We start from the raw sequence: 56,213 nt of genomic DNA, 5'->3' as shown, positions 1-56,213 counted from the left end.
TGTCATCGACCACATCCACTACTACGCCGATGGGCACTGTTGCAAATAGTCGGTGGTGATAAACTTATCATCCCCTTTTGCTGATGGAGCTGCACATGAACCCATTCAAAGGCCGGCATTTTCAGCGTGACATCATTCTGTGGGCCGTACGCTGGTACTGCAAATACGGCATCAGTTACCGTGAGCTGCAGGAGATGCTGGCTGAACGCGGAGTGAATGTCGATCACTCCACGATTTACCGCTGGGTTCAGCGTTATGCGCCTGAAATGGAAAAACGGCTGCGCTGGTACTGGCGTAACCCTTCCGATCTTTGCCCGTGGCACATGGATGAAACCTACGTGAAGGTCAATGGCCGCTGGGCGTATCTGTACCGGGCCGTCGACAGCCGGGGCCGCACTGTCGATTTTTATCTCTCCTCCCGTCGTAACAGCAAAGCTGCATACCGGTTTCTGGGTAAAATCCTCAACAACGTGAAGAAGTGGCAGATCCCGCGATTCATCAACACGGATAAAGCGCCCGCCTATGGTCGCGCGCTTGCTCTGCTCAAACGCGAAGGCCGGTGCCCGTCTGACGTTGAACACCGACAGATTAAGTACCGGAACAACGTGATTGAATGCGATCATGGCAAACTGAAACGGATAATCGGCGCCACGCTGGGATTTAAATCCATGAAGACGGCTTACGCCACCATCAAAGGTATTGAGGTGATGCGTGCACTACGCAAAGGCCAGGCCTCAGCATTTTATTATGGTGATCCCCTGGGCGAAATGCGCCTGGTAAGCAGAGTTTTTGAAATGTAAGGCCTTTGAATAAGACAAAAGGCTGCCTCATCGCTAACTTTGCAACAGTGCCGGATTGAATATAACCGACGTGACTGTTACATTTAGGTGGCTAAACCCGTCAAGCCCTCAGGAGTGAATCATGACCGTAGTCACGACCGCCGATACCTCCCAACTGTACGCACTTGCAGCCCGACATGGGCTCAAGCTCCATGGCCCGCTGACTGTCAATGAGCTTGGGCTCGACTATAGGATCGTGATCGCCACCGTCGACGATGGACGTCGGTGGGTGCTGCGCATCCCGCGCCGAGCCGAGGTAAGCGCGAAGGTCGAACCAGAGGCGCGGGTGCTGGCAATGCTCAAGAATCGCCTGCCGTTCGCGGTGCCGGACTGGCGCGTGGCCAACGCCGAGCTCGTTGCCTATCCCATGCTCGAAGACTCGACTGCGATGGTCATCCAGCCTGGTTCGTCCACGCCCGACTGGGTCGTGCCGCAGGACTCGGAGGTCTTCGCGGAGAGCTTCGCGACCGCGCTCGCCGCCCTGCATGCCGTCCCCATTTCCGCCGCCGTGGATGCGGGGATGCTCATCCGTACACCGACGCAGGCCCGTCAGAAGGTGGCCGACGACGTTGACCGCGTCCGACGCGAGTTCGTGGTGAACGACAAGCGCCTCCACCGGTGGCAGCGCTGGCTCGACGACGATTCGTCGTGGCCAGATTTCTCCGTGGTGGTGCATGGCGATCTCTACGTGGGCCATGTGCTCATCGACAACACGGAGCGCGTCAGCGGGATGATCGACTGGAGCGAGGCCCGCGTTGATGACCCTGCCATCGACATGGCCGCGCACCTTATGGTCTTTGGTGAAGAGGGGCTCGCGAAGCTCCTCCTCACGTATGAAGCGGCCGGTGGCCGGGTGTGGCCGCGGCTCGCCCACCACATCGCGGAGCGCCTTGCGTTCGGGGCGGTCACCTACGCACTCTTCGCCCTCGACTCGGGTAACGAAGAGTACCTCGCTGCGGCGAAGGCGCAGCTCGCCGCAGCGGAATGAGCGAACGTCGATATAGCCCGCTCGCGACGCTGTTCGCGGCGACCTTTCTCTTCCGGATCGGCAACGCGGTGGCGGCCCTCGCGCTTCCATGGTTCGTCCTGTCTCATACAAAGAGCGCGGCCTGGGCGGGCGCCACGGCCGCTAGCAGCGTCATCGCGACCATCATCGGCGCGTGGGTTGGTGGTGGCCTCGTCGATCGGTTCGGGCGCGCGCCCGTCGCATTGATCTCGGGTGTGGTGGGCGGCGTGGCCATGGCGAGCATCCCACTGCTCGATGCCGTTGGCGCCCTCTCGAACACTGGGCTGATCGCTTGCGTGGTGCTCGGTGCCGCGTTCGACGCACCCGGTATGGCCGCGCAGGACAGTGAGCTGCCCAAACTCGGCCACGTCGCCGGGCTCTCCGTTGAGCGCGTCTCGTCACTGAAAGCGGTGATCGGGAACGTCGCGATTCTAGGTGGCCCGGCCCTTGGGGGGGCCGCAATCGGCCTGCTTGGCGCTGCGCCAACGCTCGGGCTGACGGCGTTCTGCTCCGTCCTTGCAGGTCTGCTCGGCGCGTGGGTGCTTCCCGCGCGTGCCGCTCGGACGATGACCACGACGGCGACTCTCTCCATGCGCGCCGGCGTCGCTTTTCTCTGGAGCGAACCCCTGCTGCGCCCTCTCTTTGGTATAGTGATGATCTTCGTGGGCATCGTTGGCGCCAACGGCAGCGTCATCATGCCTGCGCTGTTTGTAGATGCAGGACGCCAAGTAGCAGAGCTCGGGCTGTTCTCCTCAATGATGGGGGCTGGTGGTCTCCTTGGCATTGCCATTCATGCGTCGGTCGGCGCCCGGATATCAGCGCAGAACTGGCTGGCGGTGGCATTTTGTGGCTCTGCGGTGGGCTCGCTTCTGCTTTCACAGTTGCCAGGCGTGCCGGTGCTGATGTTGTTGGGCGCGCTCGTGGGACTGCTGACCGGCTCAGTCTCTCCCATTCTCAACGCTGCCATCTACAACCGCACGCCGCCAGAACTTCTCGGCCGGGTACTCGGCACGGTCTCGGCGGTGATGCTGTCAGCCTCGCCCATGGTTATGCTTGCGGCCGGCGCGTTTGTCGACCTTGCTGGTCCGCTCCCTGGCCTCGTTGTATCGGCCGTGTTTGCGGGGCTCGTGGCTCTACTCTCGCTCCGTCTTCAATTTGCTACAATGGCGGCGGCAGCCACAGCCTCCGCCCCAACCCATACAGAAGGTGAACACTGATGCCCCGCCCCAAGCTCAAGTCCGATGACGAGGTACTCGAGGCCGCCACCGTAGTGCTGAAGCGTTGCGGTCCCATAGAGTTCACGCTCAGCGGAGTAGCAAAGGAGGTGGGGCTCTCCCGCGCAGCGTTAATCCAGCGCTTCACCAACCGCGATACGCTGCTGGTGAGGATGATGGAGCGCGGCGTCGAGCAGGTGCGGCATTACCTGAATGCGATACCGATAGGCGCAGGGCCGCAAGGGCTCTGGGAATTTTTGCAGGTGCTCGTTCGGAGCATGAACACTCGCAACGACTTCTCGGTGAACTATCTCATCTCCTGGTACGAGCTCCAGGTGCCGGAGCTACGCACGCTTGCGATCCAGCGGAACCGCGCGGTGGTGGAGGGGATCCGCAAGCGACTGCCCCCAGGTGCTCCTGCGGCAGCTGAGTTGCTCCTGCACTCGGTCATCGCTGGCGCGACGATGCAGTGGGCCGTCGATCCGGATGGTGAGCTAGCTGATCATGTGCTGGCTCAGATCGCTGCCATCCTGTGTTTAATGTTTCCCGAACACGACGATTTCCAACTCCTCCAGGCACATGCGTAAACGGAGGTGTGCAGAGTCCCTGCGGCAGGCGACGAACACGACCGTCGTCGATTAGTACCGGTACGGTCGGTGGTATCGAAGTCTTGATCACCACTCAGGTCTACGGCTTACAAATGGTGACCATCCCGATACTTGCGTCAGAGCACCGGGCCGATTCTTTGACAGTGAATCACTCCCGTAAGGTTGTGCCGGTGTGGGTGTCCCGGGTCGAGACGATACTCCGCCAATGCGCCCAGCAAACAACCTGGCCATCGCAGGTGGTGGGGAGCGGTGTGGCGGATGAGTTGGACAAGTTGGTGTAGCAGCACGAGCACGGCGAGATAACATCGCAGGAGTTCGACATGCTCAAGAGACAGCTGATTGCGAATCGCGATGCAGATTCATAACCCGATTGCGGGTTGGCTTCACTCCACCATCACCGAGCAGACTAGCACGGCGGGCTCTGTTGCAAAGATTGGCGGCAGTCAGAGGTAGGCTGTCGCTCTGCGCCGATCAGGCGGCTGCTGCGAAATGGTGGTTGAGCATGCCCATGGCCTCCGTCAGCGCCGAGGGCCCAATGCCAAAAGCTCTCTCCACAAGGCGCACCTCGCCCCTGATGCCGGGCTGCAGGCACCAGGGGCGAGCCTGTCCTTTGCGCAGGGCTCGCATGACTTCGAATCCCTTGATCGTGGCATAGGCCGTGGGGATCGATTTGAAACCGCGCACCGGCTTGATCAGTATCTTGAGCTTTCCGTGATCGGCCTCGATCACGTTATTGAGATACTTCACCTGCCGGTGGGCCGTCTCCCGGTCCAGCTTTCCTTCGCGCTTCAATTCGGTGATCGCTGCACCATAGCTCGGCGCTTTGTCGGTATTGAGCGTGGCAGGCTTTACCCAGTGCTTCAGGCCTCGCAGGGCCTTGCCCAGGAACCGCTTCGCTGCCTTGGCGCTGCGGGTCGGCGACAGGTAGAAATCGATCGTGTCGCCCCGCTTGTCGACTGCCCGGTACAGGTAGGTCCACTTGCCCCGCACCTTGACGTAGGTTTCATCCAGGCGCCAGCTCGGATCAAAGCCACGCCGCCAGAACCAGCGCAGCCGCTTCTCCATCTCCGGGGCGTAGCACTGGACCCAGCGATAGATCGTCGTATGGTCGACCGAAATGCCGCGTTCCGCCAGCATTTCCTCAAGGTCGCGATAGCTGATCGGATAGCGACAATACCAGCGCACCGCCCACAGGATCACATCACCCTGGAAATGGCGCCACTTGAAATCCGTCATCGTTCCGTCCGTCCAATCTCCGCCAAGCATGCTCAAGCTTCACGATTTTTGCAACAGAGCCCACACGAGTATTGAGCATAGTCGAGATTGGTGCAGATCACTTCTGATATTGAACTGTCAGGAGCTGGCTGCACAACAGCCATTACGCCCAATCAACTGGTGCAGTCGTCTTCTGAAAATGACAATCCAGTTAGGGTATAGCTCAACCTGACATAGAAGCAAAAACTCAACCACCTTCTACCAACTCTCCGAACAGCTCCTTGACCTTTGTTTTCGCATCAGCAAGTGCAGTTCTGCCTTGTTCAGTGATGTCATAAACACGCCGTTCACGTCGCCCGGTGCGTTCGTGGCGTGAGGTCAGATAGCCTTTTTTTTCCAGGCCGTGCAGCATCGGGTACACGGTGCCAGCGCTCATCTCGTAGCCGTGTCGGCGTAGCTCTTCGATGATCCCCAGCCCAAAGACAGGTTCCTCGGCTGCATGGTGAAGGATGTGCAGGCGGATCAAACCGCCGTAGAGGTCTTTGTCAGTCATTTTTTGTGCCTCACAGAGCGACGCTCAACAGCCACCCAGCTGCACCGCTACCGAGGACAACCAGCCACGGCGGGAGCTTCCAGAACATAAGTGCGACAAGGGCAACTAATGCCAAGCCGAAGTCTTGCGGCTGAAAGATGGCGCTAGTCCATACAGGCTGATACAGCGCGGCCAGCAGCAAGCCGACTACAGCGGCATTGATCCCGGCCAGCGCAGCTTGGATGCCTGTATTGCGGCGCAAACGCTCCCAAAATGGCATTGATCCGACGACCAGCAAGAACGAGGGCGCGAAGATAGCCAGCAGACACACAATGCCGCCGATCCAGCCCGACGGGGCGGTGTTCATCGAGGCACCAAGAAACGCGGCGAACGTGAACAAAGGGCCGGGCACCGCTTGAGCTGCCCCGTACCCCGCGAGAAAGGATTCATTGTTGACCCAGCCGGAGGGCACCACTTCGGCTTGCAGTAATGGCAGCACAACGTGACCACCGCCGAACACCAGTGATCCGACACGATAGAAGGAATCCACCATTGCCATGGTTTGACTTGGCATCAGTTCGGCCAACACCGGCAGGCCAATCAGCAAGACAAAGAACAGCGAGAGCCAAAGCACGCCGGCCCGGTGACTGACCGTGATAGGTAGGGGGTCATGCTCAACAACTTTCGCTGGCTTGAACAATAACCGGCCTGCGATGCCTGCGATAGCAATCACGCCAACCTGTCCCCACGCGGACGGCACAAGTAAAACGACGCAGGTAGCAATTGCCATGATGGTGACTCGCAGCCCATCCGTGCATAGGTTACGCGCCATGCCCCATACTGCTTGAGCGACCACGGCCACAGCCACCACTTTTAAGCCATGCAACGCGCCCTGCGAGACGTAATCGCCATAGCTGGAGATGCCGAGCGCAAAAAGGATCAAGGCTATGGCAGACGGCAGCGTGAAGCCAGCCCAAGCAGCCAGCGCCCCGCTGTATCCAGCCCGAGACAGTCCTACCGCTATGCCGACCTGGCTGCTTGCAGGCCCTGGCAAGAACTGACAAAGCGCGACCAAGTCAGCATAGCTCCGTTCGGAGAGCCAGCGCCGCCGTGTGACAAATTCGGCGCGGAAGTAGCCCAAGTGCGCAATGGGGCCGCCAAAAGATGTCAATCCAAGCCGCAGAAAAATAAGAAAGACCGACCATGGTCTGCTGTCATCGGTAGGGTTATTCGTCATACTTTCGCCTTCATGATCTGCAACGAGTTGATCAATAATAAGCGAAATTCGATAACGAAATTCGATATAAATCTAGAAAAAAATACCTCTATGTGTACTACGCAGTTTTAGCTGTGGCTTTCACAGGAGCACGCTTACTTACGGCTTAGCGTGCTTTATTTAATGAGATGGTCACTCCCTCCTTCCCGGTACTATGCTGAGGACAGGCTTTCATTCGGAGAACTATCATGGAAAACATTGCGCTCATTGGTATCGATCTGGGTAAAAACTCTTTCCATATTCATTGCCAGGATCGTCGCGGGAAGGCTGTTTACCGTAAAAAATTTACCCGGCCAAAGTTGATCGAATTTTTGGCGACATGCCCCGCTACAACCATCGCAATGGAAGCCTGTGGCGGTTCTCACTTTATGGCACGCAAGTTGGAAGAGTTGGGGCATTCCCCAAAGCTGATATCACCACAATTTGTCCGCCCGTTCGTTAAAAGCAATAAAAACGACTTTGTCGACGCCGAAGCTATTTGTGAAGCTGCATCGCGTCCGTCTATGCGTTTTGTGCAGCCCAGAACGGAATCTCAGCAGGCAATGCGGGCTCTGCATCGTGTCCGTGAATCCCTGGTTCAGGATAAGGTAAAAACAACCAATCAAATGCATGCTTTTCTGCTGGAATTTGGCATTAGCGTTCCCCGAGGAGCTGCCGTTATTAGCCGACTGAGTACCATTCTTGAGGATAATAGTTTGCCTCTTTACCTCAGCCAGTTATTGCTGAAATTACAACAGCATTATCACTATCTTGTTGAGCAGATTAAAGATTTGGAATCCCAGTTGAAACGAAAGTTGGACGAAGATGAGGTTGGACAGCGCTTGCTGAGCATTCCCTGCGTCGGAACACTGACAGCGAGTACTATTTCAACTGAGATTGGCGACGGGAAGCAGTACGCCAGCAGCCGTGACTTTGCGGCGGCAACAGGGCTTGTACCTCGGCAGTACAGCACGGGAGGTAGGACGACATTGCTGGGAATTAGTAAGCGAGGTAATAAAAAGATCCGAACTTTGTTGGTTCAATGTGCCAGGGTATTCATACAAAAACTGGAACACCAGTCTGGCAAATTGGCCGATTGGGTCAGGGATTTACTGTGCCGGAAAAGCAACTTTGTCGTCACTTGTGCTCTGGCAAACAAGCTGGCCAGAATAGCCTGGGCCCTAACGGCACGACAGCAAACTTATGTAGCATAACGGCAGAAATACACCGGTTTAAAGAATTACTGATCTGGTTTTGCGAATACTGATATTGATGATACTAACGGCCCACCGGCCTGTTGAGGAACCTGTAAAACGGAAAGGCTCATTGAAGCCGTATATTTTCTGGAGGTTCATCAGGCGCGGAACTCATCAAGGCGCGGGAATAAAATCCCATTCAGACGCCGGATAGATTCAAGCAAGCCAACTTGTCGTCAAAATCGGTGTTGCAAAAACGGGAGTGACCATAGATTCCGTTTTCTGAGGCGATCCCTAGGAGCTCGGATCTCAGGACGAAGGTCTCCGCGAATGTCCGGTCGATCCGCGCGACGTCCCAGGCGGGCGTTCCCTTGGCGGACATCCACGCCGCAGCGTCGTGCATCAGCCGCACAACCTCGTCGATATCACCCGAGCAGGCGACCCGAACGTTCGGAGGCTCCTCGCTGTCCATTCGCTCCCCTGGCGCGGTATGAACCGCCGCCTCATAGTGCAGTTTGATCCTGACGAGCCCAGCATGTCTGCGCCCACCTTCGCGGAACCTGACCAGGGTCCGCTAGCGGGCGGCCGGAAGGTGAATGCTAGGCATGATCTAACCCTCGGTCTCTGGCGTCGCGACTGCGAAATTTCGCGAGGGTTTCCGAGAAGGTGATTGCGCTTCGCAGATCTCCAGGCGCGTGGGTGCGGACGTAGTCAGCGCCATTGCCGATCGCGTGAAGTTCCGCCGCAAGGCTCGCTGGACCCAGATCCTTTACAGGAAGGCCAACGGTGGCGCCCAAGAAGGATTTCCGCGACACCGAGACCAATAGCGGAAGCCCCAACGCCGACTTCAGCTTTTGAAGGTTCGACAGCACGTGCAGCGATGTTTCCGGTGCGGGGCTCAAGAAAAATCCCATCCCCGGATCGAGGATGAGCCGGTCGGCAGCGACCCCGCTCCGTCGCAAGGCGGAAACCCGCGCCTCGAAGAACCGCACAATCTCGTCGAGCGCGTCTTCGGGTCGAAGGTGACCGGTGCGGGTGGCGATGCCATCCCGCTGCGCTGAGTGCATAACCACCAGCCTGCAGTCCGCCTCAGCAATATCGGGATAGAGCGCAGGGTCAGGAAATCCTTGGATATCGTTCAGGTAGCCCACGCCGCGCTTGAGCGCATAGCGCTGGGTTTCCGGTTGGAAGCTGTCGATTGAAACACGGTGCATCTGATCGGACAGGGCGTCTAAGAGCGGCGCAATACGTCTGATCTCATCGGCCGGCGATACAGGCCTCGCGTCCGGATGGCTGGCGGCCGGTCCGACATCCACGACGTCTGATCCGACTCGCAGCATTTCGATCGCCGCGGTGACAGCGCCGGCGGGGTCTAGCCGCCGGCTCTCATCGAAGAAGGAGTCCTCGGTGAGATTCAGAATGCCGAACACCGTCACCATGGCGTCGGCCTCCGCAGCGACTTCCACGATGGGGATCGGGCGAGCAAAAAGGCAGCAATTATGAGCCCCATACCTACAAAGCCCCACGCATCAAGCTTTTGCCCATGAAGCAACCAGGCAATGGCTGTAATTATGACGACGCCGAGTCCCGACCAGACTGCATAAGCAACACCGACAGGGATGGATTTCAGAACCAGAGAAAGAAAATAAAATGCGATGCCATAACCGATTATGACAACGGCGGAAGGGGCAAGCTTAGTAAAGCCCTCGCTAGATTTTAATGCGGATGTTGCGATTACTTCGCCAACTATTGCGATAACAAGAAAAAGCCAGCCTTTCATGATATATCTCCCAATTTGTGTAGGGCTTATTATGCACGCTTAAAAATAATAAAAGCAGACTTGACCTGATAGTTTGGCTGTGAGCAATTATGTGCTTAGTGCATCTAACGCTTTTAGCAGGGGCGCGACGTCAGGAGCGTCCCTTGCCTAAACTTGTTAAGGCATTTGTGAACAAACGCCACCAGTATTTTGGTTTAGAACCAATGCATACTTCATACGAATACAGCCTATCTCGAATCAAGCAGGAACCATCCAAGATTGGCATAAAAGGTACATTCAACCTTTTCACTGCATCCCATTGGTGCACGTACTCGGTCTTGCAACTCGGACACTTTGGGTTTGCACCAGGAACAAACCTACCCCCGCAAGGGCAATCTGGAAGAGTTGCTGCTATTCGATCCAAGAGCTCTTGATTGATTTCATTTTCATACAGTAATGCATGGTCCTGCTCTCTATGGATTACATTCGAGCAAGTATCACAGAAAAAATGCGGGCAACTGTCGCTCATGCCGCTCGATTGCCAGGCAGGAGTTTCCTTCCCACACTTTGGGTTTGGGCATTTCATTCTTCCTATCCATGGTGCATTCGCTTCGTAATGTACGATTTTCATGTAGCCTTAACGCCTGGCACAGCGGATCGCAAACCTGGCGCGGCTTTTGGTACAAAAGGCGTGACAGGTTTGCGAATCCGTTGCTGCCACTTGTTAACCCTTTTGCCAGATTTGGTAACTATAATTTATGTTAGAGGCGAAGTCTTGGGTAAAAACTGGCCTAAAATTGCTGGGGATTTCAGGAAAGTAAACATCACCTTCCGGCTCGATGTCTATTGTAGATATATGTAGTGTATCTACTTGATCGATCAGGCTTTTGTATATCTCCCCACCACCTGAAACAATGACATGATCCGTTATTTTCTTTAGGTTGGTTAAAGCATCTTTAATTGATGGAAAGATCAATACGTTCTCATTGTCAGATGTAAAACTTGAACGTGTTACGACCGCATACTTTCGGTTGGGTAATGCTCCCATTGATTCAAAAGTCTTGCGTCCAACCAACAGCCATTGGTTATAGGTAATAGCTTTAAACAGGAGCTGTTCACCTTTGGCACTCCATGGAATATCAGGGCCATTCCCGATAACTCCATTCTTCGATATAGCTACCATTAGTGATAGTTTCACAATTCTTCCTCAGAGGTTAACGCCTGAGTTAAGCTGTGGCGCGCAGTGGCGCCGCGTTGTGGTACACGCTACCACAAAAGTCGGCGCCACGAAGCGACATCAGCTTGAACGAATTGTTAGACGTGCCTAGCGGATACTCTCAACCGCCAAGCGAGCTACCGTAGCGACCACCTCGTTCCGTGCCTTGTCGTCAAGCGATGGGGCGTTCAGGTACACTGTCAGCGCAAATCTGCGGCCATCAGGGCTTACCAGGAACGCAGCGTCATTTCGTCCGCCATTGTCGCAGGAACCCGTTTTGTCGCCAGTCGTCCAGCCAGATGCGATTCCAGCGCGAATCCTCGAGTCGCCTGTGTTATTGCCAATGAGAAGCCGCTGCAATTGCTCTCGGCCTGCTGTACTTAGATAGTTTCCATATACCAGCTTTGCGACAATGCGTGCCATCGCGCCCGGCGTAGTCGTGTCGCGCGGGTCACCCGAAACGTTGGTGTTCAAATCGGGTTCTCTTCTATCCAGGCGACTCACGGAATCGCCGAGGGAGCGAAACATGGATGTGAGCTGCGATGGCCCTCCGAGTTTGTCAAGCAGCAAGTTGGCAGCAGTATTATCGCTGAGCTGGACCGAGGCTTGGTTAGCCTCAGCTACCGTGATGTAGCCTGTAGGTAGATATCTCTTGGCAGCTGGCGCGTAGGCATCTAATTGGCCAGCGCTATAGCTCAGCCGCTCGGCGGCAGACCACTTTCCGCTCTCGATTTGCTTAAGCGTTGCAGCCGCCAGCGGCAACTTAAATGTCGAGCACATGGCGAAGCGCTGCGTTTCGCGATGACCGAACAGGAGTGTTCCCCCGTCGTCTACAAGAGCGATGCCAACCGTGAGGTTGCGCTGACGCTCAATCTTTTGGATCTCCTCCTTAGTCGTAGCCGTTACAGCAATCGGCAGACAGAGCAAAACAGTGAGGATCGTCGACCTAGCTAGTTGCATTCCCATAACTCCGACTGACGAGTAACCTTCAGGCACGTCTAACAGTGATTAGATAGAAGTCGGTGCTAATCCAATAGCAAAGCCTTCCGTATAACTCCGCGCTGCTCCAGTAGCTGCCACAAAAAAGCATTACCAGCCATCTTCCAGCAACACTACGGAGCATCCACCAAACGCCGCCCATGGTACACCATGCTCACCATCCCGTCAGCAGTGATTGAGCCAGAAATGCGCGGTTGGCGGCAAAAATTGGTTCTTCGCGGGATCTTGGGGAAGTGGAAGTTGACAGACAGGGTGCTGGTAAACTGGCTGTCTCCAAACACACCACCACCATCACCCTGCTGTCGCCGTGCATCATATTGATATTGCCTCCTTCTGGCCAGGTTATACCGTCATCGCCCAAGCGCTTTCTGCCAACCATCACACCCTGTTTACCCTTGAGCCTCGCGCCGACCTGTTGCCCCGTTGTCGCCGATGCCTGCAACCCACGCCATTGATCCACGACCAACGTATCCGCCGGGTGCGTGAGCGAGACCTATTTGACCGACAAGTCTGGTTACAACTGCCTGTTCGCCGCGTCGACTGTCTGCGCTGTGGTCGCGTCAGTGAACATATCGACTGGCTCCCCTCTGGCTCCCGCCTCACCCGGCGCATGCAGTGCTGGATTGAAGCGCTCGTTCAGTACCTCCCCATCCGCCATGTCAGCCAGCTCACCGGGGTCGGTTGGCACACCATCAAGGAGATCGACAAGCGCCGTTTGCAGACCAGTGTGGGCACCATCGAACTTGGGGAGGTGCGGCGGCTGGTGATGGATGAGTTTGCCCTGCACAAGGGACACCGCTATGCCACCGTGATCATGGATGCCGAGCGAACCCGCGTCCTGTGGGTGGGGCACGGCAACAGCCGGGCCGCTATCCGTCCCTTCTTCGAGCAGCTCGGCGAGCGATGCCAGCAGATTGAGGCGGTGGCGATGGACATGAACACGGCGTTCGACCTGGAGGTGAAGCAACACTGCCCGCAGGCGGAGGTGGTCTACGACCTGTTCCACGTGGTGGCTCGCTATGGCCGAGAGGTGGTGGACCGGGTGCGAGTGGAGCAGGCGAATGCACTGAAAAGCGATAAACCGGCGCGAAAAGTGGTCAAAAGTGCGCGTTGGTTGCTGCTACGTAATCGGGCGAAGCTGAGTGAAAAACAGGATGTGAAGTTGCAGGAGCTGTTGGCGGCGAATCAACCGCTGGCGATGGTGTACGTGCTGAAAGAGGCGTTGAAGGGCATCTGGTATGCGCCGAGCGTGTGGGAAGGATGGCGACGATGGCGGAGCTGGATGCGGCAGGTGAAGGAAAGCGGGCTAGCGCCGCTGCAACGATTTGGTCGAAATTTATCGAAATATATGCGGGGGATCCTGGCGAGTGCAAACTACCCGATGCACACGAGTGTGCTGGAAGGGGTGAACAACAAGATCAAAGTGATAAAGCGTATGGCATATGGATTTAGGGACTCAGAATACTTTTTTCTGAAAATCAAGGCGGCCTTCCCCGGAAAGCCGCGATGAACCCAAAAATTCCAGCCTAAGCAGACGGTTAATGATCCGGATCATCCATTTTGATACTCACATGGATGCGGCATGGATTCTGCGACTACGCGCAGAATGACGGGAAACCGGGCAGGCACAGGAGACGGCCCTTCGACAGGCCAGGGCGAACAGGGAGCGATGCACTGCCAAGAGCTAAACCCGTCGCCGAACAGAACTCGGTATTTCATCTACCCCGTTTGAGCAGCGCCAAGACGCCCAAGCAGCCAGCATCAAACTTGGTGGATCTGGCGGGTCGAGCCAACAGGACGTTGGCGAGATGAAGCCCGGCACATGGAAGTGCCGTCGAATTGCCCGCCAGAGACACCGAACAGGCCACAAAGCTAAATAGCGCTGCTCTATCGGGCCGCCGGAGGGTGCAGGGAGGCCGTGCGGGAACGGCCTCCCTGCCCGTCGCGCGGGGGCGGAACCCCGCATTCCCGCGCCGAAGGCGCAACAGCCACGCAGTGGCGAATGACCGCGCAGCGGTGCCAGCCACGTAAGTGGCTCTGCGTTCCCACGCTGGAGCATGGGAACGAGTAACAGCCTTTCGGCCAGCGGTGGCGGCGGTACTTGACGGGTTGGGATGCTGCTTTTGGGTAGGGGCGAATGATTATTCGCCCCTAACAAGTTGGCTTAACATTCGGTTGAGCTGCGAACGGGCTTGTCCCGTGAGTCCGCTCGAACCGGTTGTTAGGTGGCGCCAGTCCACATTTTCCATTATTTTCTTCGCAATTGCAAGCAAATGATCGTTTTCCTGCGTATGTATAGGTATGGGAACTTACATTCCCCATCGGGAAGGGATAATCCAGACCATAGTCCGCAATTCTCTAACCCAGTACCAAGCCTACGCAAGTCCATCGCAAACTATCCTTGACCGCCTTGAGCATTTTGCTGAATGTGCCGATTGGACCAAGGGTGTTGTTCGAATACGTTGCCATGATTGTGGACATTCGTACTTCAGGCCATTTTCGTGCAAGGTTTTCCACCTTTGCCCATCCTGTGACCAAAAACGGACCTTGCTCTATGCTGAATACCTGGCCGAGGATTTGCTCCTTGATCTACCGCATCGGCAATTTGTTTTTACGATTCCCAAGATTCTCAGACCATACTTTAAATCGGATAAGCGACTGTTTGGCGAGGTGTCCAGGCTGGTATTCTCCTTGCTTTCTGATTTTTTCTCCCTGGCAGCCGGTCAAGAACTACTATGTGCCTGTGTTGTCAGCTATCAGTCGTTTGGTGAATTCGCTCGATTCCACCCGCACTGGCATGTTCTGGTTCTGGAAGGTGGGTTCACCAAGTACGACCGCTTTGTATATTTACCAATTGGAGCCGACGAAGGGATGCTCAAGGTCTGGCAAGCAGCGATTATGGCTTTGTTTCTGCGAAAGGAACTAATAGATCAAGCCCGAGTGAACATGCTCAGAGACTGGAAGCATTCCGGCTTTAGCATCGAGAGCGAAACCAGACTATTCAACAAGGCCGATCGAGAAGCCCTCGGCCAGTATGTCGTTCGCGGCGCTACCTGTGCAGAAAAAATTCAGTATGATCCAGCTTCCGACACGATAATCTGGACAGCTAGCCCAAAGGGATTCTACAAAGGAAAAACAGAGACCTTCAAAGGCTTTGAATTCGTCGACCAGCTTGTGGCCCATTTACCACCAAGGCGGGTTCAATTGCTTCGTCGCTATGGCGTATATGCGGGCAAAGTCCGCAAGCAGTGGCAAGAGCGCCCCAATATTTATAGCCTGGCCCCAGAAAGTTGGCAAAAAGGTCATCCACGCGAATCCAAAATTGTTCCAGCCATACCTCAGGAGAAACCGGAAACTGTCCAAGTTTCCGATGCCTGGTCCAAGTTGCGCAAACAAAGTTGGGCACGGTTGTTACAGAAAGTCTATGAAGTTGACCCGTTTGTTTGCCCAAAATGCCAGGGAACAATGTCGGTTGTGGCGATAATCGAGGATCCCAAGGAGCTTGCCAAGATTATTAACTGGGCAAAGCAGCAGGAACGGGAGCAGCCAGTGGCCGTCTGTGCTCGTTCACCTCCTGAGCTTGCTTTGGTGTAGGTATAATACCCAAAAACGAAGTTTATGCGGAACAGGATAACACCTCGAAATCGGAGTTTATATGGCTTCGTGGGGGAGTTATGTGTTTGAGCTTTGTCGCATTAACGCGAATCAGGGGTTGACGGCAGAAATAGACTGGAATTACACTTCTTGGAGTCGGCGTTGCCGGAAAATTCTGATTGGATTAGTTGTTCGGGGTGCGAAAACAGTCGTAGTTCGGGGGAAAAACCGAATTTTGACCCGAAACCGCAAAAAACCCGAAATGACAGTTCCTATCAGTTCTTGATTATGTAGTTAGAATTGCTAAAGAATTACATTATTCAGATATTATGCTCAATGTATATTCATTTAATACTTATGCAATTAGCTTATATAAGAAAATGGGATTTAGGACATTAAAAAAGACCTGTACCACATATTTGTGATACAAGTCTTTCTTAACTTAATGACATTGGCTGTGATATGCACTCCTGCTTTTTCAAATCATTGTGGTTTCCCGCTTATGACAAGCTCTGTCGCCGCCTTCCCGGTCATATGCTCGACCTTGATTTCCACTACGCATAGTCTGCTCCATGCCTTTTCGATCTCAACCTTGCCTTCCTTTACAAAATCAGGAGAGTATTTCTGCACCTGGATCTCCATCGCATGCTGTTTTTCCTCCATGTCTTCCAGAATTCTGGCCCGACCAAAAATCGAGACGCTGCGAAAATGTGTCGTGAAGGTTTCCTGGATCACGTCGTCCTTGTCGATGACACTGAAGGTCACCTTGTCATTCTGTTTGATACCGTCAATCTTATGGCCTTCATAGGCGCAATGAAAGTAAAGCCTGTCACAGTCTGCTCCCTCTTCGAATGCATAGCTGACAGGAACGGTATAGGGATAACCGCCATCGCCATTCACCCCAAGTACCCCCGCTGTGCGGGCTTTTAAAATTCCCACCGTTTCTTCTTTGGTCAATAATTGTTTGATCCTTCTCATCTCTCTGAACATCACTGCACTCTCCTTTATGTTATTTGCTTTTGCACCAGCGTCTGATGATTTGATATTCCTGTTCGGTGATCCCGAAAAAAGCATTCAGCATATTGTCTATTACCTAAATTCCACGTGCATTTTTTATTAGCTTAAAAGAACACTATTTCAAGAAGAATTTAAACTGATACTCCCACATTGTAACATTATTTACCACCACCTTTCAATCTTTTTCAATAAATTATTGATTGCAACTTTGGAGTAAAGATACTTATTAAACCCTGCAAGTTATCCACAGAGCAACACTCGATTTTCAAGATGATATCTTTATTATACCAGACATTTTTCATACACTTCCTTGTACGGATAGTTTTCTGACAAATTCATAATTACAGTTCTTGCGGTTTTAATGATTTTGGCTGCAAGAAATACATACTTCAAACGAAAGGTCTTTATTTGCTGTCTGTATTCTGAAGGCTCTAAGGAATCAATCTTGAACAACAAAAACAGGTTATATGAAAGCATCATCATTTGAAACACCGCTTCATTTGCCCAAAATGATTTAAGTAAAAGATGACCCACCGCCATGTCGTATTTGGCTTCTTTCTTCTCTTATTGATGAATATTTATCTTCTCTTTCCGCGCGCGCAGCGCCAAGCTAACGTTTGACGTGAGGGGCCGCCGTAGCGGCGAAGCCGCGAAGGGAACCCGCAAGCGCAGCTTGTGGGCGGTCCCTCTCGACGGAATGGTTAGATGCGACCGTTTTAGTGAACACTTGCCTTAGATAGCAAGTTGAGCACAGCAACGCCGCTGATAATGAAGCCGACACCAACAAATCCCCACATATCTAGTTTTTGACCATGCAAAACCCATGCAATCGCAGTGACCAAGACGATCCCGAGGCCCGACCAAACTGCGTAGGCGATTCCAACAGGAATCGATTTGAGTGTCAGCGACAGGAAATAAAAAGCAGCAGCGTATCCCGCTACGACGATAAAAGACGGTACTAACCTAGTAAAGCCCTCACTAGACTTGAGCGCAGAGGTTGCAATGACCTCAAAAATAATGGCCGTAGCCAGAAATAACCAATTTTTCAAAATATTTCTCCATGGAGTTCCGCGAAGAAATTTTAGGTTCGATTTAAGAAAAAAAACAGTCTTGTTGCTGGCCGAAATTTGTGCGCACAGCAAAGCATCTAACTTTGTTTTAGGGCGACTGCCCTGCTGCGTAACATCGTTGCTGCTCCATAACATCAAACATCGACCCACGGCGTAACGCGCTTGCTGCTTGGATGCCCGAGGCATAGACTGTACAAAAAAACAGTCATAACAAGCCATGAAAACCGCCACTGCGCCGTTACCACCGCTGCGTTCGGTCAAGGTTCTGGACCAGTTGCGTGAGCGCATACGCTACTTGCATTACAGCTTACGAACCGAACAGGCTTATGTCCACTGGGTTCGTGCCTTCATCCGTTTCCACGGTGTGCGTCACCCGGCAACCTTGGGCAGCAGCGAAGTCGAGGCATTTCTGTCCTGGCTGGCGAACGAGCGCAAGGTTTCGGTCTCCACGCATCGTCAGGCATTGGCGGCCTTGCTGTTCTTCTACGGCAAGGTGCTGTGCACGGATCTGCCCTGGCTTCAGGAGATCGGAAGACCTCGGCCGTCGCGGCGCTTGCCGGTGGTGCTGACCCCGGATGAAGTGGTTCGCATCCTCGGTTTTCTGGAAGGCGAGCATCGTTTGTTCGCCCAGCTTCTGTATGGAACGGGCATGCGGATCAGTGAGGGTTTGCAACTGCGGGTCAAGGATCTGGATTTCGATCACGGCACGATCATCGTGCGGGAGGGCAAGGGCTCCAAGGATCGGGCCTTGATGTTACCCGAGAGCTTGGCACCCAGCCTGCGCGAGCAGCTGTCGCGTGCACGGGCATGGTGGCTGAAGGACCAGGCCGAGGGCCGCAGCGGCGTTGCGCTTCCCGACGCCCTTGAGCGGAAGTATCCGCGCGCCGGGCATTCCTGGCCGTGGTTCTGGGTTTTTGCGCAGCACACGCATTCGACCGATCCACGGAGCGGTGTCGTGCGTCGCCATCACATGTATGACCAGACCTTTCAGCGCGCCTTCAAACGTGCCGTAGAACAAGCAGGCATCACGAAGCCCGCCACACCGCACACCCTCCGCCACTCGTTCGCGACGGCCTTGCTCCGCAGCGGTTACGACATTCGAACCGTGCAGGATCTGCTCGGCCATTCCGACGTCTCTACGACGATGATTTACACGCATGTGCTGAAAGTTGGCGGTGCCGGAGTGCGCTCACCGCTTGATGCGCTGCCGCCCCTCACTAGTGAGAGGTAGGGCAGCGCAAGTCAATCCTGGCGGATTCACTACCCCTGCGCGAAGGCCATCGGTGCCGCATCGAACGGCCGGTTGCGGAAAGTCCTCCCTGCGTCCGCTGATGGCCGGCAGCAGCCCGTCGTTGCCTGATGGATCCAACCCCTCCGCTGCTATAGTGCAGTCGGCTTCTGACGTTCAGTGCAGCCGTCTTCTGAAAACGACAGTTTTTGTGTCATTTTCAGAAGACGACTGCACCAGACAACGCGGTTTGAAGGCTGTTGTGCAGTCGTCTATTGAACGAACAGTATCAGGAGTCCGCTGCACGAATGATGACCTCAAGCCGGTTCTGGTCGCGCTGGCGACCGATCAGCCCCTGGATGTGCGATACCGCGACCACGATCTTTCCGGCGATTGGGCGGGCTACCGCGAATGCCACATCAAGCCCGACCTGCTGCTGATCTACCGCAAGTCCGACGCCGACACCCTGCGACTGGCGCGGCTTGGCTCCCATAGCGAGCTGTTCGGCTGATGCCAGTCGCCTTGTCCGCCAAACGATCATTAGGCGGCCAAACCGGACGCCTGTCCGAAAACATCTTGCGCAACGGGATGACGGACAATAAGATAGGCGGACGGTATAACGGACAAATGGGCGGAAATGGCACTCATCGGCTATGCGCGGGTATCGACGGCGGAACAGGACACCGCCTTGCAGACGGATGCGCTGCGCAATGCAGGCTGCGAACGGGTTTTCGAGGACACGGCATCCGGGGCCAAGGCAGACCGGCCCGGCTTGGCCGATGCGCTGGCTTATCTGCGCGATGGCGATGTGCTGGTCGTCTGGCGGCTGGATCGGCTTGGCCGCTCCCTGCCGCACCTGATTGAGACGGTCGGCAAGCTGGAAGCACGGGGCGTCGGCTTCCGCTCGTTGACTGAAAACATCGACACCACCACGCCGGGCGGACGGCTCATCTTCCATGTGTTCGGTGCGCTGGGCCAGTTCGAGCGCGACCTGATCCGCGAGCGCACCAAGGCCGGGTTGACCGCTGCCGCCGCACGCGGGCGCAAAGGCGGACGCAAGCCGGTTGTCACTGCCGACAAGTTGCAACGAGCGCGGGAGCTTGTCGCCAACGGCTTGAATGTCCGCGAGGCCGCCGCACGCCTCAAGGTAGGAAAAACCGCTCTCTACGCTGCCTTGCAGGCGGCCAGTTCTGGCAGTGCAGCCGACTCCTGATATTTCGTGCAGTCGCCTTCTGAAAACGACAGCATTTTAAATGGTTCCAAAATAGTTTTTTGCCACCCGAGATGTAGTTCCCATTAGGTATACCTTTTTAGAACCACCACATGACGATCGAAACACAACCTTTCGATAGCCTTTTGATCTGACAGCACAAACTTTAAGTGTGATCCGTCATCACAAAGTCGCTTTTGAGTTGTATTTGAGTATTTAAGCGACGTTGCTCACCATTCCTGATCTGCTGAATGGGATGCCAAAGGAGGAAATCTACAGAAGCTGGGCTTTGAGGTGAGTCATCTTTTCGACTCACCGAACAAGCCAGCAGCCAAGCGTAGCGCGGCAGTTCTTTACCCCATGGCTTGGTAATCTCCCCGTCTGCTGTTCTCTTACCCGCTATAGGGGATAAATGTTAGATACCGCCTACAGCGTGTAAGTTACATTTACCACCTGTAACAGGTAAATATTGATATACCTGCCATAGCGTGTAAATTGGAAGAAGGCACGCTACCAGGTTGTCGAATCATGAAAGTAACCAGCGCCAAGCAGCTGAGCGCCTGTATCAAGGATGCCAGGCTTTCTCAAAAGCTCTCTCAAGGCAAAGTGGCCGAGAAAGTGGGGATTAGGCAAGACACAGTCTCCAGCTTCGAGCTCAATCCTGAGTCCACCAAGCTGGAAACCCTGTTCAAGATCCTCGCAGCACTCGAATTGTCAGTGGATATCAAACCCCGCAATGAGTCATCCGAGAGTCCGGCATCGGGCTGGAAGGAGGAGTGGTAATGGCCAATCTGGCTGTCTACATGAACGGCTATCGGGTAGGCACATTCACCAAAACTACCAGCGGCGCCCATCAGTTTCAGTACCATGAGTCATGGCTAGCACAACCGGGCAGCCGTCCGATCTCACTCTCCATGCCATTGCGCCATCAGGCCTACCGGGGCGATGAAGCCTATAACTTCTTCGACAACCTGCTGCCAGATAATACGGAGGTGAGAAACAGGGTTGTAGCACGCTATCAAGCGGCATCAACCCAGCCCTTCGATCTGCTCAGTTGCATTGGCCAGGATAGCGTAGGGGCATTACAGCTGGTTACCGAAGGGCACGATGTTCCAGATGTCAGGCGAATCGACTACAAGGCACTTTCCGATGACGAGCTCGAGCAGATCCTGACCAGCTACAAATCAGGAATCCCTTTGGGGATGGTCAGGGAGCAAGAGGAGTTCCGGATCTCTATCGCCGGGGCGCAAGAAAAGACTGCGCTGCTCTATATCGATGGCCGTTGGTACTTGCCACTCAAAGCAACGCCGACAACCCACATTATCAAACTCCCTATCGGCAAGATTGAAAGCCACTCCTACTCGATAGACCTCTCCCAGAGCGTAGAAAACGAATATCTCTGCACTCTGATTGCCAAGGAGTTTGGTCTACCCGTACCTCACTGCTTCATGATGCAGGTTGGCCAGGTCAAAGCACTGGCTGTGGAACGCTTCGACAGACGTTACGCTGCCGATCGCAGTTGGATAATGCGCCTTCCCCAAGAAGATTTCTGTCAGGTATTGAATGTTCCGTCAGCACGGAAATACGAGAGCCATGGAGGACCAGGGATCACAGACATCATGAAAACCTTGCTGGGCTCTGCGACACCAGAACAGGATCGCTACCTGTTCATGAAATCTCAGGTCCTGTTCTGGCTGCTGGCAGCCACCGATGGCCATGCAAAGAACTTCTCGGTCTTTATTGAACCGGAAGGGCGTTTTCGCCTGACCCCTTTTTACGACATCCTATCTGTCTATCCAGTGTTTGGTGGCCGAGGCCTCAACCGAAGGGACGCCAAGCTCGCTATGGGCCTAGCAAGCAGCAAGGGAAAGAAGTACTCCATTGAGCAGATATTCCCGCGTCATTTCTTCCAAACGGCAAAAACTGTGGGATTTGAGCGTTCTGCTATGGAAGAGATCCTGACAGAACTGGCCAACTCCGTTGATGATGTTATTGAGCGCGTTACCCAGCAATTGCCAGCAGACTTCCCCGATACCATCAGCAGCACCATTCTAGAGGGCCTAAAAGCCCGCTCAGCCAGGCTGATAAAGGGTTGGGATTAAATTGGCGGTATGTGGGATGACTGCACGGTTAGCCAAACTACCTATGGGGAAACTTGCACGGTTCGAAGAGTAAAGCGGCTTTCTAGGCACCGGACGATGCTATAGTCGGTTCAAAATATGTTCAAAACTCACCTAAAAGGCGGCTTTGACTGCGTGTGGTGGCATCGCGTTGATTCATATGGGAAGGCTGCACGATCGAGAATGGACTATATGGGAACGCTGCACGATGGCAGAAACCCGTGAGCGGCCTCTCAATATGCTGTTTTAGTTACTTTTACCCCAAGTGGCCCCCGAAAAGTCACTAACATATTGAAGATAATAAATTATTTACATTCTGCATCGGCAAGTAAATCCGCAGAGCAGGCAATGAAAAGCCCGGGTTCATCCCGGGCTTTTTTTGTGCGCTTTTCATCCACCGACCTAGAGACGGCGCAGGCACCACATGAAGTAAGCGCCCCCTAACAGGGTGGATACAAGACCGACGGGCACCTCCTGGGGAAAGAGGATCTGCTGGCCGATCCAGTCCGCCGACACCATCAGCAAAGCGCCACAGCCTGCGGCGCCGAGCAGGTGCCAGCGCGCCCTCACCAGCCCCATCAATCTGGCCAGGTGCGGCGCCAGCAGACCGGCAAAGGAGAGCGGGCCTATCACCATGGTGGCACTGGCGGTGAGCACGGCCACCAGCAGCAGGATGGTGAGCTGGGCGCGGCCGAGATGGATCCCCAGAGCCGTCGCTACCGCCGGCCCCATGGGCATGAGATCGAGCCAGCGGCTCACCAGCAGGCAGGCTGCCAGCATCAGCAGCGCCAACACCACCAGGGCAAGGGCCACCGGCTGGGTGACGTAATAGGTGGAGCCGGACATCCAGGAGAGCAGTTGCTGCACCCGCAGGTCGCCGTTGGCCAGGGCGATGGCCTGCAACGGCTCGAACAGCGCCGTGATGGCGATGCCAGACAGCAGTATCCGCTCCGGCTGGAAGCCGTTGCGCCGGTTGATAAGCACCAGCAGCAACAGGCAGGCGAAGGCGCCCATCAACCCCCCCAGCAGCATCATGGGCAGCGGCAAGGCGGGCAGCAACAGGGCCGCCGCAATCACCCCCATGAAGGTGCCACCGCTCACCCCCAGCAGCTCGGGGCTCGCCATGGGGTTGTTGCTGACTCGCTGCAACAGGGTGCCAGCCAGCGCCAGCAACACGCCTGCGGCACCCGCTGCCAGCGTGCGCGGCAAGCGCCACTCCAGCTGGGCCTGCCACCGCAGCCAGCTCGGCCAACCCCAGCCGCCCATCCCCTGCCCAAACAACAGGGAGGCGATCACCGCCGCAGCCAGCCCCAACACCATCAGGCCGACAAGGCGGGTCGGCGCCGGATGGCGGGCCAACAACAGAGAGGAGTTCGCCTTAGGCGCACTCTGCTTGATGCCAAGACGCGGGATCAGCCAGAGCAGCAGCGGTGCCCCCAACAGGGCCGTCATGGCGCCGGTCGGGATCAGCACAGGCCAGAACCGGCTCAGGGTCTGCAGCAGCAGATCGGTGGCCGCCAGCAACAGGGCGCCGAGGATGGGTGTCCACAGCAGCCGCTGGGCCAGTTTTCTGACCCCCAGCAGCCGCACCATGGCGGGCGCCGCCAGCCCGATAAAACCGATCAGCCCCACCACGCTCACCACGCAGGCGGTGATGAAGACCGCGAGGCCGAGACCGGCGAATCTCAGGTGCTTGAGAGAGACCCCCAGGCTGCGAGCGCTGGCATCGTCCAGCTCCAGCACTGCCAGCGGGCGCACCAGCACCGCCGCCAGCATCGCGGCCAGTAGCAACCGTGGCAGCAGATAGCCGACGCCGCTCCAGCTGTTCTGGGCCAGAGATCCGCTCCCCCACACCAGCAACCCTTTGAGCTCCTCCTGGAAGAACAGCAGCAATCCCATGCTGATGGCGGCCAGATAGAGGTTGATCACCAGCCCTGCAAAGACGATGACCACGGGATTGAGCTGACGGCGCCAAGCCAGGGCGAAGACCAGCCCCATGGCCAGGCTTCCCCCGGCCATGGCGATCCACTCCCGCCCGATCAGCAGCCAGGAGGGGGCGAGCAGGGTCACCATCATCAGCGCCAGCTGGGCGCCGGAGGCCACCCCCAGGGTGGTGGGCGAGGCCAGGGGATTGCGCAGCACCTGCTGCATCAGGGTACCGGCGAGCCCGAGGGCGGCACCGGCCAGCAGACAGATGGCAAGGCGCGGCAGCCAGCTGAAATGGACCACCGCCTGGCGAGCATCGTCCAGCTCGGGGGAGAACAGGGCCTGCCACCAGAGCGCCCCCGGCAGTTGACGCGACAGCTCGGCGCAAGCCAGCCCCAGTGTCAGCACCAACAGGCAGAGACCCGGGCGCAGCAGGGGCGAAGAAAGAGAAGAGCTCATTGATTTGATCCCCCGGTTGCTCTGTGGACAGCCTGCTCCCGCAAGGCACCGTCCAGCAGGGTGGCGAAGCGGCGGGCCGCCAATATGCCACCAAAACTCCATGTCGCAGGCAGATGGATCACTGGATTGTTCTGTACCAGCGGGAGATGCTGCCACAATCCAGGCTCTTGAAGTTTTTCACCAACTCCTACGGGCACGGGGTCCACCACCACCAGCCTGGCATCCGGCATCCCGAGAAACTGCTCCAGGCTCGCGACCGAGAATCCCCAGGCATTGGTCTCTCCCTGCCAGGCGTTGCGAAGGCCGAGGCGCTGCATCACTGCCTCGAACAGGCTGCCACGGCCAAACACCCGCACATGGCGCTCATCGATGAACTGCACCACCAGCAAGGGGGGCAGATCGGCGGGCTGCGCCGCCTGCATCTGTGCCAGATCCTGCTCCAGTGCGGCGAGCTGGCGTTCGGCCTCCGCCTCTTTGTTGACCAGGGCAGCTATGGTCAGGGTCGCTTCCCGCAGTCGCTGCCACAGATCGGTGCCCGGTTCATACAGGGCGATGGAGTGCACCGGCGCGATGCGGGAGAGAGTCGGCGCCAGGGGGGCCGCCAGCGGCGAGATGAGAATAAGATCCGGTTTGAGCTCCGCCAACAGTTCCCGGTTGGGCTGGGCACGCAGCCCGATATCGATCACCCCGGCAGGAAGCTGGGGTTCACCGACCCAGGCGCGATAGGGGGCCACATCCCCCACCGCCATCGGGGTGACCCCCAGAGCCAGCAGGGTCTCGGCTATGGTCCAGTCCACTGTGGCGATGCGAGGCGTGGCGCTGGTGGCGTCGGTGGCGGTGACAAGCTGCCCGGCCTCCCCTGCCAGGGGCAGCAGCAGACTGAGCAGACAGGGCGCCATCTTCAATAAACGGTTCAAGAGCGGTCCCCGGTCAGACGATGGCGATGGCGTGGTCATGGGCCGGATGGCGAATGACCTCCATGGGGATGCCATAGATGGCGTTCAGGGTCTCCCCTGTCATGATCTGTTCGGGCTCGCCGTGGGTCAGCAGACGGCCGGAGTGCAGCGCCACCAGCCGATCGCAGAAACGGGAGGCCATGTTGATGTCGTGAATGACGATGATGACCCCGAGGTTGAGCTGGCGGCTGAGCTGCTTGACGAGCGTGAGCACCTCCACCTGATGGGCCACGTCCAGGGCGGCCAGCGGCTCGTCCAGCAGGATGAAACGGCTCTCCTGAGCCAGCAGCATGGCGAGCCAGACTCGCCCCCGCTCACCGCCGGAGAGGGTATCCACCAGCCGATCGGCAAAGCGTTCGGTGTGGGTCAGGGCGATGGCACGCTCCACCTGACGGTGATCTTCCGCTCCCATCCGGCCCAGCAGTCCGCGCCAGGGGTAGCGCCCCATCTCCACCAGTTCGCGGCCGAGCAGGTTTTCGGCACTCGGCAGGTGCTGGGGCAGATAGGCCACCTGACGGGCAAACTCCCGGTGGCCCCAGGCAGACAACGGCTGGTCATCGAACAGGATCTCCCCGCCGCTGTGGGGTTGCTGGCGCGCCAGCAGCTTGATCAGGGTCGATTTGCCCGACCCGTTGTGGCCGATGAGGCCATAGACCCGACCTTGCTCGAAGCGAAGGCTGGTGGGGTGCAGCAGCGTGCGGTCATTGACCGCGAAGCTGGCGGATTTCATCTCGAACATAAGCAATTCCTGTGCTGGCTTGCTGCCAGTCTCATCGGTGCCAGCATCAGGCCGGCACCTTGCCATCCAGATGGGCGACCGCATCCCGGCTCACCTGCTCGCGCTGCTCGCCGGTCAGTTCGGTGAGACGGCCCTGGCGCATCTCCAGCAGGCGATCGGCCAGAGAGAAGTAGTGATCGTCGTGGCTGATGGCGATCACCGTCTTGCCCATCTCCTTGAGGCGCGGCAACAGCACCTGATAGAAGATGCGGCGGAACTGGGGATCCTGATCCGCGGCCCACTCGTCGAACAGCATCACCTCCCGCTGCTCTGCAAGGGCCAGCAGCAGGGCGACCCGCTTGCGCTGGCCCTGGGAGAGGTCGATATCGGCGATGAAGCCATCCTTGATGGCAAGCTTGCTGCCCATCTGCAACCGCTCAAGCCACTCGGCGACCAGCGCCTCTTTCGGCTCGGGCCCCAGCAAATGCTGGAACAGGTGGTAGTCGGTGAAGATGGCGGAGAAGAGCCCCAGATAGCCGTTGCGATCGGTGACCGGCTCCCCATCCAGCAGGATCCGGCCAGAGACCGGTTGATAGAGCCCGGTCAGCAGCATGGCCAGGGTCGACTTGCCGGAGCCATTGCCACCGATGAGGAATATCTGCTCCCCCCGCTCGATCACCAGATTGATGGGGCCCACGGAGAAACCGCCCTCCCCCTGGTAGTGAAAGCTCACCTGCTCCAGCTCGATGCGCTGCCAGGGGCGAGGCGCAGGCGGCAACGGGAACGCCTCGTCCGGCTCCGCCAGATTGAGGGCAGCTATCTTGTCGAATGCCACCTGGGCGGCGATCAGGGTCGGCAAGGCTCCGATCCCTTGTAGCAAGGGAGTGCGCAGGAACAGCAGGGTCAGGGCGAAGGTGGCGGCCACATTGGTGTTGGCCCAGCCCAGCCCGTTGGCCAGGAAGAAGACCAGGCCGATGGCACCCAGCATCATGATGTTCGACCAGTTCACCGCGCTCAGGTGGTAGGTATCGGCGCGGATGATCTGCTCCCGGTAGTCCCGGGCATTCTGCTCATAGAGCTGGTGGTAGACGAAGTGGGCACGCTCGCGGTTGAGCGCCAGCTCCTTGCACCCGGCGATGATGGACTGGTAGTTCTGGTAGAGCCTGTCTTCGGCCTGGCGCATGTGCGCCAGGTGGCGATAGACCCGGTTCACCAGCAGCCAGCCCACCACCATGGTCACGGTGACCCAGAGGGCGGTAACACCGAGCAAGGCGGGAGAGAGCAGGCCAAGGTAGATGATGGAGCCCAGGGTGAGCACCAGACCCTGTACCAGTTCCGGCAGGCGCACGAAGGCGATGGTGATCTGACCGATGTCGCTGGAAAGGGAGGCCAGGAGCGGCCCCTGCCCTATTTGACGCAGACGGGCGACGTCGGTATCCAGCAGTTGCTTGAGCAGGCGGCCACGCAACCGGTAGACGAAATGGTGACCCAGGGTGGTCAGGGCCAGTTGGGATCCGAGCGTGATCACCAGCAGCAGCAAGACCAGGCCGACAAGCTGACCCAGGATCGGCAGCGGATCCTCGACTGATTCGATAAGTGATTGATTGATGAAGGCAATGACGCCTATCCCGCTGACAGCACTCAGCAGGCTGAGCAGGGTAATGGCGATGAAGGGCCAACGGTATTGGCGATAAACCAGTGACAAGAGTTCCATGACAGGCCTGTAGATGAATGGAAGGAGGGCGGGAGCCTTCGCCCCCGCCCGGCCTGTCGCTTACCAGCGGTAGTTGACGGTGCCGACTATGCTGCGCGGCTCGCCGTAGTAGCAGTAGTAGTCGCAGCTCGCCACATAGGTGTCGTTCAGCAGGTTGTTGACGTTGATCTGGGCACGCCAGTTCTTGGCAAAGTCATACCCGATCATCGCATCCCATACAGTGTGTGCCGGTACCTTGGCGGAACCATAGATGGGGGTGTAGTCCGCATTCACCGCGCCGATGCCGACGCTGGAACCCACATAGCGCACGCCGGAACCCAGCTCAAGACCGGATACCGGGCCCTGCTGCACCTTATAGTTGCCCCAGAAGGAGGCCTGGTGGCGCGGGATCAGGCTCGCACGACGATCGCCGTTGCCGGTGTCGTTGGTCTTGGCATCGGTATAGGTATAGGCAGCGGTCAGGCGCAACGCCTCGGTGGCCTGCACGCTCCCTTCCAGCTCGACCCCCTGGGAGGTCACTTCACCGGCCTGGGTCTGCTGGCCGGAGCCGGTAGAGACCAGGGAGTTGGTCTGCTCCAGATCGAACAGCGCCAGGTTGATGTAGCCATCGAGGAAGCTGGGTGCGTACTTGATCCCGGTCTCGTAGAGCTTGCCTTCCAGCGGCTTGTAGGAATTGCCGGTGTTGGGGTCTATCCCCGGCAGCACTTCGAAGGATTCCGCATAGGCGAAGTAAGGGGAGAGACCGTTGTCGGCCAGGTACATCAGGCTGCCGGAGAGAGAGAGGTTGTCGTCGTACTGTTTCTCGTTCTTGCTCTTGGCTTCGCTGATGTTGTGGGTTTCCACGTAATCGAAACGACCGCCCGCGGTCAGCAGCCAGCGATCATCCCAGCGGATCTGGTGCTGGGCATAGAGGCCGCTCTGGCCCTTGGTGCTCTTCTGGTGGGTCGCGGTGGATTCATCAAAACCGGGGAAACCGCTGTAATCCGGGTTCATGGTGTTGATGGCGCCCATGCCATAGTTGTCGGCTTCCTGGCCTTCATTGACATGGCGCTGCAGATCCACCCCCAGCAGCAGGGTCTGCTCCGTGCTGTCGGTGTTCCAGTAGCCCACCATCTGGTTGTCCATGGTAGCGCTCTTGGTATCCCCATCCCGGTAGACCAGGCCGCGGTAGGCGGTGGTGCCTTCATAGGTCGGGAAGATATAGGTCTGGCGCAGCAGCAGATCGTTGTAGTTGAAGCGAACGTTCTGCTTGAACTCCCAGGTCTGGTTGAGCTGGTGGGCCAGCTCGTACCCGGCGGAGATCTGGGTATTGCGATTGCGATCGTAATCCGGCTGGCTCAGGTTGGTGGAGGGATCGATCTGGCCGCCGGAGGTATTCAGGGTGCCGTAAACCGGGAAGAAGCCGTTGGTCGGCACCCCTTCATCGTGCTTGAAGCTGGAAAGCAGCGTCAGCGTGGTGCGATCCGAAATATCCAGGGTCACGCTCGGCGCCAGATAGGCGCGCTCGTTGTAGGTGCCATCCAGCACGCCGTCCCGCTCGTTGTAGAGGGCCACCAGACGATAACGGCTGTTGTCGGTAAGGGTGTCGGAGACATCCACCCCGACCTGGCGCAGATCCCGGTTGCCCAGTTGCAGGTTCACCAGTCCCTGCGGGGTCGCGGTCGGACGCTTGCTGATGGCGTTGATGACGCCTCCGGGAGGGGCTTCGCCATACAGAATGGAGGCCGGGCCTTTGAGCACTTCCACGCTCTCAAGGCCGAAGGGCTCCGGGGTCCAGACATAGTAACCGGTGCTGAACAGGCGGTTGCCATCCAGGTAAGAAGCCGCATCGAAGCCGCGCACCTTGAACCAGTCAGCATCCGTGTCCGAACCATAGGACTGGGACAGGACGCCGGAGCGATAGCGCAGGGACTCGTCTAGCTTGAGTACGGCGTGCTGGTCCAGCTCTTCGCGATTGACCACGGAGACGGCACGGGGGGTCTCTGCCATGGGGACCTCGACCTTCATGGCGGTCCCGGTAACGACCATGGTTTCGCCCGCCTTGGGCAACTCTTTATCCGCCTGTTCCGCCGCCAACACGGGCAGGGACGCCAGCAGACAGGAGAGCGGCAGCAGCTGTGCGCCTCTCTTTCGCATCACGGCATTCGGGGTATTTTTTTGCGCAATCATATAAGTGTCTCAAATATCAATAAGTTATGTTTGATTTCTTATTATGGGTGCCCAATTGGACCGGTCAGCCCGGCGCCTCAGGCGAATAAAGCAGCGCCATGCTACTACAGGTGCCGTGATCGAATCGATTCAATAATTGCTAATCATTTGCATCTGCATTGTTAATTAATGTTTTGAAGTGTCGTTTGACAACGAAAGGTGCGATGAGGTCGCAACAGGCGGAAAGAAGGCGCCACGACGGCCACGAGACCGGTTTTGGCTGCAAAAAAGTGGACAGGATCCTTATCCCCAAGCTTTATCCATATTTATCCACATGCTTTGGCGGTAAGATCCCCCCTCTTCACTTTTTCGATGACATCAGGATCCATTCCATGGCCAAACTCAACCTCGTCGTCGGCTCCATGCTGGGGGCCTCCGAATATGTCGCAGATCATGTGGTCGGCCTGCTTGAACAGGCGGGCCACCAGGCGGAGATCCACAACCCCGCCAGCCTGGCCAGGATCCTGACCGAGCCAGAAGCCATCGTGCTGGTGGTCACTTCCACCCATGGAGCGGGGGACGTACCCGACAATCTGCAGCCCTTTGCCCGGGATCTTGCCGAACAGCAGCCGGATCTCGCCGCCTTCAAGTACGGAGTGATCGCCCTGGGGGATCGCAGCTATGACACCTTCTGCCAGGGCGGCAAGACGCTGGATCGGCTGCTGGCCGGGTGCGGTGCCAGCCGACTGGGGGATCTCCTGGAAATAGACGTGACCCAGCACGAGATCCCCGAAGATGCCGCAGAAACCTGGATCCACGACTGGATGACCTTGATCGGCTGATCAGGACCAGGGAGATCCGGTCACGACCCCCGATCTCCCTGGTTATCCCCAGATCCCTATCCACCAGGTTATTAACAGGTGGATCCGGATAAGTTTTTCCCGAGAGCTCCCCACATGAGCTCGGATAATTGTGTATAACTTAGGTGCTAAGCTCTGCAAAACCTATAGTTATTCATGTATTAGATCTTGTCGACCATGTATCTGTGTATAAAAACCCATGTTATCCCCCCGTTCGCCCCCTCTGGATCCAAGCTTTTCCACAAGCAGCGATCGACCTTAACCGAATGATCTTTATGATCAAAAATGCCTTATCAACAGAAGTCGCGGATCCTAATAAAAGATCCAATAAAAGATCGATCTAAAGATCCTTAAGATCTATTTAACCGATCCCTGATCCATACTGATCCTGAAGTAGACGTTCCCCTCCGGATGCTAAACAGATAGAATGATCCGCCCTTCAGACCAGGCAAACAAAGATCTTCAGGCGTGCAGATCAAGGTGATCCCCAATGCAATACCATGAACAATTTGATGTGATCGTCGTCGGTGGCGGTCATGCAGGAACCGAAGCAGCAACAGCGGCAGCCCGCATGGGTCTCAATACCCTGTTGCTCACCCACAACATAGATACGCTGGGGCATATGTCCTGCAATCCGGCGATCGGCGGGATCGGCAAGGGACACCTGGTCAAGGAAGTCGACGCCCTTGGCGGGATCATGGCGCAGGCCATCGATCTCGGCGGGATCCAGTTCCGCACGCTCAACTCCTCCAAGGGCCCTGCGGTGCGGGCTACCCGTGCCCAGGCGGATCGCCTGCTGTACAAGGCTGTGGTGCGTCAGACACTGGAGAACTACCCGAACCTGAAGATCTTCCAGCAGGCCTGCGACGATCTGGTCATGGACGGGGATCGCGTCGCCGGGGTCGTTACCCAGAGCGGGATCCGCATCAGCGGCAAGACGGTCGTACTGACCGTTGGCACCTTCCTCAATGGTCTGATCCACATCGGCATGGAGAACTACAAAGGAGGTCGCGCCGGGGATCCTCCCTCGATTGCCCTCGCCCAGCGCCTGCGTGAAATGCCGCTGCGCATCGATCGCCTCAAAACCGGCACGCCACCACGCATCGATGCACGCACCGTCGATTTTTCCGTGATGCAGCAGCAACATGGTGATGATCCTCGCCCGGTCTTCTCCTTCATCGGCAACGCCAGCCAGCATCCCCGCCAGATGCCTTGCTACGTGACCCATACCAATGAGCAGACCCACGAGGTGATCCGCAACAACCTGGATCGCAGCCCCATGTACGCCGGAGTGATCGAGGGGATAGGCCCACGCTACTGCCCGTCGATCGAGGACAAGATCACCCGCTTTGCCGACAAGACGGCGCACCAGATCTTTGTCGAACCGGAAGGCCTGACCACCCACGAACTCTACCCGAACGGGATCTCCACCAGCCTGCCGTTCGACGTACAGGTGCAGATCGTCCGGTCGATCCGTGGCTTCGAGAATGCCCATATCACTCGCCCTGGCTACGCCATCGAGTACGATTTCTTCGATCCGCGGGATCTCAAGGCCAACATGGAGAGCAAGTGCATCGAGAACCTCTTCTTCGCCGGCCAGATCAACGGCACCACCGGCTATGAAGAGGCCGCTGCCCAGGGCCTGATGGCCGGTCTGAACGCGGGCTTGCGCGCCCAGGGCAAGGAAGCCTGGCACCCACGCCGGGATCAGGCCTACATGGGCGTGATGATGGACGATCTCTCCACACTGGGGACCCGCGAACCCTATCGCATGTTCACCAGCCGTGCCGAATATCGCCTGCTGCTGCGGGAAGACAACGCGGATCTTCGCCTCACCGCCATCGGCCGCGAGCTGGGTCTGGTGGATGATCATCGCTGGAGCCTGTTCAATGCCAAGGTGGAACAGGTGGAGCAGGAACGTCAGCGCATGCGCTCGACCTGGATCCACCCGCAGCATCCGTCTCTGGAGGCCGTCAACGCCCTGGTCAACACTCCCCTGACCCGGGAGCAGAGCCTGGAAGAGCTGCTGCGTCGCCCCGAGGTGACCTACGATGCCCTGATGGCCATCGAGGGTGTGGGGCCTGCATTGACCGATGCGGCTGCCGCGGATCAGGTGGAGATCCAGATCAAGTACGCCGGTTATATCGAGCGTCAGCACGACGAGGTGGAGAAACAGCTGCGCAACGAAAACACCCTGCTGCCGCTGGATATGAACTACCGCGATGTGAACGGTCTCTCCAACGAGGTGATCGCCAAGCTCAACGATGCCAAGCCAGAGACCATTGGTCAGGCGTCCCGCATCTCCGGCATCACCCCTGCCGCCATCTCCATCTTGCTGGTGCACCTGAAGAAACACGGCCTGCTGCGTAAAACCGCCTGAGGAATTCCCCGTTGGACAACATGCTGCAAAGATTGAACGGCCTGCTCATGCAGGCCGGAATTGTTATCACCGAAACCCAGAAGACCCAGTTGGTGCAGTTGGTCGAGTTGCTGCACAAGTGGAACAAGGCTTACAATCTCACCTCGGTGCGAGATCCGGACGCCATGCTGGTCAAGCATATCCTCGACAGCCTGGTGGTGAGTCCTCACCTGCACGGTGAACGCTTCATCGATGTGGGAACGGGTCCGGGTCTGCCCGGACTGCCGCTGGCCATCATCAATCCGGACAAACAGTTCGTGCTGCTCGACAGCCTGGGCAAGCGGATCAACTTCATCCGCCAGGTGATCCTGGAGCTGGGGTTGACCAATGTGACCCCCGTCAAATCCCGGGTGGAGGAGTATCAACCCGAGACCGGATTTGATGGTGTACTGAGCCGGGCTTTCGCCTCCCTGGAGGACATGCTGAGCTGGTGTCATCATCTGCCGTCACCCGAGGGCAGCTTCCTGGCGCTCAAGGGACAATACCCCGAGCAGGAGCTGGCACAGTTGCCTGACAGCATTCGTCTGGTTGCCACCCACAAGCTGGTGGTGCCGGAACTGGAAGGCGAACGCCATCTGCTGGAGTTTAAAGCCATCCAGCCCGAATAGGGCCGCCGCATTCATTTAGGGGACAGTGTGGGAAAAGTCATTGCCATAGCCAACCAGAAGGGTGGAGTGGGTAAAACCACCACCTGTGTGAATCTGGCCGCCTCCATGGCCGCTACCCGGCGCAAGGTGCTGGTGATCGATCTGGATCCGCAGGGCAATGCCACCATGGGCAGTGGCGTCGACAAGTACGATGTCGAACGCACCGCCTATGAACTGCTGATCGAAGATGCCCCCATCGGCGAGGTGATCATCCCCGAAACCTCGGGAGGCTATCACCTGATTGCCGCCAATGCCGACGTGACCGCGGCAGAAATCCGCCTGATGGAGTTTTTTGCCCGCGAGATCCGCCTGCGCAACGCCCTGGCCTCGGTCAGGGACAAGTACGACTACGTCTTCATCGACTGCCCGCCTTCTCTCAACATGCTGACGGTGAACGCCATGGCCGCCGCCGACTCCGTGCTGGTGCCCATGCAGTGCGAATACTATGCGCTGGAAGGACTGACCGCCCTGGTGGACACCATCAGCAAGCTGGCAGCCGTGGTCAATCCAGAGCTGAAGATCGAAGGGGTGCTGCGCACCATGTTCGATCATCGCAACCGGCTGGCCAATGATGTGTCCGATCAGCTGAAACAGCATTTCGGGGACAAGGTCTATCGCACCATCATTCCCCGCAACGTAAGACTGGCGGAGGCGCCGAGCTTTGGCGCGCCAGCCATGCACTATGACAAATCATCGGTGGGGGCCAAGGCCTATCTGGCCCTGGCTGGCGAGATCCTGCGCCGCCAGGAACAGGAGTCCCAGCCGTTCACCGCAGATCGAGAGAGCATATGACGCCGAAGAAACGTGGGCTGGGCAAGGGGCTGGACGCCCTGCTCAGCACCAGCACGGCCGCCCGCCAGAAACAGGTGATGAGCGACCAGCGCACCGAACAGGCCATGGCCCCGACCAATCAGGGCGAGCTGCGCAAGCTGCCGGTGGAGTGGTTGCAGTCCGGCAAATACCAGCCGCGCAAGGACATGTCCCAGGATGCGCTGGAGGAGCTGGCCAACTCCATCCGTGCACAAGGGGTGATCCAGCCCATCGTGGTTCGCTCCATCGGTGAAAACCGTTTCGAAATCATTGCTGGTGAACGCCGCTGGCGCGCCTCCCAGCTGGCCCGTCTCGAAGTGGTGCCCTGCCTGGTCAAGGATGTCGCCGACGAGGCGGCCGTCGCCATCGCACTCATCGAGAACATCCAGCGTGAAGATCTCAACGCCATCGAGGAGGCCGTCGCCCTCCAGCGCCTGCTGACGGAGTTCGAACTGACTCACCAGCAGGTTGCCGAGGCGGTAGGCAAGTCCCGCACCACGGTCACCAACCTGCTGCGTCTCAACCAGCTCAACGAGGACGTGAAGCGCTTCGTGGAACACGGCGACCTCGACATGGGGCATGCCCGTGCCCTGCTGGCCCTGAGCGGCCAGGCCCAGTCAGAGCTGGCCAAACTGGTGGCCCAGAAGGGGCTGACAGTGCGAGATACCGAGAGGCTGGTGCAAAAAGCACTGGAACCGGCAAAAACCAGGGTTGAACCCGTCCGTGATCCCCAGTTTGGTTATCTCGAGCGCCAGATTTCTGAAAAAATTGGCAATCAGGTGCAACTTCAGCCGGGCAAGAAAGATAGCGGCAAGTTAGTAATAAGTTACGATAACTTGGCAGATTTGGACCGGGTATTGGGCTATTTTGGCCTGTCAGAATCGTGATTTTTACGCTTTTTGTAGTAATAAAACATCCATTACTTTCGATATGAACATAACCTTAATTTCGCGCGGAAAGCCGCAAAAATTAAGGATTTTTGCCATGTTGCAATAGCCGTCTTCACGGGTATAATTTGACCGGCTTTTCGAGCTGTGAACCTGGGGTCTTCGGATCCCGATTTTTTACAGTTCTGTAATGTTCAGGGGTAGGTTGGTGAAGCAGAAAATAGCCTTGGAAGGTTTGACGCTGGCCTTGGCTATGCTCGTTTGTCAGCTGGTCCTGATCCTGGCGATCGCCACCGTCTGGTTTTATCAGGCGGGAGAGTTCGCCGGACAATCCTCTCTCTACGGAGGGGGGATGTACTGGGTTCCTCAAGCCCTGTTCACGCTCTGGGTTCTGCGCCGCAAGGTGACGAAAGAGAGCGTAGGCCTGGTTTTGCGGGACTTTTATGGTGGGGCAGGGATTAAGCTCATTACTACAACAGGACTTTTCGCCCTGCTGTTTGGCGCCGGGATTGAGGTCGACACCGCCTCGTTCTTCGCCACTTATATCCTCGCCCTCGTTGTACAGTGGATAGTTTCATTCACGCTTAACAACCACTATTAGGAAAACTCATGTCTGCAACCGGAGAAGTCCTGACTCCTCAGGGATATATCTCCCACCACCTGACCCACCTGCAGGTAGGGTCCGGGTTCTGGACGGTGAATATCGATTCCATGATATTTTCCGTCGTGCTAGGCGCCCTGTTTATCTGGTTGTTCCGCAAGGTTGCCGTCAAGGCCACCAGCGGTGTGCCCGGTAAGCTGCAGTGCTTTGTGGAGATGCTGGTCGAGTTTGTGAATGGTAACGTCAAGGACATCTTTCATGGTCGCAACAAGGTCATCGCACCTTTGGCCCTGACGGTGTTCGTGTGGATCTTCCTGATGAACTTCATGGACCTGATCCCCGTTGACTTTATCCCTCACGCTGCACAGTTGATGGGTGTTCCCTATCTGCGTGTGGTTCCCTCTGCTGACGTTAACATCACCATGTCCATGGCTTTGGGCGTGTTCTTCTTGATCCTGTACTACAGCATCAAGGTCAAGGGTATCAGCGGGTTCGTGAAGGAGCTGACGCTTCAGCCTTTCAATCACCCTGCTGCCATCCCGGTTAACTTCATCCTTGAAACCGTCACGTTGATTTCCAAGCCTGTTTCATTGGGTCTGCGACTGTTCGGCAACATGTATGCTGGCGAACTGATCTTCATCCTGATTGCGGGTTTGTTACCCTGGTGGTCACAGTGGATCCTGTCCGTGCCTTGGGCAATCTTCCACATCCTGATCATCACTTTGCAGGCGTTTATCTTCATGGTTCTGACCATCGTCTATCTGTCGATGGCGCAGGAAGACCATGGTTGATGCAACTCAAATAATCCTTTTTTATACAATCAATTACATCTAAATAAATGGAGATCCTCATGGAAAACTTGAACATGGACCTGCTGTACATCGCTGCTGCAATGATGATGGGTCTGGCGGCTATCGGCGCCTCCATCGGTATCGGTATCCTGGGTGGCAAGTTCCTGGAAGGTGCCGCTCGTCAACCTGACCTGATCCCTGTTCTGCGTACCCAGTTCTTCATCGTGATGGGTCTGGTGGATGCGATCCCGATGATCGCCGTTGGTCTGGGTCTGTATGTGATGTTTGCGGTTGCCTAAGTCATTACGACTCACGCAGAACCCATTAACTAACTAAAGAGGACATCGGCTGTGAATATCAACGCCACCCTCCTCGGCCAAGCAGTTGCTTTTTTCATCTTCGTAGTGTTTTGCATGAAGTACGTATGGCCGCCGCTGATGGCTGCCATCGAAGCCCGTCAGAAAGAAATCGCTGACGGCCTCTCTTCTGCAGAGCGTGCCAAGAAAGATCTGGAGCTGGCCAAGGCCAACGCCACCGATCAGCTGAAAGAAGCCAAGCTTCAGGCTGCTGAAATCATCGATCAGGCCAACAAACGCAAGGCCCAGATCATTGATGAGGCTGCTGTCGGAGCCCAAGCTGAGCGGGAGAAAATCCTGGCTCAGGGCCGTGCAGAGATCGAAGCTGAACGTCATCGTGCCAAAGAAGAACTGCGCAAGCAGGTTGCTGCTCTTGCCATCGCGGGTGCAGAGAAGATCCTGGCACGCCAAATCGACCAGGCTGCCAACAGCGACATCGTCGACAAACTGGTAGCAGAACTGTAACGGGAACGGGGCTATGTCTGAACTGACTACAATCGCTCGCCCCTACGCCAAGGCTGCTTTCGAGTTTGCCGTTGAGCACAAGGCGGTTGACCAATGGCTGGAGATGCTCGATTTCGCCGCTCAGGTGGCTGAAAACGAGACCATGCACAGCCTGGTAAACGGCTCCGTTGCTGCCGAAGAACTGGCAAAGCTGTTTGTCGGTGTCTGCGGTGAGCAGCTCAACGAGCACGGTCAGAACCTGATCCGGGTGATGGCCGAGAATGGTCGCTTGGGTGTGCTGCCGGCGGTCGTTGCCGAATTCGTCGCGCTCAAGGCTGAACTGGACAAAGAAGTTCAGGCTGACGTGATTTCGGCGATCGAACTGACCGACCAGCAGAAAGCCAATATTCAGGCTTCTCTGGAACAACGTCTCGCGCGCAAAGTGAAGCTGAATTGCAGCACAGATGCGTCCTTGATGGCCGGGGTGCTCATCAAGGCCGGTGATCTCGTTATCGACGGCACGGTCCGCGGTAAGCTGGATCGCATGGCCGATGCGCTGCAATCTTGATTGGGGTATTAGAGCATGCAACTGAATTCCACTGAAATCGCCGAGCTGATCAAGCAGCGCATTGCGCAGTTTGATGTCAAAAGCGAAGCGCGTAACGAAGGTACCATCGTTTCTGTAAGCGACGGTATCATTCGTATCCACGGTCTGGCCGATGCCATGCAGGGTGAGATGATCGAGCTGCCGGGCAACCGCTTCGCTCTGGCATTGAACCTGGAGCGTGACTCCGTTGGTGCCGTAGTAATGGGTCCCTATGCCGATCTGGCCGAAGGGATGAAGGTAAAGGGTACCGGCCGCATTCTGGAAGTGCCGGTCGGTCGTGGTCTGTTGGGCCGGGTGGTCAACACCCTGGGTCAGCCGATCGACGGTAAGGGTCCGGTAGACAACGACGGCTTCTCGCCGATCGAAGTGATCGCCCCGGGCGTTATCGAGCGTAAGTCTGTTGACCAGCCAGTCCAGACCGGTCTGAAAGCCATCGATGCCATGATCCCTATCGGTCGTGGCCAGCGTGAGCTGATCATCGGTGACCGCCAGGTTGGTAAGACCGCCATCGCCATCGACACCATCATCAACCAGAAAGATTCCGGCATTAAGTGCGTCTACGTTGCGATCGGCCAGAAGGCCTCCACCATCGCCAACGTGGTGCGCAAGCTGGAAGAGCACGGCGCCCTGGCCAACACCATCGTGGTCGTGGCTTCTGCCTCCGAAGCGGCTGCTCTGCAGTACCTGGCTCCCTACGCCGGTTGCTCCATGGGCGAGTACTTCCGTGACCGCGGCGAAGACGCACTGATCATCTATGATGACCTGTCCAAGCAGGCCGTTGCCTATCGCCAGATCTCCCTGCTGCTGCGCCGTCCGCCTGGACGTGAAGCTTACCCGGGTGACGTCTTCTATCTGCACTCCCGTCTGCTGGAGCGTGCTGCTCGCGTCAACGCCGAGTACGTAGAGAAGTTCACCAACGGTGCCGTGAAAGGCCAGACCGGTTCCCTGACCGCCCTGCCGATCATCGAAACCCAGGCCGGTGACGTCTCTGCGTTCGTTCCGACCAACGTGATCTCCATCACCGACGGCCAGATCTTCCTGACCTCCCAGCTGTTCAACTCCGGTATTCGTCCGGCGGTTGACCCGGGTATCTCCGTATCCCGTGTGGGCGGTGCTGCTCAGACCAAGATCGTCAAGAAGCTGTCCGGTGGTATCCGTACCGCGCTGGCCCAGTACCGCGAACTGGCGGCATTTGCCCAGTTCTCTTCCGACCTGGACGATGCCACTCGCAAGCAGCTGGATCACGGTCAGAAAGTCACCGAGCTGATGAAGCAGAAGCAGTACTCTCCGATGAGCGTGGCCCAGCAATCCCTGGTGCTGTTCGCCGCCGAGAAGGGTTATCTCGCCGATGTCGAACTGAGCAAGATCGTCGACTTCGAAGCCGCTCTGCTCTCTTACGCCAATACCCAGCATGCCGAGCTGATGGCTGAAATCAATGCCAAGGCCGACTACAACGACGCGATCGTTGGCAAGCTGACTGCGTTGCTGGATGACTTCAAGGCAACCCAGACCTGGTAAGCGTGTGTGGCAGCGCAAGCTGCCACCTGATGGAGAGAAGAGATGGCCGGCGCAAAAGAGATACGTAACAAGATCGGGAGTGTGAAGAACACTCAGAAGATCACCAGCGCTATGGAAATGGTGGCAGCGAGCAAGATGCGCCGTGCGCAGGAACGCATGTCTGCCAGCCGTCCGTACGCTGAAACCATGCGCAAGGTGATCGGCCATATCGCTCAGGGGAACTTGGAATACAAGCACCCCTACCTCATCGAACGTGAGGTGAAGCGAGTGGGTTACATCGTCGTCTCCACCGACCGTGGCCTGTGTGGTGGTCTGAACATCAACCTGTTCAAGGCTGCCCTCAATGATATGAAGCAATGGAGCGCGAAAGGTGCCAAGGTTGACCTGGCATTGATCGGTAACAAGGCCTCCAACTTCTTTGAACGGCACGGCGCCAAGGTGAAAGCCCACGTCTCCGGACTGGGTGACAACCCGAGCGTCAATGACCTGATCGGTTCAGTGAAGGTCATGCTGAAGGCTTACGACAACGGTGAGATTGACAGGCTGTATCTGGTGTACAACAAGTTCGTCAACACCATGGTTCAGCAACCAAAAGTCGATCAACTGCTGCCTTTGCCCGTAACAGAAGACAGCAAGCTCGCCAAGAAGCACCACTGGGACTACCTCTATGAGCCGGATCCCAAGCAACTGCTGGATACCCTGCTGATTCGCTACGTCGAATCCCAGGTCTACCAGGGTGTGGTAGAAAACTTGGCAAGTGAACAGGCAGCCCGAATGGTTGCCATGCAAGCCGCGACTGACAACGCCGGCAACCTGATTAACGATCTGCAACTGGTATACAACAAGGCCCGTCAGGCCAGTATTACCCAGGAGCTCACAGAGATCGTTTCCGGTGCTGCTGCGGTGTAAGGCAAGGGTTATCAAAGGTTTAGAGGATTTGACATGAGTAACGGTTTCATCGTCCAAATCATCGGCGCTGTGGTGGACATCGAGTTCCCGCAGAATGCCGTGCCCCAGGTGTACGATGCACTGAAGGTTGTCAGCGAAGGCCAAGGCCAGGGTCTGGTACTGGAAGTTCAGCAACAGATCGGCGGCGGCGTCGTGCGTTGCATCACCATGGGTTCCTCCGACGGTCTGCGTCGTGGGTTGGAAGTAGTTAACAGCGGCAAGGCCATCCAGGTACCGGTCGGTACCTCGACCCTGGGCCGTATCATGAACGTACTGGGCGACCCCATCGACGAGAAGGGTCCGATCGGCGAAGAAGAGCGTTGGTCCATCCACCGCGAAGCCCCCAGCTACGAAGATCAGTCCAACAGCACCGAGCTGCTGGAGACCGGCATCAAGGTTATCGACCTGGTATGTCCGTTCGCCAAGGGTGGTAAGGTTGGTCTGTTCGGCGGCGCCGGTGTAGGCAAGACCGTCAACATGATGGAGCTGATCCGTAACATCGCGATCGAGCACAGCGGTTACTCCGTGTTCGCCGGTGTAGGTGAGCGTACCCGTGAGGGTAACGACTTCTACCACGAGATGATGGAGTCCAACGTACTGGACAAAGTATCTCTGGTTTACGGTCAGATGAACGAGCCGCCCGGAAACCGTCTGCGCGTGGCGCTGACCGGCCTGACCATGGCCGAGAAGTTCCGTGACGAAGGTCGTGACGTGCTGTTCTTCGTGGACAACATCTACCGTTACACCCTGGCCGGTACCGAAGTATCCGCACTGCTGGGCCGTATGCCTTCCGCAGTAGGTTACCAGCCGACCCTGGCCGAGGAGATGGGTGTTCTGCAAGAGCGCATCACCTCCACCAAGACCGGTTCCATCACCTCCGTACAGGCCGTTTACGTGCCTGCGGATGACTTGACCGACCCGTCTCCGGCGACCACCTTCGCCCACCTGGATGCGACCGTCGTACTGTCCCGTCAGATCGCGGCTCTGGGTATCTACCCGGCCGTTGACCCGCTGGACTCCACCTCCCGTCAGCTGGATCCGCTGGTGGTTGGCAAGGAGCACTACGAGACCGCTCGTGGCGTTCAGACCGTACTGCAGCGCTACAAGGAGCTGAAGGACATCATCGCCATCCTGGGTATGGATGAACTGTCAGAAGAAGACAAACTGACCGTAGCCCGTGCCCGTAAGATCGAGCGTTTCCTGTCCCAGCCGTTCTTCGTGGCAGAAGTGTTTACCGGTTCTCCGGGCAAATACGTGCCGCTGAAGGAAACCATCCGTGGCTTCCAGGGCATCCTGAAGGGCGAGTATGACGATCTGCCGGAGCAGGCGTTCTACATGGTTGGCGGCATCGACGAAGTCGTCGAGAAGTCCAAGAAACTGTAAGCCTCGATAGGAGGGCCCATGGCTGAGATGATCTCCTTTCACCTGGATGTGGTGAGCGCCGAAGGAAAACTGTTTTCCGGTCGCGTGCAATCTGCCCAGGTATCAGGCTCCGAAGGTGAGCTGGGTCTCCGCCACGGTCATGCTCCGTTGCTGACTGCCATCAAGCCGGGCCTGGTCCGCTTGATCAAGCAAAATGGTAGCGAAGAGGTGCTGTACATCTCCGGCGGCATGCTGGAAGTACAACCCGAAGCCGTGACCGTGCTGGCCGATACCGCCATTCGCGCCGACGATCTGGATGAGGCGAAAGCCCAGGAAGCCAAGCGTCGTGCCGAAGAGCGGATCAACAGCTCCCATGGTGATATCGACTATGCTCAGGCGTCTGCCGAGCTGGCCAAAGCGATGGCCCAGTTGCGGGTTATCGATATCGTCAAAAAGAATTACCGTTAATCACGGTGATGCAAAAGATGCAAAAAGCGACCTTCGGGTCGCTTTTTTTTTGCCCGTTGGATAGACTCCGCCCAGCATTTCCACCTGTTTCAAAGGCTAGCTATGTCTCTCAACGTCGTGATCCTGGCTGCGGGCAAAGGCACCCGCATGCGTTCCTCCCTGCCCAAGGTGCTGCACCCCGTTGCCAGCAAGCCCATGGTCTCCCATGTGATCGAGACCGCCCGCCAGATCGGTGCCGAACAGCTGCACCTAGTCTATGGCCACGGCGCCGAACTGCTGAAGGAGCGGATCCAGGCATCCGACCTGAACTGGGTGCTGCAGGCCCAGCAACTGGGAACCGGCCATGCCGTTGCCCAGGCCATTCCGTTCTGGCATGACGAAGACGACGTGCTGGTGCTCTACGGCGATACCCCGCTGATCCAGCCCGAGACCCTGCAACGGTTGCTGGCCGCCAAGACCGACGATGGCATGGCGCTGCTGACCGTGGTACTGGACAACCCGACCGGCTATGGCCGCATCGTGCGGGAACATGGTCAGGTGGTCGGCATTGTCGAGCAGAAGGATGCGAACGCCGAGCAGCTGGCCATCCGCGAAGTGAACACCGGCGTGCTGGTGGCCAACGGTGGTCAGCTGCGTAGCTGGCTCTCCCGCCTGGACAACAAGAATGCCCAGGGCGAGTTCTATCTGACCGACGTCATCGCCATGGCCCATGGGGATGGCTGTGCCATCGCCGCCGTCCACCCTGACAGCGCCATGGAAGTGGAAGGGGCCAACAACCGGGTGCAGCTGGCTGCGCTTGAGCGCAGCTACCAGCAAATGCAGGCCGAGAAGCTGATGATCGCCGGCGCCACCCTGATCGATCCGGCCCGTTTCGATCTGCGCGGCACCCTGGAAATCGGGGAGGAGGTGGTGATCGACGTCAACGTCATCATCGAAGGCAAGGTGGTGCTGGGCAATCACGTGCGCATCGGTGCCGGCAGCGTGCTGAAGGATTGCGTCATCGGCGACCACACCGAGGTGAAACCCTACTCCGTCATCGAAGGTGCGCAAATTGCCGACCAGTGCTCGGTCGGGCCCTTTACCCGCCTGCGCCCGGGTGCCGTGCTGGAGCAGGATGCCCATGTCGGCAACTTCGTCGAGATGAAGAAGGCGCGGCTGGGTATGGGCTCGAAGTGCGGTCATCTGACCTATCTGGGGGATGCGGACGTCGGCGCCAAGGTGAACATCGGTGCTGGCACCATCACCTGCAATTACGACGGGGTGAACAAGTTCCAGACCATCATCGAGGACGATGTCTTCGTCGGCTCCGATACCCAGCTGGTGGCGCCGGTGCGGATCGGCAAGGGGGCGACCCTGGGAGCGGGTTCCACCATCACCAAGGATGTGGCGGAAAACGAGCTGGTGATCACCCGGGTGCCCCAGCGCCACATTCCGAACTGGGCTCGCCCGGTCAAGAAGAAGTGATGCCCGATCAATGAAATGCAAACCGGCGCCCGAGGGCGCCGGTTTTTTTGCTTATGGCTGATGACTGGTGTCACTGGTCGATGGCTGGGGGGCCGCCCATGCGGTGGCGGAGGGACTGTTCTCCATCACCTGATACCAGTCGAGCTTGCGAGTCAGCCCCATGACCAGCGCCAGGGTGGCGAACAGCAGCAGGGCGCCGAGCAACAGGGCTGTCTCCTCGGCCTGCAGCAGCCCGAACAGGATGGCGTAGACCAGCCCCAGCAGGGCGGCGAATCCCATGCCCTGTTTCGGGCCGCCCAGTACATGGCTCAGGTAGAAGCCGTTGAGGGCCACACTGGCCAGGGCGGCAATGAGATAGGCCCAGGCAAAGCCGAGATGCTCGGTCAGCGCCAGCAGCACCAGATAGAAGATGGCCAGCCCCATGCCCACCAGTGCGTACTGGATGGGGTGTACCCGCAGCCCCTTGAGCAGCTCGAACATGAAGAAACTGATGAAGGTGAGGCCGATGAACAGCAGGGCATATTTGGCGGCCCGCTCGTTCAGCTGATAGTGATCCACCGGTTGCACCAGGCTGACGCTGAATGACGGCAGTTTGGTACCGGCTCCCTTCATCATGCGGTTGAAGCGGCTCTCCATGTCGGTGGCGAACCAGCTGGTCTGCCAGCTTGCCTCGAACCCTTGATCCGCAAGGGTGCGTTCACCGGGCAGAAAGTCGCCGAGAAAATTGGGATGGGGCCAGTTGCCGTTCAGGTGAAACCGGCTGTCCTGTCCGAGCGGCACCACTTCCAGCGCATTCATGCCCTGCAGATCCAGCTCGATGTGAAAGCGGCCATCTTCGTCTGGCAAGGCGTCGAGCGGGGCATGGATCCCCACTCGCCCGTCCCCCAGCTGGGCACCAGGGGCAAACGGGATGCGTTGCTCTCCCCATTGCAGTTCGGGTACGCGGCTGATGCCCCGGGCATCGGAGAGGATCAGGCTGAGATAGGGTTTGCCCGGCACCAGGGCGGGATCCGCCGGGTCGAAGCTCAGGTTCGGGTTGCCGGCCACCAGCCCCTTGTCAGCCAGGCTGGTGGGCATCAGGCCGGAGAGGGAGAGGCGACTGTGATAAATCTGGGCCTGATAGATGCCGAGCTTGCGCGGGGTCACCTCCATGCTGGCCCGCACGTCCAGCCTCTGGGGCAGCAGGTAGCGATAGACCTGCTCCTTGCGCACGAAATGTTTGCCATCCTGCTCGACGGTGACGGCCCGGGTATAGGGCTGCACCAGTACGGGCCCCATCAGGCGCTGAGGCCCGCTGTGGCTGGCCATGATGCTGTGAATGGCCTGATTGCGATAGGCCTGGCGCTCCCGATTCAGCTCCATGATGGCGTGAACCGGGATCATCATCAGCAGGCAGAGCAACAGCAGCAGGGCGATCTTGTGGGTGAAAATCTGTTTGACCATGACACGTCTCCTTGTTGTTGAACGGGAGTGTGCCGGGGTCGCGTGAAGGGAGGATGGGGCAGTGTGAAGTGGTGGTGAAGGGGGATAAAAAAACCGGCGCCAGGCGCCGGTGTTGCTGGCATCAGAGTGTCTTCAACCGGGCCGGCAGGGCGGCGAACACCTCCTCCCTGGCCCTGAGGGAAGCGAACTGCTTGCCCGGCTTCTGGATAACGGTGTGGACGAAGATGAGCGTCTTGTCCTGTTTGCTGGCCCAGCCGACGAACCAGCCGATCTGCTGCTCCCTGTCCAGGCTGCCATCCAGCAGCTTGGGGTAACCCATGCCGGTCTTGCCGTGGATCTGCCAACCGTCGATGTCGGGCTGACGCATCAGGTTGGCGGTATGGCGCAGGGTCTTGGCGGAGACCGGCAGCTTGCCGCTCACCATTTTCCCAAGGAAGCGGGCTTGCTCCTGGGGGCTGATGGCGAGGCTGGCGCTGAGCCAGGCCTGGGTCAGACCGTCGTGCTTGCCCGGGTTGCCTTCGAGATCCCGGTTGCCGTAGTCGAAGCTGTCCACGTAGTGCTGGAAGCGAGCCTCTCCCAGCCACTCGGTGAGGCGCTGCGAGTACCAGATGACCGAGAATTGCATCCAGCTGCTCGGGGTGGTGGTCTGTTTCCACTCCGGCAGGAAATCAGGATCACCGGCCTTGAACGGCAGGGCCGGCAGTTGTTCATCCACCAGAAAGCCGCTGTCATAGCCCATCAGTGCCAGCGGGATCTTGAAGGTGGAGGCCGGGGTCAACTGTGCGGCACAGTCCCCCTGGGTGCTGACGGGTTTGCCGGTGCCATCGGCAAACAGCATGCAGCCAGAAGCGGCGCTGGCAGGCAGTGCACAGAAGAGGCCGGCGGCAAGCAGACCGGACAACAGCATACGGGGCATATCTATCTCCTTGATTAATATGAATGCGCATCGACGGGGACGGTCGTCATCGAGGAGGTGCAGCTTAGCCCGGCTCTGTGTGCTTGGTGTGAAGTGTCCTCAGTTGCCGGGCAGCCAGAGTGTGGCCAGCACCCCCCCGCCCGGCTGATTGGCAAGAGCAAGATGGCCGCCATGCTGGCGTGCCACCTCCATGGCAAAACTGAGCCCGAGGCCGCTGCTTTTTCCCTTGTCTGGCCTTGGCAGGGAGTAGAAACGCTCGAAAATCCTGGGCAGCGCAAAGTCGGGAATGCCTGGACCCTGATCCCGCACCCGGAAGCAGTAACCCCCCTCCTCCATGGCGCCGCTCAGCACCAGGGTGCTGCCGGCGGGGGCAAAATCGAGGGCGTTGTCCAGCAGGTTGCCAAGGGCCTGCTCCACCAGCAGGGGATCCCACTTCTGCTTCTGACCTTCCCCCAGCTCGGCGTGCAGGGAGATCTGGCGGCGCTGGGCCTGGATCTGGCGGGCGTCGAGCACCCGTCTGCCCAGCCGGGCAGGCTCGACGGATTGTCTGTCCAGCCCCTGCCCTGATTCGAGGCGGGCGAGTTGCAGCATGCGCTCGATCAGCTGCTGCATGCGGGCCGTCTCCAGATTGATGTTGCCGATAAAGCGCTTTGCGATGTCCGGCGGCGGCGCCTCGGCCAGAATCTCCCCCGCCCCGCGAATGGCCGCCAGCGGGCTTTTGAGCTCGTGGGTCAGGCTGTGGACATAGGCCTCGATATAGGCCTTGCCGTCCAGTTGGCGGCGCATGGTTTCCAGGGAGTGGCCTAGCCTGTCCAGTTCGGGGCTGTAGAGGCGCGGCAGGCTGGCGGGCTGACCCTGACTGATTGCATCTGCATAGTGCACCAGCTTGCCGATGGCGCGGTTGAGCCACCACACTAGCAAGGCGCCGATGAGCAGCGAGATGAACAGCAGCAGGGCCGCCCCTCTTAGTAACTGGTGTTCGCTGCGCTCTATCATGGGCTGCAGGGTGCTGTTGGGCTTGGCGACGGTGAGGGAGCCGAGGATGTCATCCCCTTCCCGCAGCGGGGCGGCCACGTGCATCACCGAGCTGGCGGGATCGTCGGGGTCGCTGCGGGTGCTGCGGGCGCCATATTCGCCGCGCAGGGTCAGGTAGACGTCGTTCCAGCGGGAATAGTCCTTGCCCAGATCCACCCCGTCCGAGTCGTAGACCACCCTGCCTTTTGCGTCGGTCACATAGATGCGGTACTCCGCCTGCTGCTTGAGGTGGCCATCGATGAGGGCATTGATGGGACTCTGGTTGAGGCGGGCGAAGGCGCTGGCCAGCCGGCCATTCGCCATCTTTCCTTCCTGCATGTCGTCCAGGGCCAGGGGGGCCAGCATCTGCGCCATGTCCACCAGGGTATCTTCGGTGGCGCTGCGTACCCCGGGCTTGATCTCCTCGACGAAGATCTCCAGCACGAACCAGGCGGCCAGGGCGAAGATCAGCACCAGGCCGCACAGCAGTTGCAATCCGATTCTCATCTCATCCCCCTGCCGATGCCCGGCCACCCTGAGTTCATGCCAGCTCCAGACTGTAGCCCAGCCCGCGGTGTGTCAGGATCAGGTTGGCGTCAGGGTCCCGCTCCCGCAGCTTGGCTCTCAGGGTCTTGATGTGGGTGTCGACGGTGCGATCCAGACTCTCTTCCGCATCCTGCCACACCAGATCCATCAGCTGCTGGCGGGAGTAGACCCGACCCGGCGCCAGCATCAGGGTCTTGAGCAGCAGGTACTCATAGCGGGTGAGCGTCAGGGGCTGGCCCAGGAAGCAGATTCGTGCCCGCTCCTCGTCCAGGGCGAGTGGCTGTATCGGCTGGGAGGGGGCGGGCTGGCTGCGGCGCAGGATGACCCGCACCCGGGCGCACACCTCACGGGGCGAGAAGGGTTTGGCCACATAGTCGTCTGCCCCTATCTCCAGCCCGATCAGCCTGTCTATCTCCTCGCTGCGGGCGGTGAGAAACATCAGGGGAATATCGGTCAGTGCCCGCACCCGCTTGCACAGTTCGAAACCGCTGATATCCGGCAGCCCCACATCCAGGATCAAAAAATCCGGTCGCGTCTGTTCCAGTCGCGCCAGCAACGGCTGACCGAGGGGGAACCACTCCACCTCGAAACCATCGGTCTGCAGGGCATAGATCAGGGTATCGGCAATGCTGGCTTCATCTTCCACCAGCCAGATGAGTCGTTTTTGCATGGCGTCCTCGTCGCAAATCGGCTCCTCATTCTGGCATCGAACCAAATCGGATCCTATTTGCCGTTTGATTTTTCCCGAAAAGGCATTAATATTTCGTCATTCTTTCGAATCGAAACTTATAAATGACCAAACGCAACACACAGCAGCGCCGTCACACCATAGTGAGTCTGGTGCAGGAGCAGGGGGAAGTCAGCGTCGATGCCCTGGCCAAACACTTCGCCACTTCCGAGGTGACCATCCGCAAAGATCTGGCGGTGCTGGAGACCGGTGGCCTGTTGCTGCGTCGCTACGGCGGTGCCGTTCCCCTCCCCAGCGAGATGGTGGTGGACAGCAACCCGGAACAAGTTTCGAATCGAAAGCTGGCCATTGCCCGCGCCGCCGCCGAGCGGATCCGCGATCACAACCGCGTCATCATCGACAGCGGCAGCACCACCAGCGCCATGATCCCCATGCTGGGCAACAAGCGCGGCCTCATCGTCATGACCAACTCCCTCAATGTGGCCGGTGCCCTGCGTGAGCTGGAAAACGAACCCACCCTGCTGATGACTGGCGGGACCTGGGATCCCCACTCCGAATCTTTCCAGGGGCAGGTGGCGGAGCAGGTGCTGCGCTCCTATGACTTCGACCAGCTCTTCATCGGTGCCGATGGCATCGACCCGGAGCGGGGCACCACCACCTTCAACGAGTTGGTGGGCCTCTCCCGGGTCATGGCCGAAGTGTCGCGGGAGGTCATCGTCATGGTGGAGTCGGAGAAGATCGGCCGAAAAATCCCCAATCTCGAGCTGCCCTGGTCCGGCATCCATACCCTGGTGACCGACGAGGGGCTGAGCAATGCGGCCAGAGAACAGATTCAGGCCAGGGGGATCACGCTGATTTGCGCCCCCGTGGCCGTGTGACCTGAACAAACCATTATCCAACCGAATTAACGTCTTACGTTTCAAGGAGAAGTCTATGTGTGGCATCGTCGGGGCCGTCGCCCAACGTGATGTGGCTGAAATCCTGGTAGAGGGCCTGCGCCGTCTGGAATACCGTGGCTACGATTCGGCCGGTGTCGCCGTGTTCAGCGCCAACCAGCCGCTGCAGCGGGTGCGTCGCCTCGGCAAGGTGGCCGAGCTGGCCAAGGCGCTGGAAGAGCAGTCCGTCCACGGTGGTACCGGCATTGCCCACACCCGCTGGGCTACCCATGGCGAGCCGTCCGAGCGCAATGCTCACCCCCATGTCTCCGAGCATATCGTGGTAGTGCACAACGGTATCATCGAGAACCACGAAGAGCTGCGGGAAGAGTTGAAGGCGCTGGGCTATGTGTTCAGCTCCGACACCGACACCGAAGTGATTGCCCACCTGGTGCACCACGAGCTGAAATCCGCCCCCAGCCTGCTGGCGGCCATGCAGGTCGCGGTGAAGCAACTGCGCGGCGCCTACGGCACCGTGGTGATGGACAGCCGTGACGACAGCCGCGTGGTGGTGGCCCGTTCCGGCTCCCCTCTGGTGATCGGCCGCGGCATCGGCGAGAACTTCATCGCCTCCGACCAGATGGCCCTGCTGCCGGTGACCCGCCGCTTCATCTTCCTGGAAGAGGGCGATGTGGCCGAAGTGACCCGCCGCGACGTGCACATCTTCGATACCGACGGCCATGCCGTGGTGCGCGAAGAGCTGGAGTCCGAGCTGTCCCACGATGCCGGTGACAAGGGCGAATACCGACACTACATGCTCAAGGAGATCTACGAGCAGCCCAAGGCCATCACCAACACCCTGGAAGGCCGCTTGGGCAGTGATCACGTGGTGGTCGAGTCCTTCGGCAACGGCGCCCGCGCCATTTTCGACAAGGTCGAGCACGTCCAGATCGTCGCCTGCGGCACCTCCTACAACTCCGGCATGGTGGCCCGATACTGGTTTGAAGAGATCGCCGGCGTCTCCTGCGACGTGGAGATCGCCTCCGAGTTCCGCTACCGCAAGTCGGTGGTACGCCCCAACAGCCTGCTGGTGACTCTTTCCCAGAGCGGAGAAACCGCCGATACCCTGGCAGCCCTGCGTCTGGCCAAGGAATCCGGTTACATGAGCTCGCTGGCCATCTGCAACGTACCGGGCTCCTCCCTGGTGCGCGAATCCGACCTGGCCTTCATGACACGTGCGGGGGCAGAAATCGGGGTGGCGTCCACCAAGGCGTTCACCACCCAGCTGGCTGGTCTGCTGATGCTGGTGGCCTCAGTCGGTCACTGCCGTGGCAACCTGAGCGCCGCCGCCGAGGCCGAACTGGTCAAGGCGCTGCAAGCCCTGCCTGTGCGCATCAAGGAGAGCCTGGCCCTGGCCAAGCAGATCGAGACTCTGGCCGAAGAGTTTGCCGACAAGCACCATAGCCTGTTCCTCGGTCGTGGCAGCCAGTACCCCATCGCCATGGAAGGGGCGCTCAAACTCAAGGAGATCTCCTACATCCACGCCGAGGCCTATGCCGCCGGTGAGTTGAAGCATGGCCCGCTGGCGCTGATCGATGCCGAGATGCCCATCATCGTCGTGGCGCCGAACAACGATCTGCTGGAGAAGCTCAAGTCCAACGTGGAAGAGGTGCGCGCCCGTGGCGGGATCCTCTATGTGTTCGCCGATGCGGACGCCGGTTTCAAGAGCGACGAGACCATGCGGGTGATGAGCCTGAACCACGTGGAAGAGATGATCGCGCCGATCGTCTATACCGTGCCGCTGCAGTTGCTCTCCTACCACGTCGCCCTCATCAAGGGCACCGACGTGGATCAGCCACGCAACCTGGCCAAATCCGTGACTGTGGAATAAGCCGTCGCCGGAAATGAAAAAAGAGCCGCATTGCGGCTCTTTTGGTTTTGGCAAAACAGGCTACGACAGCCGCAGGTTGGTGATGGTCACGTCGTCCAGGGAAGGCACAATGATGCCGCTGGAGATGCTCTTGGCAATCGCCTGGTTGCGGTTGCGCGAGTCCGTCTTGTTGGTGACCTGATTGAGGTGGAAGTTCACGGTTCGCTCGCTGATGCCGAGGATGGTGGCGATCTCCCAGGAGGTCTTGCCCTCGCTGGCCCAGAACAGGCACTCCTTCTCCCGATCCGACAGCTCGGCCAGGTATTTCATGAGGTCTGGCCTGGCCTTGATGAGGGTCAGGGCCGAGTTGAAGATGTAGCTGGCACAGAATGACAGCAGGGGAACGTTTTCAAACATCAGATCGGAATTGGACTTCTCCTTGCTGATGAAAGAGAGGATGCCGTGTTCCCCCTGCGGCGTGTGCAGCGGGAAGGAGACGCCGTTCCTCACCCCGAAGTCGGCGGCGAGGTTCATTACTTCCCTGCTGGCGCTGGGCAACCAGGGGGCATCACAATCGAGCTTGTTCCAGAAGATGGGCTGGGTCTGCTTCAGTCCCAGGAAGACGACCGGATCCTGGGTCAGGTAGTGTCGTTCCGAATAGGCATCAAACCAGCTGGTGGGGCAGTTGTTGAACAAGGCCACATGGGATTTCTGCATACTGATGGGGAAAATAATCAGCAAACGGAAGTAATCAAACCCCATCTGATGACTGAAGCGCTCCAGTTGTTGCTGGATCTCGCTGGTCTTCTTCGCCTTGGTGAACCGATCTATGTGTTCCCAGATCGCATCGTTAAACATGTAAGTCTCCTTTTTCGATCACTTATCTTGCTGATCGAAAAGACATTTTTTAGTTATTTAAAATGGTGTTGCGACTACCAACGCCAGTTATTCCCGTACTTGTCTAAAAAGTATCCTGTTTTTTCGGCCAGAGGCCAAGAAAATCATCTGATTGCCAGTGACCCTACTCTTTGAGACAATGAGAATAGTTATCATTGTTAAGATTTATATCATGAACAAGTTTTGGGGTCTGGCCTTGTTACCCATGGCCGTTCATTGCGTCGTGTCCGCCGACGAAGTGGTTGCGCCAGCATTGAAGAACAGTATCGCCGACGGGAAAGCCTCCCAGCTGCGTGTGGAGAAAGCCGCCGATGGAGCCGTCGCCGCCAGGATTGAGCTGCAAAATGCCCAACTGCAACTGCGGGATCTGGAAGCCTACAACCGCTACATGCAGTCTCTGGTGGCCGATCAGCAAAACGAGCTGGGCAAGCTGAGCCAGCAGTTGGAAGCGGTACAGGAGACCAGGCAGGGGCTTGTCCCCCTGATGCTGCAGATGCAAGCCGATCTGGAACAGCTGGTACAGGATGACATCCCGCTGCGCAGGGAGGATCGTCTGGCGCGGGTTGCTGCCTTGAAAGCGACGCTGGCCAGAGCCGATGTGAGCGAGGCGGAGAAGTTCCGCCAGCTATTGCAGGCCTATCAGATTGAAGCCGAATACGGCAGCAGGCTGGACCATTATTCCGCCGAGCTGGTGCTGGATGGCGCACCGCGCCGGGTCGATGTGCTGGCTCTGGGCCGGGTCTCCCTGCTGGCGATGACCGCCGATCGCTCCCAGGCGTGGCGTTGGTCTGCCGAGCACAAGCAGTGGCAAGCCCTCGACGGCCAGTGGCTCTCCCCCATCGCCGAGGCGTTGGAAATGGCTGCCGACAAGAAAGTTCCCCAGTTGTTGAATGTCCCCCTTTCCGTCAGCCGTGGTCAGGAGGCCCAGTCATGAGCGTCACCATGAAGTGGTTACCCCTTGCCCTCGCCCTCTCTCTGGGCACCACAGCCGCCGTGGCCGAGGAAGCCTGGCAGCAGCAGGAACAGGCCCGTGAACAGAAGGCTCAGCAGGATCTGGCGTCTGTCTCCAGGGAGCTGAGCACTGCCCGTACCAAGCTGGCCGAGGCCCAGCGCCTGAGCAAGGAGCTGGCCAGCCAGTTCGCGGCCAATGAAAAGCAGCTGGTGGAGCTCAATACCCAGTGGGAGCAAGCCTCCGGCGACATGAACGACATCTTTGCTGTCACCCGTCAGGGGGCAAGCGATGCGGTCAAGCTGCTGAGCGAATCCGCCGTCGAGGGCCAGTATCCTGATCGCCTCGCCCCGCTGAAAACCATGGCACAGGATAAACAGGTGCCTGATCGCGCCGCCCTTGCCCTGCTGCCAGCCACCTTGCTACAGGAGATCCGCGAATCGGGCCGGGTTGCCCAGTTCAACGGCAAGGTGCTTGATGCCCAGGGCGTTGCCAGCGAGCAGACGTTGACCCGGATCGGCAGCTTCGCCCTGCTGGGCGATGCTGGTTTCTTGCAACCGGAGGCCGAAGGCCTGAGTCCGGTGCTGGGCCTGCCAGGCAGCGTGCTTTCCGCTGTGGCCGCTTATCAGGGTCAGGAGGGAGAAGCGTTGCCGCTGGATCCCTCCCACGGTGTTCTGCTCGATATGCTGGCCCAGGCGCCCACCTTCTGGCAGCAAGTCCAGCAGGGCGGCCAGGTCGGCGCCATCATCGTGCTGCTGGCCGCTATCGGCCTGGGGATCGCTGGAGTACGGCTGTGGAGCCTCTCTCGCGAACTGGGTCGGGTTCGTCGCCAGCTCAAGAGCGGTGAATATCATGCCGACAACGCCCTCGGCCGGGTGCTGACGGTGGCTGACAAGCATCCAGAACTGAGCATGGAGACCCTCGAACTGCGTCTGGATGAGGCGATCCTGCAGGAGACCCCTCGCCTGGAGCGCGGCATCGGCATGGTCAAGGTGATCGCGGCCATCGCCCCAATGCTGGGTCTGCTCGGGACAGTGACCGGTATGATCGGCACCTTCCAGGCCATCACCCAGTTCGGTACCGGCGATCCCAAGATCATGGCGGGCGGCATCTCCATGGCCTTGGTCACCACGGTGCAGGGTCTGGTAGCGGCCATTCCGCTGATCCTGGCCCACAGCCTGTTGCAGTCCCGTTTCACCGAGCTCTCCAACGTGCTGGAACAGCAGGTGGCCGGGATCCTGGCCGAGCGGGCCGAAAGCAATGGTGACAGGGTGGAGCGGGTAGCATGATGCTCGACATCTGGCAGCAGTTGCAGAGCTTCATGGGCCGTGGCGGCCCGGTGCTCTGGGTCATTCTGGCCTTGCTGGTGCTGATGTGGATTCTGATGATCGAGCGGCTGCTCTACCTCAACCTGGGGTTTGCACCGTTGCAGTGTCAGCTGCTGGGCCGCTGGCAGGCGCGTCGCGAGCGTCACAGCTGGCACGCTCGCGCGATTCGCGGGCGCTGGCTGGCAGAAGTGGAGCTGGCGCTCAACCGTCATCTGATCTTCATCCGCACCCTGGTGGTGCTCTGCCCCATGCTGGGGTTGCTGGGTACAGTGACCGGCATGATAGGCGTATTCGATGCGCTGGCTGCGGCCAACCGCTTTAACCCGGAGAGCATGGCGGGAGGGATCTCCCGCGCCACCATCCCCACCATGGCAGGCATGGTGGTGGCCCTCTCCGGCGTGTTGTTACTTAGCCGGCTCGAGAGTCAGGCCAAGCGTGCGCTGGCCAAGACCCGGGACGGCCTGCGAGAAGAGAAGGTAATGCAATGAGACGGCAATCCAAACGCCAGCGTGACGAAGTGCAGATCGACATGACCCCCATGCTGGATATCGTCTTCATCATGCTGATCTTCTTCATCGTGACCACCTCCTTCGTGCGCGAAGCCGGGCTTGAGGTACACAGACCCCAGGCCAGCCAGGCCAAGGCGCAGAAATCGTCCAGCATCATGCTGGCGATCGGCGCTCAGGGGCAGATCTTCCTCGACCGCAAACAGGTGGATGTGGAGCGGGTGCAGGCCACCCTCGCCCGACTGTTGGCGGAGCAGCCCGAGGCAAGCCTGGTGATCCAGGCCGATGAACGGGTACCCCACGGCAAGGTGGTGCGGGTGATGGATGAAGCCAAGGCGGCAGGCATCGCCAACATCGCCGTAGCGGTGGCACCGAAATGAAACACAAGTTGATGAGCCTGGGACTGGGGACCGCCCTCAGTCTGGGCATCCTGTTGTTCATGGCCACCCTGGTGGAGCCGCCCGGAGGGGAGAAGGCGACTACAGAGCAGAAATCCATCGTCATCAACATGCAGAACGAGGTGACCGAGGTACAGGTGCGTGAGCGGCCGGTACCCCAGGAGCCGGAACCCTTGCCGGAGCCGCCTGCCGCGCTGGCTTCGACACCGATGCCCATGCCGGCGGCGGCCCCGCTGCCTTCGGTACAGCCGAGCCTGGATCTGGTCTCGACCCTGAGTGCGGTACAGGTCTCCGCCCCTGGCGTGGCGACCAGTCCCACTCCGGTCGCGAGCGGCAATTTCCATGGTCAGCAGCAGGGCGCTGGAATCGGTGCCAGCGACCTCTTGATGCCACTACAACGGGTTGAGCCCGTTTATCCCTACCGGGCCCAGCAGGCAGGCATCGAGGGGGCCGTGACCTTGCGTTTCAGCGTCGATGCCGACGGCCGGGTACAGGATGTGGAGGTGGTCGAGGCCAAGCCGAAGCGCCAGTTCGAGCGAGCGGCCATTCAGGCGATCAACAAGTGGCGCTATCAGCCTAGGCCGGGCGCCACCGACAAGCTG

55 protein-coding genes and 2 pseudogenes (2 of these 57 running past the window's edge) are annotated in these 56,213 nt (G+C 58.2%); 36 read left to right on the top strand and 21 right to left on the bottom strand.

The features are described from left to right. The 5 genes and pseudogenes from I6L32_RS07205 to mphR(A) form a co-directional block, all read left to right on the top strand. A pseudogene (locus I6L32_RS07205) lies at window positions 1–31 on the top strand (transposase) (its annotated part extends 1,220 nt beyond the left edge of the window); the annotation flags it as partial. Between the two features lie 64 nt (window positions 32–95). Beyond that, a complete protein-coding gene (locus tag I6L32_RS07200; protein WP_001067855.1) occupies window positions 96–800 on the top strand; it encodes an IS6-like element IS26 family transposase in 705 nt (234 codons plus the stop codon). 121 nt (window positions 801–921) lie between these two features. Beyond that, window positions 922–1,827: an Mph(A) family macrolide 2'-phosphotransferase gene (locus tag I6L32_RS07195; RefSeq protein WP_000219391.1), complete on the top strand. Its 906-nt coding sequence runs from the start codon at window positions 922–924 to the stop codon at window positions 1,825–1,827. Then, window positions 1,824–3,062, top strand: coding sequence for a macrolide resistance MFS transporter Mrx(A) (mrx(A), locus tag I6L32_RS07190; RefSeq protein WP_000004159.1), 1,239 nt, complete (start codon window positions 1,824–1,826; stop codon window positions 3,060–3,062). Before I6L32_RS07195 ends, mrx(A) begins: the two co-directional genes overlap by 4 nt. Next, window positions 3,062–3,646 carry a macrolide-binding transcriptional repressor MphR(A) gene (mphR(A), locus tag I6L32_RS07185; protein ID WP_001137892.1) on the top strand — a complete coding sequence of 195 codons (585 nt, stop codon included), beginning with the start codon at window positions 3,062–3,064 and terminating at the stop codon, window positions 3,644–3,646. The genes mrx(A) and mphR(A) overlap by 1 nt, the downstream gene beginning before the upstream one ends. 492 nt (window positions 3,647–4,138) lie before the next feature. On the opposite strand, the gene I6L32_RS07180 is transcribed toward mphR(A), so the two are convergent. The 3 genes from I6L32_RS07180 to chrA all read right to left on the bottom strand — a co-directional run bounded on the left by I6L32_RS07180 (window position 4,139) and on the right by chrA (window position 6,651). Next, entirely contained in the window at window positions 4,139–4,903 is a 765-nt protein-coding gene (locus I6L32_RS07180) for an IS6-like element IS6100 family transposase (RefSeq protein ID WP_216944872.1), read from the bottom strand. A 226-nt stretch (window positions 4,904–5,129) separates the two neighbouring features. Then, complete coding sequence (locus I6L32_RS07175; protein WP_000130000.1) at window positions 5,130–5,435, bottom strand: PadR family transcriptional regulator; 306 nt, start codon at window positions 5,433–5,435, stop codon at window positions 5,130–5,132. A 10-nt stretch (window positions 5,436–5,445) separates the two neighbouring features. After that, on the bottom strand, window positions 5,446–6,651 hold the full coding sequence (chrA, locus tag I6L32_RS07170; protein WP_000184001.1) for a chromate efflux transporter: 1,206 nt from the start codon (window positions 6,649–6,651) through the stop codon (window positions 5,446–5,448). Window positions 6,652–6,878: 227 nt separating this feature from the next. Here chrA and I6L32_RS07165 point away from each other — a divergent pair, with 227 nt between their 5' ends. Next, window positions 6,879–7,883, top strand: a complete 1,005-nt coding sequence (locus I6L32_RS07165; protein ID WP_000427623.1) for an IS110-like element IS4321 family transposase — start codon at window positions 6,879–6,881, stop codon at window positions 7,881–7,883. A 181-nt stretch (window positions 7,884–8,064) separates the two neighbouring features. Here I6L32_RS07165 and I6L32_RS07160 read toward each other — a convergent pair whose 3' ends face one another. From I6L32_RS07160 to I6L32_RS07140, 5 genes are all read right to left on the bottom strand, one after another. Continuing rightward, a complete protein-coding gene (locus tag I6L32_RS07160) occupies window positions 8,065–8,337 on the bottom strand; it encodes a hypothetical protein (RefSeq protein ID WP_004883563.1) in 273 nt (90 codons plus the stop codon). Between the two features lie 127 nt (window positions 8,338–8,464). Continuing rightward, window positions 8,465–9,304, bottom strand: a complete 840-nt coding sequence (gene sul1 / locus I6L32_RS07155) for a sulfonamide-resistant dihydropteroate synthase Sul1 (RefSeq protein WP_000259031.1) — start codon at window positions 9,302–9,304, stop codon at window positions 8,465–8,467. Further along, window positions 9,298–9,645 (bottom strand): quaternary ammonium compound efflux SMR transporter QacE delta 1, encoded by a 348-nt coding sequence (locus tag I6L32_RS07150; protein ID WP_000679427.1) that lies wholly within the window; start codon window positions 9,643–9,645, stop codon window positions 9,298–9,300. The genes sul1 and I6L32_RS07150 overlap by 7 nt, the downstream gene beginning before the upstream one ends. Window positions 9,646–10,348: 703 nt before the next feature. Next, complete coding sequence (gene dfrA1, locus I6L32_RS07145) at window positions 10,349–10,822, bottom strand: trimethoprim-resistant dihydrofolate reductase DfrA1 (protein WP_000777554.1); 474 nt, start codon at window positions 10,820–10,822, stop codon at window positions 10,349–10,351. Window positions 10,823–10,948: 126 nt separating this feature from the next. Next, window positions 10,949–11,800, bottom strand: coding sequence for an RSA1 family class A beta-lactamase (locus I6L32_RS07140; RefSeq protein ID WP_216944871.1), 852 nt, complete (start codon window positions 11,798–11,800; stop codon window positions 10,949–10,951). A 346-nt stretch (window positions 11,801–12,146) separates the two neighbouring features. Here I6L32_RS07140 and I6L32_RS07135 point away from each other — a divergent pair, with 346 nt between their 5' ends. The 3 genes from I6L32_RS07135 to I6L32_RS23645 all read left to right on the top strand — a co-directional run bounded on the left by I6L32_RS07135 (window position 12,147) and on the right by I6L32_RS23645 (window position 15,858). Continuing rightward, the gene (locus tag I6L32_RS07135; protein WP_084865641.1) at window positions 12,147–13,349 is read left to right on the top strand and encodes an ISL3-like element ISAeme19 family transposase; all 1,203 of its coding nucleotides are present in this window, start codon (window positions 12,147–12,149) and stop codon (window positions 13,347–13,349) included. Between the two features lie 791 nt (window positions 13,350–14,140). Then, window positions 14,141–15,433, top strand: a complete 1,293-nt coding sequence (locus I6L32_RS07130) for an IS91 family transposase (protein WP_014325823.1) — start codon at window positions 14,141–14,143, stop codon at window positions 15,431–15,433. Window positions 15,434–15,762: 329 nt separating this feature from the next. Further along, window positions 15,763–15,858, top strand: coding sequence for a hypothetical protein (locus I6L32_RS23645; protein ID WP_367950692.1), 96 nt, complete (start codon window positions 15,763–15,765; stop codon window positions 15,856–15,858). Between the two features lie 58 nt (window positions 15,859–15,916). On the opposite strand, the gene I6L32_RS07125 is transcribed toward I6L32_RS23645, so the two are convergent. From I6L32_RS07125 to qacG2, 3 genes and pseudogenes are all read right to left on the bottom strand, one after another. Next, window positions 15,917–16,423, bottom strand: a complete 507-nt coding sequence (locus I6L32_RS07125) for a pyridoxamine 5'-phosphate oxidase family protein (protein ID WP_216944870.1) — start codon at window positions 16,421–16,423, stop codon at window positions 15,917–15,919. 309 nt (window positions 16,424–16,732) lie between these two features. Beyond that, window positions 16,733–17,008: pseudogene (locus I6L32_RS07120) on the bottom strand (transposase); the annotation flags it as partial. Between the two features lie 158 nt (window positions 17,009–17,166). Further along, window positions 17,167–17,499, bottom strand: coding sequence for a quaternary ammonium compound efflux SMR transporter QacG2 (gene qacG2, locus I6L32_RS07115; protein WP_003830719.1), 333 nt, complete (start codon window positions 17,497–17,499; stop codon window positions 17,167–17,169). Window positions 17,500–17,737: 238 nt separating this feature from the next. Here qacG2 and intI1 point away from each other — a divergent pair, with 238 nt between their 5' ends. The 5 genes from intI1 (at window position 17,738) to I6L32_RS07090 (ending at window position 22,060) form a co-directional block, all read left to right on the top strand. Next, the gene (gene intI1 / locus I6L32_RS07110) at window positions 17,738–18,751 is read left to right on the top strand and encodes a class 1 integron integrase IntI1 (protein WP_000845048.1); all 1,014 of its coding nucleotides are present in this window, start codon (window positions 17,738–17,740) and stop codon (window positions 18,749–18,751) included. A 259-nt stretch (window positions 18,752–19,010) separates the two neighbouring features. Next, entirely contained in the window at window positions 19,011–19,259 is a 249-nt protein-coding gene (locus I6L32_RS07105) for a type II toxin-antitoxin system YafQ family toxin (RefSeq protein WP_012585400.1), read from the top strand. 126 nt (window positions 19,260–19,385) lie between these two features. After that, window positions 19,386–19,961: a recombinase family protein gene (locus tag I6L32_RS07100; protein ID WP_001173919.1), complete on the top strand. Its 576-nt coding sequence runs from the start codon at window positions 19,386–19,388 to the stop codon at window positions 19,959–19,961. A gap of 525 nt (window positions 19,962–20,486) precedes the next feature. Then, on the top strand, window positions 20,487–20,741 hold the full coding sequence (locus tag I6L32_RS07095) for a helix-turn-helix domain-containing protein (protein WP_017410478.1): 255 nt from the start codon (window positions 20,487–20,489) through the stop codon (window positions 20,739–20,741). After that, window positions 20,741–22,060, top strand: coding sequence for a type II toxin-antitoxin system HipA family toxin (locus I6L32_RS07090; protein ID WP_042864682.1), 1,320 nt, complete (start codon window positions 20,741–20,743; stop codon window positions 22,058–22,060). The genes I6L32_RS07095 and I6L32_RS07090 overlap by 1 nt, the downstream gene beginning before the upstream one ends. 420 nt (window positions 22,061–22,480) lie before the next feature. Here I6L32_RS07090 and fhuB read toward each other — a convergent pair whose 3' ends face one another. From fhuB to I6L32_RS07065, 5 genes are read right to left on the bottom strand one after another with little or no spacing between them, the layout of a single operon-like run. After that, on the bottom strand, window positions 22,481–24,463 hold the full coding sequence (fhuB, locus tag I6L32_RS07085; protein ID WP_216944869.1) for a Fe(3+)-hydroxamate ABC transporter permease FhuB: 1,983 nt from the start codon (window positions 24,461–24,463) through the stop codon (window positions 22,481–22,483). After that, entirely contained in the window at window positions 24,460–25,362 is a 903-nt protein-coding gene (locus tag I6L32_RS07080; protein ID WP_049637230.1) for an ABC transporter substrate-binding protein, read from the bottom strand. The genes fhuB and I6L32_RS07080 overlap by 4 nt, the downstream gene beginning before the upstream one ends. A gap of 31 nt (window positions 25,363–25,393) precedes the next feature. Then, window positions 25,394–26,158, bottom strand: a complete 765-nt coding sequence (locus I6L32_RS07075; protein ID WP_049637211.1) for an ATP-binding cassette domain-containing protein — start codon at window positions 26,156–26,158, stop codon at window positions 25,394–25,396. Between the two features lie 46 nt (window positions 26,159–26,204). Next, window positions 26,205–27,851 (bottom strand): multidrug ABC transporter permease/ATP-binding protein, encoded by a 1,647-nt coding sequence (locus I6L32_RS07070; protein WP_216944868.1) that lies wholly within the window; start codon window positions 27,849–27,851, stop codon window positions 26,205–26,207. A gap of 60 nt (window positions 27,852–27,911) precedes the next feature. Further along, entirely contained in the window at window positions 27,912–30,020 is a 2,109-nt protein-coding gene (locus I6L32_RS07065) for a TonB-dependent siderophore receptor (protein ID WP_216944867.1), read from the bottom strand. A 371-nt stretch (window positions 30,021–30,391) separates the two neighbouring features. On the opposite strand from I6L32_RS07065, the gene mioC reads away from it, so the two are divergent. From mioC to glmU, 15 genes are all read left to right on the top strand, one after another. Continuing rightward, window positions 30,392–30,841, top strand: a complete 450-nt coding sequence (mioC, locus tag I6L32_RS07060) for an FMN-binding protein MioC (RefSeq protein WP_039040628.1) — start codon at window positions 30,392–30,394, stop codon at window positions 30,839–30,841. Between the two features lie 508 nt (window positions 30,842–31,349). Then, window positions 31,350–33,239, top strand: coding sequence for a tRNA uridine-5-carboxymethylaminomethyl(34) synthesis enzyme MnmG (mnmG, locus tag I6L32_RS07055; RefSeq protein WP_010672271.1), 1,890 nt, complete (start codon window positions 31,350–31,352; stop codon window positions 33,237–33,239). Window positions 33,240–33,259: 20 nt separating this feature from the next. Next, window positions 33,260–33,886, top strand: a complete 627-nt coding sequence (gene rsmG / locus I6L32_RS07050) for a 16S rRNA (guanine(527)-N(7))-methyltransferase RsmG (RefSeq protein WP_010672270.1) — start codon at window positions 33,260–33,262, stop codon at window positions 33,884–33,886. Window positions 33,887–33,913: 27 nt separating this feature from the next. Next, a complete protein-coding gene (locus I6L32_RS07045) occupies window positions 33,914–34,717 on the top strand; it encodes a ParA family protein (protein ID WP_042016124.1) in 804 nt (267 codons plus the stop codon). Further along, the gene (locus I6L32_RS07040; RefSeq protein WP_151027526.1) at window positions 34,714–35,622 is read left to right on the top strand and encodes a ParB/RepB/Spo0J family partition protein; all 909 of its coding nucleotides are present in this window, start codon (window positions 34,714–34,716) and stop codon (window positions 35,620–35,622) included. Before I6L32_RS07045 ends, I6L32_RS07040 begins: the two co-directional genes overlap by 4 nt. 190 nt (window positions 35,623–35,812) lie before the next feature. Then, window positions 35,813–36,223 carry an ATP synthase subunit I gene (locus I6L32_RS07035; protein ID WP_010672267.1) on the top strand — a complete coding sequence of 137 codons (411 nt, stop codon included), beginning with the start codon at window positions 35,813–35,815 and terminating at the stop codon, window positions 36,221–36,223. Between the two features lie 8 nt (window positions 36,224–36,231). After that, window positions 36,232–37,014, top strand: coding sequence for a F0F1 ATP synthase subunit A (gene atpB, locus I6L32_RS07030; protein ID WP_010672266.1), 783 nt, complete (start codon window positions 36,232–36,234; stop codon window positions 37,012–37,014). 59 nt (window positions 37,015–37,073) lie between these two features. Further along, window positions 37,074–37,313, top strand: a complete 240-nt coding sequence (gene atpE, locus I6L32_RS07025; RefSeq protein WP_010672265.1) for a F0F1 ATP synthase subunit C — start codon at window positions 37,074–37,076, stop codon at window positions 37,311–37,313. Window positions 37,314–37,364: 51 nt separating this feature from the next. Beyond that, on the top strand, window positions 37,365–37,835 hold the full coding sequence (gene atpF / locus I6L32_RS07020; protein ID WP_010672264.1) for a F0F1 ATP synthase subunit B: 471 nt from the start codon (window positions 37,365–37,367) through the stop codon (window positions 37,833–37,835). A 13-nt stretch (window positions 37,836–37,848) separates the two neighbouring features. After that, window positions 37,849–38,382 (top strand): F0F1 ATP synthase subunit delta, encoded by a 534-nt coding sequence (gene atpH, locus I6L32_RS07015; RefSeq protein WP_010672263.1) that lies wholly within the window; start codon window positions 37,849–37,851, stop codon window positions 38,380–38,382. 15 nt (window positions 38,383–38,397) lie between these two features. Then, on the top strand, window positions 38,398–39,939 hold the full coding sequence (atpA, locus tag I6L32_RS07010; protein ID WP_010672262.1) for a F0F1 ATP synthase subunit alpha: 1,542 nt from the start codon (window positions 38,398–38,400) through the stop codon (window positions 39,937–39,939). Window positions 39,940–39,981: 42 nt separating this feature from the next. Beyond that, entirely contained in the window at window positions 39,982–40,848 is an 867-nt protein-coding gene (gene atpG, locus I6L32_RS07005; RefSeq protein ID WP_010672261.1) for a F0F1 ATP synthase subunit gamma, read from the top strand. Window positions 40,849–40,881: 33 nt separating this feature from the next. Further along, entirely contained in the window at window positions 40,882–42,270 is a 1,389-nt protein-coding gene (atpD, locus tag I6L32_RS07000; RefSeq protein ID WP_010672260.1) for a F0F1 ATP synthase subunit beta, read from the top strand. Between the two features lie 18 nt (window positions 42,271–42,288). Further along, window positions 42,289–42,717, top strand: a complete 429-nt coding sequence (locus tag I6L32_RS06995; protein WP_010672259.1) for a F0F1 ATP synthase subunit epsilon — start codon at window positions 42,289–42,291, stop codon at window positions 42,715–42,717. A gap of 102 nt (window positions 42,718–42,819) precedes the next feature. Continuing rightward, window positions 42,820–44,181 carry a bifunctional UDP-N-acetylglucosamine diphosphorylase/glucosamine-1-phosphate N-acetyltransferase GlmU gene (glmU, locus tag I6L32_RS06990; RefSeq protein ID WP_216944866.1) on the top strand — a complete coding sequence of 454 codons (1,362 nt, stop codon included), beginning with the start codon at window positions 42,820–42,822 and terminating at the stop codon, window positions 44,179–44,181. Between the two features lie 51 nt (window positions 44,182–44,232). On the opposite strand, the gene creD is transcribed toward glmU, so the two are convergent. The 4 genes from creD to blrA all read right to left on the bottom strand — a co-directional run bounded on the left by creD (window position 44,233) and on the right by blrA (window position 48,770). Then, the gene (gene creD, locus I6L32_RS06985) at window positions 44,233–45,624 is read right to left on the bottom strand and encodes a cell envelope integrity protein CreD (RefSeq protein WP_216944865.1); all 1,392 of its coding nucleotides are present in this window, start codon (window positions 45,622–45,624) and stop codon (window positions 44,233–44,235) included. A 121-nt stretch (window positions 45,625–45,745) separates the two neighbouring features. Continuing rightward, window positions 45,746–46,540 carry a class D beta-lactamase OXA-1161 gene (locus I6L32_RS06980; protein ID WP_151027527.1) on the bottom strand — a complete coding sequence of 265 codons (795 nt, stop codon included), beginning with the start codon at window positions 46,538–46,540 and terminating at the stop codon, window positions 45,746–45,748. Between the two features lie 99 nt (window positions 46,541–46,639). After that, a complete protein-coding gene (blrB, locus tag I6L32_RS06975; protein WP_216944864.1) occupies window positions 46,640–48,061 on the bottom strand; it encodes a beta-lactam sensor histidine kinase BlrB in 1,422 nt (473 codons plus the stop codon). A 34-nt stretch (window positions 48,062–48,095) separates the two neighbouring features. Beyond that, a complete protein-coding gene (gene blrA / locus I6L32_RS06970; RefSeq protein ID WP_010672254.1) occupies window positions 48,096–48,770 on the bottom strand; it encodes a beta-lactam response regulator transcription factor BlrA in 675 nt (224 codons plus the stop codon). A gap of 122 nt (window positions 48,771–48,892) precedes the next feature. On the opposite strand from blrA, the gene I6L32_RS06965 reads away from it, so the two are divergent. Beyond that, window positions 48,893–49,666 (top strand): DeoR/GlpR family DNA-binding transcription regulator, encoded by a 774-nt coding sequence (locus I6L32_RS06965; RefSeq protein WP_010672253.1) that lies wholly within the window; start codon window positions 48,893–48,895, stop codon window positions 49,664–49,666. A gap of 55 nt (window positions 49,667–49,721) precedes the next feature. Then, window positions 49,722–51,554 (top strand): glutamine--fructose-6-phosphate transaminase (isomerizing), encoded by a 1,833-nt coding sequence (gene glmS / locus I6L32_RS06960; RefSeq protein WP_042016118.1) that lies wholly within the window; start codon window positions 49,722–49,724, stop codon window positions 51,552–51,554. A gap of 60 nt (window positions 51,555–51,614) precedes the next feature. On the opposite strand, the gene I6L32_RS06955 is transcribed toward glmS, so the two are convergent. Beyond that, complete coding sequence (locus I6L32_RS06955) at window positions 51,615–52,391, bottom strand: LuxR family transcriptional regulator (protein WP_010672236.1); 777 nt, start codon at window positions 52,389–52,391, stop codon at window positions 51,615–51,617. Between the two features lie 211 nt (window positions 52,392–52,602). Between I6L32_RS06955 and I6L32_RS06950 the strand changes: the two genes are divergently transcribed. The 5 genes in view from I6L32_RS06950 to I6L32_RS06930 are tightly spaced (each overlapping or abutting the next) and all read left to right on the top strand, a layout consistent with a single transcriptional unit that may run on beyond the window. Beyond that, on the top strand, window positions 52,603–53,364 hold the full coding sequence (locus I6L32_RS06950) for a DUF3450 domain-containing protein (RefSeq protein WP_045522614.1): 762 nt from the start codon (window positions 52,603–52,605) through the stop codon (window positions 53,362–53,364). Beyond that, the gene (locus I6L32_RS06945) at window positions 53,361–54,668 is read left to right on the top strand and encodes a MotA/TolQ/ExbB proton channel family protein (RefSeq protein WP_039040619.1); all 1,308 of its coding nucleotides are present in this window, start codon (window positions 53,361–53,363) and stop codon (window positions 54,666–54,668) included. The genes I6L32_RS06950 and I6L32_RS06945 overlap by 4 nt, the downstream gene beginning before the upstream one ends. Continuing rightward, window positions 54,665–55,195 carry a MotA/TolQ/ExbB proton channel family protein gene (locus I6L32_RS06940; RefSeq protein ID WP_049637204.1) on the top strand — a complete coding sequence of 177 codons (531 nt, stop codon included), beginning with the start codon at window positions 54,665–54,667 and terminating at the stop codon, window positions 55,193–55,195. The genes I6L32_RS06945 and I6L32_RS06940 overlap by 4 nt, the downstream gene beginning before the upstream one ends. Continuing rightward, a complete protein-coding gene (locus tag I6L32_RS06935; RefSeq protein ID WP_010672232.1) occupies window positions 55,192–55,593 on the top strand; it encodes a biopolymer transporter ExbD in 402 nt (133 codons plus the stop codon). The genes I6L32_RS06940 and I6L32_RS06935 overlap by 4 nt, the downstream gene beginning before the upstream one ends. Next, window positions 55,590–56,213, top strand: the 5' portion of a protein-coding gene (locus I6L32_RS06930; protein ID WP_216944863.1) for an energy transducer TonB. 39 nt of this gene lie beyond the right edge of the window; 624 of the gene's 663 nt are visible here — the first part of the coding sequence; the start codon lies at window positions 55,590–55,592; the stop codon falls past the right edge of the window. The genes I6L32_RS06935 and I6L32_RS06930 overlap by 4 nt, the downstream gene beginning before the upstream one ends.

The organism is Aeromonas sp. FDAARGOS 1402, assembly GCF_019046925.1.
Classification (GTDB): domain Bacteria; phylum Pseudomonadota; class Gammaproteobacteria; order Enterobacterales; family Aeromonadaceae; genus Aeromonas; species Aeromonas caviae.
Note: the sequence above shows the minus strand (reverse complement) of the source record. Positions and strands in the feature narration are given on the sequence as shown.

Excerpts from the sequence above, each read along its gene's own strand:
- I6L32_RS23645 (WP_367950692.1), top strand. The coding sequence starts at position 15,763 with ATGCTCAATGTATATTCATTTAATACTTATGCAATTAGCTTATATAAG.
- I6L32_RS07035 (WP_010672267.1), top strand. The coding sequence starts at position 35,813 with ATGTTCAGGGGTAGGTTGGTGAAGCAGAAAATAGCCTTGGAAGGTTTG.
- I6L32_RS06955 (WP_010672236.1), bottom strand. The coding sequence starts at position 52,391 with ATGTTTAACGATGCGATCTGGGAACACATAGATCGGTTCACCAAGGCG.
- mioC (WP_039040628.1), top strand. The coding sequence starts at position 30,392 with ATGGCCAAACTCAACCTCGTCGTCGGCTCCATGCTGGGGGCCTCCGAA.
- rsmG (WP_010672270.1), top strand. The coding sequence starts at position 33,260 with ATGCTGCAAAGATTGAACGGCCTGCTCATGCAGGCCGGAATTGTTATC.
- I6L32_RS07165 (WP_000427623.1), top strand. The coding sequence starts at position 6,879 with ATGGAAAACATTGCGCTCATTGGTATCGATCTGGGTAAAAACTCTTTC.
- I6L32_RS07175 (WP_000130000.1), bottom strand. The coding sequence starts at position 5,435 with ATGACTGACAAAGACCTCTACGGCGGTTTGATCCGCCTGCACATCCTT.
- I6L32_RS07090 (WP_042864682.1), top strand. The coding sequence starts at position 20,741 with ATGGCCAATCTGGCTGTCTACATGAACGGCTATCGGGTAGGCACATTC.
- I6L32_RS06995 (WP_010672259.1), top strand. The coding sequence starts at position 42,289 with ATGGCTGAGATGATCTCCTTTCACCTGGATGTGGTGAGCGCCGAAGGA.
- I6L32_RS07080 (WP_049637230.1), bottom strand. The coding sequence starts at position 25,362 with ATGGCGCCCTGTCTGCTCAGTCTGCTGCTGCCCCTGGCAGGGGAGGCC.
- I6L32_RS07095 (WP_017410478.1), top strand. The coding sequence starts at position 20,487 with ATGAAAGTAACCAGCGCCAAGCAGCTGAGCGCCTGTATCAAGGATGCC.
- glmS (WP_042016118.1), top strand. The coding sequence starts at position 49,722 with ATGTGTGGCATCGTCGGGGCCGTCGCCCAACGTGATGTGGCTGAAATC.
- I6L32_RS07150 (WP_000679427.1), bottom strand. The coding sequence starts at position 9,645 with ATGAAAGGCTGGCTTTTTCTTGTTATCGCAATAGTTGGCGAAGTAATC.
- mnmG (WP_010672271.1), top strand. The coding sequence starts at position 31,350 with ATGCAATACCATGAACAATTTGATGTGATCGTCGTCGGTGGCGGTCAT.
- I6L32_RS06935 (WP_010672232.1), top strand. The coding sequence starts at position 55,192 with ATGAGACGGCAATCCAAACGCCAGCGTGACGAAGTGCAGATCGACATG.
- atpD (WP_010672260.1), top strand. The coding sequence starts at position 40,882 with ATGAGTAACGGTTTCATCGTCCAAATCATCGGCGCTGTGGTGGACATC.
- atpH (WP_010672263.1), top strand. The coding sequence starts at position 37,849 with ATGTCTGAACTGACTACAATCGCTCGCCCCTACGCCAAGGCTGCTTTC.
- atpB (WP_010672266.1), top strand. The coding sequence starts at position 36,232 with ATGTCTGCAACCGGAGAAGTCCTGACTCCTCAGGGATATATCTCCCAC.
- chrA (WP_000184001.1), bottom strand. The coding sequence starts at position 6,651 with ATGACGAATAACCCTACCGATGACAGCAGACCATGGTCGGTCTTTCTT.
- I6L32_RS07070 (WP_216944868.1), bottom strand. The coding sequence starts at position 27,851 with ATGGAACTCTTGTCACTGGTTTATCGCCAATACCGTTGGCCCTTCATC.
- I6L32_RS06940 (WP_049637204.1), top strand. The coding sequence starts at position 54,665 with ATGATGCTCGACATCTGGCAGCAGTTGCAGAGCTTCATGGGCCGTGGC.
- atpE (WP_010672265.1), top strand. The coding sequence starts at position 37,074 with ATGGAAAACTTGAACATGGACCTGCTGTACATCGCTGCTGCAATGATG.
- I6L32_RS07075 (WP_049637211.1), bottom strand. The coding sequence starts at position 26,158 with ATGTTCGAGATGAAATCCGCCAGCTTCGCGGTCAATGACCGCACGCTG.
- blrA (WP_010672254.1), bottom strand. The coding sequence starts at position 48,770 with ATGCAAAAACGACTCATCTGGCTGGTGGAAGATGAAGCCAGCATTGCC.
- I6L32_RS07040 (WP_151027526.1), top strand. The coding sequence starts at position 34,714 with ATGACGCCGAAGAAACGTGGGCTGGGCAAGGGGCTGGACGCCCTGCTC.
- intI1 (WP_000845048.1), top strand. The coding sequence starts at position 17,738 with ATGAAAACCGCCACTGCGCCGTTACCACCGCTGCGTTCGGTCAAGGTT.
- I6L32_RS06945 (WP_039040619.1), top strand. The coding sequence starts at position 53,361 with ATGAGCGTCACCATGAAGTGGTTACCCCTTGCCCTCGCCCTCTCTCTG.
- I6L32_RS07195 (WP_000219391.1), top strand. The coding sequence starts at position 922 with ATGACCGTAGTCACGACCGCCGATACCTCCCAACTGTACGCACTTGCA.
- glmU (WP_216944866.1), top strand. The coding sequence starts at position 42,820 with ATGTCTCTCAACGTCGTGATCCTGGCTGCGGGCAAAGGCACCCGCATG.
- I6L32_RS07125 (WP_216944870.1), bottom strand. The coding sequence starts at position 16,423 with ATGTTCAGAGAGATGAGAAGGATCAAACAATTATTGACCAAAGAAGAA.
- I6L32_RS07200 (WP_001067855.1), top strand. The coding sequence starts at position 96 with ATGAACCCATTCAAAGGCCGGCATTTTCAGCGTGACATCATTCTGTGG.
- I6L32_RS07065 (WP_216944867.1), bottom strand. The coding sequence starts at position 30,020 with ATGATTGCGCAAAAAAATACCCCGAATGCCGTGATGCGAAAGAGAGGC.
- I6L32_RS06950 (WP_045522614.1), top strand. The coding sequence starts at position 52,603 with ATGAACAAGTTTTGGGGTCTGGCCTTGTTACCCATGGCCGTTCATTGC.
- sul1 (WP_000259031.1), bottom strand. The coding sequence starts at position 9,304 with ATGGTGACGGTGTTCGGCATTCTGAATCTCACCGAGGACTCCTTCTTC.
- I6L32_RS06980 (WP_151027527.1), bottom strand. The coding sequence starts at position 46,540 with ATGCCCCGTATGCTGTTGTCCGGTCTGCTTGCCGCCGGCCTCTTCTGT.
- I6L32_RS06965 (WP_010672253.1), top strand. The coding sequence starts at position 48,893 with ATGACCAAACGCAACACACAGCAGCGCCGTCACACCATAGTGAGTCTG.
- blrB (WP_216944864.1), bottom strand. The coding sequence starts at position 48,061 with ATGAGAATCGGATTGCAACTGCTGTGCGGCCTGGTGCTGATCTTCGCC.
- creD (WP_216944865.1), bottom strand. The coding sequence starts at position 45,624 with ATGGTCAAACAGATTTTCACCCACAAGATCGCCCTGCTGCTGTTGCTC.
- atpG (WP_010672261.1), top strand. The coding sequence starts at position 39,982 with ATGGCCGGCGCAAAAGAGATACGTAACAAGATCGGGAGTGTGAAGAAC.
- atpA (WP_010672262.1), top strand. The coding sequence starts at position 38,398 with ATGCAACTGAATTCCACTGAAATCGCCGAGCTGATCAAGCAGCGCATT.
- fhuB (WP_216944869.1), bottom strand. The coding sequence starts at position 24,463 with ATGAGCTCTTCTCTTTCTTCGCCCCTGCTGCGCCCGGGTCTCTGCCTG.
- I6L32_RS07130 (WP_014325823.1), top strand. The coding sequence starts at position 14,141 with ATGGGAACTTACATTCCCCATCGGGAAGGGATAATCCAGACCATAGTC.
- I6L32_RS07140 (WP_216944871.1), bottom strand. The coding sequence starts at position 11,800 with ATGCAACTAGCTAGGTCGACGATCCTCACTGTTTTGCTCTGTCTGCCG.
- I6L32_RS07160 (WP_004883563.1), bottom strand. The coding sequence starts at position 8,337 with ATGGACAGCGAGGAGCCTCCGAACGTTCGGGTCGCCTGCTCGGGTGAT.
- I6L32_RS07180 (WP_216944872.1), bottom strand. The coding sequence starts at position 4,903 with ATGACGGATTTCAAGTGGCGCCATTTCCAGGGTGATGTGATCCTGTGG.
- I6L32_RS07100 (WP_001173919.1), top strand. The coding sequence starts at position 19,386 with ATGGCACTCATCGGCTATGCGCGGGTATCGACGGCGGAACAGGACACC.